Origin of the sequence: Paenibacillus sp. FSL H7-0918, assembly GCF_038007025.1 — a bacterium.
In the GTDB taxonomy this organism is placed as follows: Bacteria; Bacillota; Bacilli; order Paenibacillales; family Paenibacillaceae; genus Paenibacillus_AQ; species Paenibacillus_AQ odorifer.
The window spans coordinates 1,668,068-1,725,738 of record NZ_JBBOWJ010000001.1; the positions used below are offsets into that span (position 1 = coordinate 1,668,068).

The following is a 57,671-nucleotide window of genomic DNA, read 5'->3' on the forward strand; positions in this document are numbered from 1 at the left end:
ACGTTCGGTCGACCTATCACAGCTCCCCGCACAATGCCCCTATCGGACACAGTTGACCCTTAACGCAGCATTATTGCACATTTGGAATTCCAACGGACCTCATAGCCTCTATTGGCACAAAATACACCTAATATGAACCTTTTTCTAAGCAATAACGTCTCTGGGGTCCGAAACCCTGCTGAAAAGGCGATAAATTTGCATATAACGTCATCTGGGTCCGTAAGCGGCAGCGGATGGCAGCCGATCGTAGTGGAGAGCAATCATTCTTCTCCAATATCCTAAATTCTTTGTATTAGTAAATATTGTTTGCTATACTTTCTCTGAAGTAACATTGGACTTTAATTTTTATAAAAAGGGGAATTCCTTGATGATTATTCAACCTAAAACTCGCGGATTTATATGTACAACAGCCCATCCAGAGGGATGCGCCAAACAAATACAACAACAAATTGAATATGTAAAAGCACAAAAGAAAATTGAGGGACCTGCTAATGTACTAGTCATTGGCGCTTCTACCGGATACGGACTAGCTTCCAGAATTTCAGCCGCTTTCGGTGCTGGAGCCAACACTATTGGTGTTTTCTTTGATAAAGCTGCTGAAGGTCAACGTACAGCTTCTGCTGGCTGGTACAACTCCGCAGCTTTTGAACAACAAGCAGCGCAGCTTGGACTTAAATCTCACAGCATAGTTGGCGATGCCTTCTCCGATGCTATCAAAGAGAAGACCATTGAATTGATTAAAGCTGAATATGGCTCAGTTGATTTAGTTGTCTATAGTGTCGCTTCACCACGCCGCACTCATCCGGTAACAGGAGAAACCTTCTCCTCCGTCATTAAACCAGTGGGAACCGCTTATTCAAACAAAACCTTGAACTTCCACACAGGTGAAGTTTCCATGACCACTATTGAGCCTGCTTCAGAAGAGGAAGTACGTCAGACCATCGCAGTTATGGGCGGCGAAGATTGGAGAATGTGGATCGATCAGCTTCAAGCAGCTGGCGTGCTTGCCGATGGAGCTACAACCGTTGCTTACTCCTATATCGGGCCTGAAATCACTCACCCTATCTATCGCGACGGAACGATTGGTCAAGCCAAACATGATCTGGAACAAACAGCGATCCAACTGAATGATCGCCTGTCCACTCAAGGTGGACGTGCTTTTGTTTCCGTGAACAAAGCTCTGGTAACCCAATCCAGCTCCGCGATTCCTGTAGTCCCTCTTTATATCTCTGCATTGTATGAAGTAATGAAGGAAAAAGGGCTGCACGAGAACTGTATTGAACAAATGTACCGTTTATTCTCTGAGCATCTTTACAGTGGGGACGAAGCTACTGCTGACGGAGGCTGCTTGATCCGAATTGATGACTGGGAAATGCGTGAGGATGTTCAGACTGAGGTTATGAAACGTTGGGACGAGCTGACAACCGACAATGCAGGTGAGCTTGCTGATCTTGAAGGCTACCGCCAAGATTTCTTTAACCTGTTTGGTTTTAGAACAGAGGGTGTAGACTACGAAGCTGATATTGATCCTAATGTCGACATTCCAAATATGTATTAATAACTGATCTATAGACAAATGAGGTTATCTCTGAAGTAGTGAATTCTACTGACGAGATAACCTCTTTCTCTTTTAGATAGACATTGGCTTACCTCCCCTCTTTATGATATGGTTTGATTGAATACTGCATGTTCTACTAACATTCGAAGGAGTGAGTCACTTTTGGTTAAAAAAATTAGTGTAGCAAACGGCGCACTTGAGGTGTCACAAATTTCGCTTGGCTGTATGCGGATTGCTGATTTATCTGCAAAAGAAGCAGATACACATGTACATAGTGCCCTCGAGCTCGGAATAGACTTTTTTGACCACGCCGACATCTACGCAGCTGGCAAAGCCGAAGAAGTATTCGCAGGTGTACTGGAGAACAATCCGGGTATGCGTGATAAAATGATGATCCAAACCAAATGCGGAATCCGCAACGGTTTTTTTGATTTCTCCAAGGAACATATCCTGCAATCCGTGGAAGGCAGCCTTAAGCGCTTGAAAACAGACTATATCGACGTCCTACTGCTTCACCGTCCTGACACGCTATTTGAGCCAGAAGAAGTCGCTGAGGCTTTTGATATTCTGGAAAGCAAAGGTATGGTCAAACACTTTGGTGTCAGCAATCAGAACCCGTTGCAAATCGAGCTGCTTAAGAAAAATGTAAAGCAACCGCTGCTGTTCAACCAGCTGCAATTGAGCATTATGGTCACTGGCATGATTGATACAGGTTTCAATGTGAATATGACTAACTCCGGTTCAGTTGTTCATGATGGCGGGATTTTGGAGTACAGTCGCCTGCATGACATGACCATTCAGCCTTGGTCGCCTTTCCAATATGGCTTCTTTGAAGGCGTATTCTTAGATAACGATAAGTTCCCTGAATTGAACGAGGTCATTAACCGCTTAGCAGCTGAAAAAGACGTAACCAATACAGCGATTGCCATCGCATGGATTCTCAGACATCCGGCAAATATGCAGCCTGTCGTTGGCACAACTAATACGCAGCGCTTGCGTGATATTGCCAAAGCTTCCAATATTACTCTCACTCGGCAAGAATGGTATGAAATCTACCGTGCTGCCGGCAATGTCCTTCCATAAACACCTAAAGCCACGAGGTACGTTATTAACGTACGCCGTGGCTTTTTTACCAGAGAGCGATTCAATCCTCACGTTCTAGTAAAACTAGATAGACAGCGTCAAGATATTCGTATACTCACAAAAAGAACACAAAAAATAATAACTACTACCGAAATACTTAAGATCATAGTTGTTCTTTTGTTATCCTTTTTCATAATACATCCTTCCTCTCTATAGATGCACATCTCTCTTTTCAAAAGAAATTAAAGCAACGCTCAAGCAAACTCCTATGATTACAACAGGGATTAGGATCATACGAACACCCTCGTTTAGGGTATATATTTCATGTGAATTTACAGCAGAGAATTTAAAAATTTGCGTCGTTAGCGTATTTTCAGAAATCACTCTCAGATATACATACGAAGAGTCTTTCAGATAACCACTGAGCAGAAAATCGCCAAATACAAAAACAAACGTGGCAATAACAGCGGTAGCCGATTTTTTCATCAATACTCCTAACAACAGCACGACAGCGGAATAAGCTGCGAGATACAAAATATTGAATCCAATAGCCCCCATAGCAACGATAAACTTCCCCTCTAAGCTTTCATTTCCGATATGGGAACCCGTAACAAGCGCTGCCAGCATATACAATACATAAAAAAGACCAAAAAATTGAATTACCCACCATAATACAACTTTTAATTCGGTCAGATATTTTCCCAGTAAATATAATGACCTGCTCTGACCCGAAGCGATAATGGTTTGAACCGACCCATACTCAAATCCCTCGGTAGCAAAAAAACAAACGTAAATCGGAATAATGAAATACAGAAAAAAAGATAACTGAATGCTAGTAATTAAAGGCTCTAAAGGACCGTCTATATCAAATCCTACTTGTACCCCCATCCAAACCAGTAATAAGGCGCTTCCAAACAGCAAAAGAAGACTTATCCCCTTGAACATGGGATCCTTGGTTACATAATAAGCTTCAGCCTTAAGAAAATTCCTCATTCGTTACCTCCAGCAATTAGATCCATATAATAGTTCTCAAGATTTGGTGCCGACAGGTTAATCCCTTCAATATGGATGCCCCGCTTTAGAAAAAAAGACATCAGCTCTTCCAGATTTGTACTCTCTTTAGGAATTTGAATTTCTCCAGCTTCGCTGATCGTAATGGTTTCTAGTTGGAGTTCACTTTTCAAAATCTGAAGTGTCGCTGCGGGATCAGCCGTTCGAATACAGATCTTTGTTTCCGCCGTATGTAAGAGTTCCTCCGCAGAAGCTTCTTTGATTAACCTTCCTTTATGAATAAAACCGTATTGGGTCGCAAGTAGCTGCAACTCACTTAAAATATGACTGGATATTAGTATAGTCACTCCTTGCTCTTTGGATAGCTTCTCCAGGATCTTTCGCACTTCTACAATGCCTGACGGATCAAGACCATTAATAGGCTCGTCCAATACCAGAAATTTGGGATCGTTAAGTAGAGCAATAGCCAGACCTAAACGTTGTTTCATCCCAAGGGAGTATTCTGAGGTTAGCTTAGAACCGGCATCTGCCAGAGAAACTGCCTGCAATACTTCCGCAATTCTGCTCTTATCCTTAATTCCAAACGCACGGCAATAAAACGTAAGATTTTGCTTCGCATTTAGATTAGGATAAAGCGCTGGCCTTTCAATTAGAAATCCAACCTTTCGCCTCGCCTCGTGAACAGCTTTTTTTTCCTTTTTTTCAAAAAGAGAGATTTCGCCATGTGTCGGATGTACCAATCCGCCTATTATTTTCATTAATGTAGTTTTACCTGCCCCATTTTCGCCAACAAACCCATAAATATCTCCTACCCCAATCGTCATATAGACATCCTGAAGCGCAAAAGACTCTCCGTATTGTTTGCATAAACCTCTGGCCTCAAAGATCGTTTGAGTCAAATCAAACACTCCTCTTTTCACTTTTCCACATCCTAACATGTTGTCATGGACACTACATTCAAACTGTAACAATCAAGTTAGTTAATGTAATTATTAAGAAGGATTTGTATAATGTGACTTATATGGTCGACAAATTCCCGGATATTTTGGACAATTCTTGTCGAAAGGAATGATAAAGTGATACGTATTGCTGTCTGTGATGATGACTTTCCCACTACTGAATTAATAGAGAGACTTATTCTGGAGACTCAAAGGAATTTCACAAGGAAAATAGAGGTGTCGATCTTTTATTCCGGAGAAAGCTTCACTAAGGCCATTCAAGAAGCCTGCTCGTTTGATATTATTTTTATGGACATTGAAATGGCGGATATGGATGGAATAAAAGCTGGGTATGTGCTGCGGGGAAATGATGAAAATGATCTAGTGCAGCTTATCTATGTCTCTAGTCATGATGAATATCATCTGCAACTCTTCGATGTTCAGCCCTCGGGATTTATAAAGAAACCTATCGATTCAGAGATATTTAAGCAAAAACTGATTTCTACGATTGAAAAAGTAATTCGCAAGCTGCAGCAAGGCAAAAAAAACTTCTTATCACTACAGCAAAAAGGAAAAGAAATTCTAATCCCCTATCGAAATATCATCTATCTGGAAAGCAACCGGCGGAGAATTATTCTTTATTCCTGCAAGGATCAACTCGACTACTACAGTACACTAAACGAGGAAGAGCAGAAGCTTCCTGTGAGCGATTTTGTCCGAATCCATCAATCATACATCGTTAACTTTTACTTTATTAAAGAAATCAGCAACCAGGGAGTAATTCTCCTTAATGGCGAAGCCTTACCCATTAGTGCAAAATACAGTGCCGATTTCAAGAAAAAATATCTGAAATTCAGGGGGAGTCTTGTTGGATAATATCTTTCTGGAGGAGTTATTCTATCTAGTAACGCTTCCACTTTTACCTATCATCATTCATTACTTCTACAGCCATTGTTTCGTTAGCCGACTTACCACCAAAGCCAATCTTGTTATCGTGTACTCCCTATATTTCCTCTGTATTGTCTTTCTGCACTATAGCTCACTGCCAGGCTCAATCCTACTCACTCTCAATATTGGCCTGATTGCTCTCTTATCTTTTTTTTACAATGGAAATATCAAATGGCGGATCGTTGCCGCTCTTTTTCTGGTTGCGCTTATTACGCTTAGTGAGTTATCACTGCCCCTATTTTACTCGACAAAGGGATATATTCTGAACCAGTTTCTTTCCAAGCTGCTGATGTTTATATTAGCTTTTGTATCCGTGCGCGTAGCTAAAGCCTTTGGAAATGGCGGGTTATCTAAATGGTATTGGGTTCTATTATTTATTTGCCCTTCTATAAGCACACTAGGGATCTACAGCTTCGCATCCAGCCTTTATATGCAGTCCTTCCCTACCCTTGTTCCAATCCTATCCACAGGACTACTCATTATAAATTTATTGATATTTATCTTATGTGACCGTATGTTAGTTATCCAATCTGCGCAGAACCAAAGTTATTTACTTGAGCAACAAAATGCTTACTATGTAAATCAATATCTTTTGACAAAAGAAGTACAGGAAGAATCTTTTAAGTTCCAGCATGATATTAAAAATATTCTCATAGGTTTACGCGCAAAGGTACAATCCGGTGAAGCTGCCAATCTAAATGAGTTGGACAACTTACTGGGGCAAATAGACAATCCAATAGGCGTCAGCAATAGCGGGAATACGATTATTGATTCCATTATCAACTACAAGCAGCAGGTCGCTGAGAAGCATCAGATCCCCTTCAAGTTAGACTTGAACATCCCTGCACAGCTGACGCTCGACACCACAGTTATCAGTGTGATTTTAGGAAATGCACTGGACAATGCCATTGAAGCTTGTTGCGATAAAAGAAATGAAGAGTGCTATATAACCATACATATGCATTATCTTAATGAAAGCTTGTTCATCCGGATTCAGAATCCTTATGTGAATGAAATTCATACGAATCGTTTTGGCGACATCTGCTCCACAAAAACTAATAAATCCGGTCATGGTATAGGCTTGAAAAGTATCCAGAAGGTCGTAGAGGATAGTAATGGTTTAGTAGATATTTCATATAACAATAATCTATTTCAAGTCGAAATTGTTCTTTTTATGGTCCCCTGTAAAAAAAGGATTTAGAAGCTTATCATAAGCTTCATCATAAACCCAAGTGATTCCTTCATCTTTACTGGTAAGATATATAGTTCCTGCCACACCGGTATCTTGATCAATTAACGAGATAGGGAACAGTCCTTCCTTTCTATTAAAGATAGGAGAAAGGGGATTTTTTTTATATTTATCAAACTTTTCTGGAAGCGATACAGCAAGCCTTTCCCAAGTTTGCCCCTGATCTTTGGTCCAATAAATTACAGGACCCTCATCCATATAATATCTGTACCCTAAAAACCCGATATCCGAACTAGAAAACCCCACGCCGGTCAAATGTTCCGAATAAATATCATTTGGATTGCCTATCTCTTTCCACGTCTTACCTCCGTCAGAGGTTTGATATACGTAATTCAGCGCACTCCCAACTCCTTGTGAAGCACCACTGACCAGCCAACCATCATTTTTATTCGTGAAACCGATAAATTTTGTTTCATATCCCATTGCTCCAGGAATAGGATAGTCATTCCATGTCTGTCCCTTATCATTACTGATTAAAACATGCAGCGGCAATGATTTTCCATCTGCAAAACCATAAACAATAGCTGTTTTATCCTCGGATATAAAATAACCGGTGTTCTCTTGCCCCATTCCCAGAACCCCTCCGGTCGTATCCAATTTTAATGGCACATTTGCTTTAACATCTCCATTCCGATATGAAACAGAAACGTTCCCCTCTGCATCTATGGAGTACGAATTGCCAGCATCATTAACAACAACTTGCTCCCCCTCAAAGCCAATGGAATAAATCGTGCCGGGTTTGATGAATTCGCTGCCTTTTATATTAGTGCACGCCGTCAACACGCTGATTACCCCGATCAAGAGCAGGACGGTATAAAATAGAGTGATGCCGTTTCGTTTTTTCTTCGTATTAAGAATAGATATAAACCGCTCTTTCATGGAAATTCCCCTCCATATCTAATATTTCCATTTTGCGAATAGTTTTTGCTAAACCATAGAGATCAGATATTTCTAAATCTGCATCAGGTAGCTTCTTAATTTCATTATTCATGAATCAATCGACTGATCAGACAGTTGTATAACCGTTTCTATTATACAACTGTGTAAATGAAATGCAAGTGATCTGTCCTTCTGTTTCTCTATATCATCGAATGCGAAGCTAACGGTATATACTAGAACTTTGGAAATAGGGTAATTCAGAAGTAGTAGTAGAGGAAAATCTAATGCTCCTATTAGAAATTCAATAAGCTCTGAAAATGAAAAAGGTCTATAAAATCGCTTATTAAGCAATCTTATAGACCTTTTTAGTATACGGTGAGAGGATCGAACCTATCGATATTTATTTTGAACGCATTAATAGATATAGAAAATAAGGCACACTCAGCATTGTTACAATAATTCCTGCGGGAATATCTGACTTAAAGCTGACCGTTCGAGCAATCGTATCCGCTACAAGCAGCAATAGCGCACCAATAAGCGCTGAAGTAGGTAGAAGCACTTTGTAGTCGTGACCTACCAGCTTGCGAGCCACATGCGGACTAATCAATCCAATAAAGAAGATCGAGCCCCCGAGCGCTACACAGCCAGAAGCTATGCCTACAGCCGCAATCGCCAAGCGCAAAAATTTCTTCTTTACAGCGACTCCTAATCCTATCGAAATTTCGTTGCCTAGCACCAAGACGTTCAATGTCCTGAAATTAGAAAGAATATATGCGAATAGCAGCAATACCCAAGGTGCCAACAAGCTGATATAAGACCACTTGTCCCCCCATAAATATCCTGCTTGCCAACGCTGCGCAAACTCATACTTCTGGTCATCAAGCTTTAAAGTCAGGAATAGCGACAGCGCACTAAACCCCATATTGATTGCAACACCAGTCAAGACAAGTCGTGTAGAAGAAATCATACGACGTTTTCTATAGGCTAGAACATAGATCAGAGCTGCTGCCAGCAGACCACCTAAGAATGCCATAGATGGCAGTAATAATGTTATAGCGGCGCCTTGAATGCTTACCGTTGAGATAATCAGCAACACCATAAGACCTGAACCTGAGCTAATACCAAGCATGCCGGGATCAGCCAGATCATTGCGCAGCAAAGCCTGCATAACTGCACCTGCCAGTGCCATCCCAAATCCAACAAGTATCGCTAATACGATCCGAGGAAGACGAAACTTATAAACAACGAGATTATGCTCCTCTGGACCTTGTCCAAGCAATACTTGAAATACTTCAAGTGGATTGAGGGACACCTTTCCCATATTAAGACTAAGAATAGCTCCTGCAATAAGCAGTATTAAAAGAGATAGAATCCATATTGTAGCCTTATGCGATTTAACAACATTCATTTGAAGGCTCTCCTCTCTTTGCTCGCAATTAGCAAGAAGAAAGGAACACCAATCATTGCAAAAATAATGCCCAGTGCTGTCTCTGCCGGACGATTAATCAGCCTTCCTGCGATATCCGCTACAACCATAAGTGCGCCGCCGTAAATGGCTGATGCCGGAATAATATAACGATAATCTACCCCTACAAAAAAACGCATAATATGCGGAATAATCAACCCTACAAAGCCGATTGGCCCTACAAGTGCAACAGCTACACCCGCTAGTAAAAGGACCGCAAGCGTAGCTATCATCTTAACGAGAACGATCCGTTGCCCGAAGCCTTTCGCAATCTCTTCCCCCAAGTTTAAAACAGTGATAGAGCGTGCAATGAATAGTGACAAAGCCAGTCCACCTAAGAACCAAGGTATAACTAGCCTAATTTCCACCCATGTTGCTCCAGCCACACTACCCGAAGTCCAATAAGCAAGGGCACGACCAATTCCATAGTTTAATGAGATAAATGACCCCACAGCTCCAAATAGCATTGTAATTGATATTCCAGCTAGCACCAGTCGTTGAGGTGTCATTCCTGAACGATTCAATGAAGCGGCAAGATACGTTAATCCTGCTCCAAGTCCTGCGCCAATAAAGCTAACCAGCAAGGTTGTTGTCTGCAGTTGTCCTGGAAGAAAAACCAGTGTAACGGCCATTGCAAGTGCTGCTCCTGCATTTACTCCCATTAATCCGGAATCTGCTAAGGGATTTCGCGTATAGCCCTGCATAACCGCTCCTGCTACCGCGAGACACATACCTGCAATAATATCAGCTGCTGTACGCGGAATACGAAGGGCATGAATAATCTGATGCTCGGTCAGTTCAGGATCAAAATTAAAAATCGCTGTCCATGCCATCTTCAGGCTCATAGAAGCAGAGCCAAATGAGATAGAAGCTGCTACTGAAAGCAGCAGCAGCAGTATCCCTAGGAGTAGAAACAGACCGAAATACGATTTCCCTCTTAAATCAGGGATAACGGTTGTTCTATCATCTAGCTTTCTATTTTTTTTCATACGCTGACACTAGCTTCTCAACTACAAAATCTAGCTGCTTATCAAGAGAGTAGATATCGGAATAATATGAAAAATCAAACCCAATTTCGATCAATCTACCTTCTTTGATTGCTGGAATGCTGTTCCAAATTGGATTGTCTGACAAATCATCAGCCCCATCCCATACAGAGCGGAACACGAAGTCTCCTATATACTCAGGTAACACCTCTAAGGAAACAAACCCTCCAGTAGCCTTCTCTCTGCCATCAATCTTTTTCTGAAGAATCTCTGGTGCTTTTAGCCCTAAATATTCATAAATGATCTGAGAGCCCCTTCCATAAAGCTTGCTATCGATCACCGCCATCTCTTTTTTGCCGCCTTCGATAATGGTTACTGTCTTATCCAAAATTCCAAGTTCATCAAGCTGCTGCTTGCTCTTCTCCAACTTCTCGTGGAAATTATCTAATAGAGCTTGTGCCTCCTGCTCCTTGCCAAATACCTCGCCAATCTTCATTACACGTTCATCCGTCGCCATTTTTTCATAAGGAATTGGAACGGTCGGTGCAATATCCTTAAGGATTTCGTAAGTTTCTTCAGAAGCAGCTATGATCAAGTCCGGCTTTACTGCCATAATAGCCTCTGGATTAGGCTCATACCATGAACCTAGATCTTCAATCCCCCCCAGCTCTTCTGCAAAGGCCGCTCCTTCAAAGACACTCGAAGTCCCTACTGGCTTAATGCCGAGGGCCACAAGATCCCCTTGAAGGTATAACACGACAACCCTCTTTGGATTAGCTGGAACAACAATGTCTCCCTTTATTGTAGAGATAGTTCTTGTCTGAGCCTCCTTATTGGCATTGTCAATTGCAGTTGAATTATTTGCTGGTGATGATGTAACTTCAGAAGCTTTGGATCCATTAGAATTTGTGGCATTAGAACCAACACTTGCAGATCCACATGCACTTAATAGCAAGGTAAAGCTAAGCAACATCGCTACAATAAAACTTGACGTCTTTGTTAATCTCATAGGTGAAGACCCTCCGGTTATTTCATTTTGATAATAGTAATGATAATGATTATCATACTCAATAACATTATATCGGGAGGATATGTGCTCGCCAATGGAGAATTTGGCGGTGGTAAATGGACGATTGTCCGATGAGCTCACCTGCCTGCTTTCCTTGCGGAACCGGATGGGAGATTGACCATTGTATTTACTGAACATGCGACTGAAGTAATATACATCGTTATATCCAACTTCTTCTGCAATATCGCGAAGTGGAGCATCGGTACATCGTAATAGCTCTTCTGCATGTTTAAGCCGGAACCGTATCAAATATTCAATCAAGCTAAACCCTGTCTCCCCTTTAAAGCGGGTTGATAAATGACGAGGGCTGTAATTAAATTGCTCCGCTATAGATTCTAGTGATAAATTATGACGATAATGCTCCTCAATATAACGGACAACCTGCCCAATGACATCCGGTTGCCTGAGGTTAATTCCATCCTTTGTAAACTGCTTTAATAATTCATGTATAAACTGATAGAACAAGCCTTTAACTTGAATTCTTTCCAATTGGCTTCCTTGTGCCCAAAGTTGTTCCATTGCCATTAGTTGATAGTGCAGTGGTAATGGCTCCAAAGACTCGAAGCTATACTGCATCCGAAATGGATTGCTGCGTTCTAAAAGTCTTGCTAAATCCTTTCTTCCTGGCAAGGAGGCTCTATAGAATAATAAATAGTATTCAAACAACTTCCCTGTCTCTATACTTAGTCTCATGCCCTTGCCACCATGCACAATAAAGTGACGGTCTGCGTCGTAATCTATGCCGTTGAGATTCAAGCTGGCCGTACCCCGCACACAGTAGATAAATCCACATGCTGGTAATACATAGCCTTGCAGCTTGTCCCCAGGCTTCATCACAGCATGTCGAATATCAAGTACTTTAACAGCGGCATAATTCCATGCGAAAATATGATCTTCCAGCTTCATCTTTGCCATACACTCCGATCTGCTCCACAATCTATTTGAATTAATTATATTTCACAATAAATGATAATGATTATCAATTAGTATTAGGTAGTTCCTCTATTTTGTCAATCGCTGTTTAGTATCATGATTGCTTATAGCTTTCGAAGTGGAGCTTCCTCAGGAATGCCTCTATCTCATTCACATATCCTCTTACATTAATCTTTCTGGGTACAACTAAGTCCAATTTCTTATTCATACTTGAAGGATGTATCAAAAGTTTTCCGGCACAGGCATGAACGGAATTGTAAAAAAACAAACAAAAAAGTTCATCAGATATAGTATCTAATGAACTTTGAGTTGATTTAGTTGGTACCGGTGAGAGGACTCGAACCTCCACGGTTTCCCTCTCGATTTTGAGTCGAGCGCGTCTGCCATTCCGCCACACCGGCAAAGTATTAAGTTAAAATATGGCGCGCCCTGAGAGATTCGAACTCCCGGCCTTTTGATTCGTAGTCAAACGCTCTATCCAGCTGAGCTAAGGGCGCAAAATTTATATGGAGCGGACGACGGGAATCGAACCCGCGACCCTCGCCTTGGCAAGGCGATGCTCTACCGCTGAGCCACGTCCGCACACGGTATGTATTGATGTCCGACTCACTAAAGAAGTGAGCCATGAAGGACTCGAACCTTCGACACCCTGATTAAAAGTCAGGTGCTCTACCAACTGAGCTAATGGCTCATAAAGCAAGAAAATGGCGGAACCGACGGGATTCGAACCCGCGGTCTCCTGCGTGACAGGCAGGCATGTTAGGCCAACTACACCACGGTTCCAGAAGAATAATTGCTTAATGAAAATTGGTTGCGGGGGCAGGATTTGAACCTGCGACCTTCGGGTTATGAGCCCGACGAGCTACCGGGCTGCTCCACCCCGCGTCAGTAAAAAAGTATTAATTCCCTTGGATTCCTCGGAAAGTATCCGGAATCCTTAGTGAAGCATTAACTTCACTTTTGGGGATGTGTTATGGTGGAGGCTGAGGGGATCGAACCCCCGACCCTCTGCTTGTAAGGCAGATGCTCTCCCAGCTGAGCTAAGCCTCCATGTAAAGAAGCAACTTAATTATCATAACATAATCAAATCTGTAATGCAACCATTTTTTCTAGAAGTCTGATGCTGTTTCAAGAAGAAGTGGTGACCCGTATGGGATTCGAACCCATGTTACCTCCGTGAAAGGGAGGTGTCTTAACCCCTTGACCAACGGGCCGTTTTAAAAACAAATTGTTTTGACAACAAAAAAGATTATATCATGTATTATTAAGTATAGCAATACCTAAACTAATTATTTTTCTTTTTACTCTTCCCTAGGTAATAGATTGATATGAAGCTTTTGAGATATTATCTCAACGATTTCACCTATAGTTCTATCATTCGTGTCTAAATGCTGCTTAAATACCTCGTGACAAGCCCTCTGATGCACCTGTCGATCTGCTGAGCAGCCCAAGGGTCTTTTCCTTCACTCTAACGCTTAATCTCTTAAGCAAGGTCTCTCGGCAGGCACACAAACTAAAAAGATAAAGCTCTATACCTCCATCAATGAACTTGCCGATGATTTCACTGCAATAATCTAGATTCATTATGGTCATAGGCACGATAATTATTCCATTATATTCGCTAGCTATGTTTTTCTTCTATACATTTCATATGCGGTTTGTGTCTTCCCTGAACCAAAAGCACCATTGATCCATATAATCATGATCATTTGCCTCCATGAACTAATTTTCATTCAAAATCCACTTCACAGTGATTGCCTATCCTTATAATAAGCTGCTAAATATCGTACAACAAAAAAACCACTGTCGATTACTCAACAGTGGTCTTGCGTGCTTGGCAACGTCCTACTCTCCCAGGACCCTTCGGTCCAAGTACCATCGGCGCTGGAGGGCTTAACGGTCGTGTTCGGGATGGGTACGCGTGGAACCCCTCCGCTATCGCCACCAAACGGGCATTTGCGGTACAAATGCATTATTCAGGTCTCAGCATCGCCAAATGCTGAAAACAAATTCATCATCATACAGTCACTTGGACTATATAAATCTGAGCTTGATGCCTGAAAACTGAATCCGAAACAAATCTGCATTCTACGTATAGGATAAGCCCTCGACCGATTAGTATTGGTCAGCTCCATGCATTACTGCACTTCCACCTCCAACCTATCTACCTCGTCGTCTTCAAGGGGTCTTACTAATTGGGAAATCTCATCTTGAGGGGGGCTTCACGCTTAGATGCTTTCAGCGCTTATCCCGTCCGTACGTAGCTACCCAGCCATGCTCCTGGCGGAACAACTGGTGCACCAGCGGTACGTCCATCCCGGTCCTCTCGTACTAAGGACAGCTCCTCTCAAATTTCCTGCGCCCACGACAGATAGGGACCGAACTGTCTCACGACGTTCTGAACCCAGCTCGCGTACCGCTTTAATGGGCGAACAGCCCAACCCTTGGGACCTACTTCAGCCCCAGGATGCGATGAGCCGACATCGAGGTGCCAAACCTCCCCGTCGATGTGGACTCTTGGGGGAGATAAGCCTGTTATCCCCAGGGTAGCTTTTATCCGTTGAGCGATGGCCCTTCCATGCGGTACCACCGGATCACTAAGTCCGACTTTCGTCCCTGCTCGACTTGTAGGTCTCGCAGTCAAGCTCCCTTATGCCTTTGCACTCTGCGAATGATTTCCAACCATTCTGAGGGAACCTTGGAACGCCTCCGTTACTCTTTAGGAGGCGACCGCCCCAGTCAAACTGCCCGCCTGACACGGTCCCCGTACCCGGTAAGGGTACTAGGTTAGAACCTAGATACGATCAGGGTGGTATCCCAACGGCGCCTCCACCGAAGCTTGCGCTCCGATTTCTACGGCTCCCACCTATCCTGTACAGATCGTACCCAAATTCAATATCAAGCTGCAGTAAAGCTCCATGGGGTCTTTCCGTCTTGTCGCGGGTAACCTGCATCTTCACAGGTATTAAAATTTCACCGGATCTCTCGTTGAGACAGCGCCCAAGTCGTTACGCCATTCGTGCGGGTCAGAATTTACCTGACAAGGAATTTCGCTACCTTAGGACCGTTATAGTTACGGCCGCCGTTTACTGGGGCTTCGGTTCATAGCTTCGGGTTACCCCTAACCACTCCCCTTAACCTTCCAGCACCGGGCAGGCGTCAGCCCGTATACTTCGCCTTGCGGCTTCGCACAGACCTGTGTTTTTGCTAAACAGTCGCTTGGGCCTTTTCACTGCGGCCCCCTCGTGCTATTCACACTACCGGGGCACCCCTTCTCCCGAAGTTACGGGGTCATTTTGCCGAGTTCCTTAACGAGAGTTCTTCCGCGCGCCTTAGAATTCTCTTCTCGCCTACCTGTGTCGGTTTGCGGTACGGGCACCTTCTCCTGGCTAGAGGCTTTTCTTGGCAGTGTGAGATCATGACCTTCGCTACTACAATTTTCGCTCCCCATCACAGCCCAGCCTTAATGATGTGCGGATTTGCCTACACATCAGCCTCACTGCTTAGACGGACATCCATCAGTCCGCGTCACTACCCTCCTGCGTCACCCCATCGCTCATAGCGGATTACGGTGGTACAGTAATTTCAAACTGTTGTCCTTCGACTACGCCTTTCGGCCTCGCCTTAGGTCCCGACTTACCCTGAGCGGACGAGCCTTCCTCAGGAAACCTTGGGCTTTCGGCGGATCAGATTCTCACTGATCTTTTCGTTACTCATACCGGCATTCTCACTTGTGTAGTGTCCAGCGCTCTTTTCAGTACACCTTCAACCCCTACACAACGCTCCCCTACCCCAGATACATACGTATCTAGCCATAGCTTCGGTGGTGTGTTTAGCCCCGTTACATTTTCGGCGCAGAGTCACTCGACCAGTGAGCTATTACGCACTCTTTCAATGGTGGCTGCTTCTAAGCCAACATCCTGGTTGTCTGTGCAACTCCACATCCTTTCCCACTTAACACACACTTGGGGACCTTAGCTGATGGTCTGGGCTGTTTCCCTTTTGACAATGGATCTTAGCACTCACTGTCTGACTCCCGGCAATAAGTATATGGCATTCGGAGTTTGACTGAGCTTGGTAATCCTTGCGGACCCCGCACCCAATCAGTGCTCTACCTCCACTACTCTTATACCGAGGCTAGCCCTAAAGCTATTTCGGGGAGAACCAGCTATCTCCGAGTTCGATTGGAATTTCTCCGCTACCCCCACCTCATCCCCGCACTTTTCAACGTACGTGGGTTCGGGCCTCCAGTGCGTGTTACCGCACCTTCACCCTGGACAGGGGTAGATCACACGGTTTCGGGTCTACGTCCACATACTAATTCGCCCTATTCAGACTCGCTTTCGCTGCGGCTCCACCTTCTCGGCTTAACCTTGCATGTTAAACGTAACTCGCCGGTTCATTCTACAAAAGGCACGCCATCACCCATTAATAGGGCTCTGACTTTTTGTAAGCACACGGTTTCAGGTTCTATTTCACTCCCCTTCCGGGGTGCTTTTCACCTTTCCCTCACGGTACTGTTTCACTATCGGTCGCCAGGTAGTATTTAGCCTTAGCAGATGGTCCTGCTGGATTCATACGGGGTTTCACGTGCCCCGCACTACTCGGGATCCGTCTCGGAGAGAACACAGTTTAGGTTACAGGGCTTTTACCTCTATCGCGGGCCTTTCCAGACCTCTTCACCTACCATATTCCTTTGTAACTCCATGTGAGACGTCCCACAACCCCTAAGAGCAAGCTCTTAGGTTTAGGCTGTTCCGCGTTCGCTCGCCGCTACTGACGGAATCACTATTGTTTTCTCTTCCTCAGGGTACTTAGATGTTTCAGTTCCCCTGGTCTGCCTCTACATTTCCTATGTATTCAGAAATGAGTAACTGCGAATTACCACAGCTGGGTTTCCCCATTCGGACACCCCCGGATCAAAGCTTGCTTACAGCTCCCCGAGGCAGTTTCGTTGTTCGCCACGTCCTTCGTCGGCTCCTGGCGCCTAGGCATCCTCCGTGTGCTCTTATTAGCTTAACCTTGATTCTTCCGAAGAAAAATCTCACTAATAACATTTACTTGTTTGCACAAGTTGCTAAAAGATGTTCTAAAACGCAAATTCGTTTCGGTATCCAGTTTTCAAGGATCAAGTCTTACTTGAGAGCTTAAACTCTCAAAACTGAGCAACGAGTGAGTAACAGGCCTAAACCTGAGTTTTGGAAGTTAAACTTCCGATTTGAATGTCCTCATTGCAGAGAACGATTCTCCATAGAAAGGAGGTGATCCAGCCGCACCTTCCGATACGGCTACCTTGTTACGACTTCACCCCAATCATCTACCCCACCTTCGGCGGCTGGCTCCCTTGCGGGTTACCCCACCGACTTCGGGTGTTGTAAACTCTCGTGGTGTGACGGGCGGTGTGTACAAGACCCGGGAACGTATTCACCGCGGCATGCTGATCCGCGATTACTAGCAATTCCGACTTCATGCAGGCGAGTTGCAGCCTGCAATCCGAACTGAGACCGGCTTTGATGGGATTGGCTCCACCTCGCGGCTTCGCTTCCCGTTGTACCGGCCATTGTAGTACGTGTGTAGCCCAGGTCATAAGGGGCATGATGATTTGACGTCATCCCCACCTTCCTCCGGTTTGTCACCGGCAGTCACTCTAGAGTGCCCAGCATTACCTGCTGGCAACTAAAGTTAAGGGTTGCGCTCGTTGCGGGACTTAACCCAACATCTCACGACACGAGCTGACGACAACCATGCACCACCTGTCTCCTCTGTCCCGAAGGCCGCTGCTATCTCTAGCAGATTCAGAGGGATGTCAAGACCTGGTAAGGTTCTTCGCGTTGCTTCGAATTAAACCACATACTCCACTGCTTGTGCGGGTCCCCGTCAATTCCTTTGAGTTTCAGTCTTGCGACCGTACTCCCCAGGCGGAGTGCTTACTGTGTTAACTTCGGCACCAAGGGTATCGAAACCCCTAACACCTAGCACTCATCGTTTACGGCGTGGACTACCAGGGTATCTAATCCTGTTTGCTCCCCACGCTTTCGCGCCTCAGCGTCAGTTACAGCCCAGAAAGTCGCCTTCGCCACTGGTGTTCCTCCACATATCTACGCATTTCACCGCTACACGTGGAATTCCACTTTCCTCTTCTGTACTCAAGCCACCCAGTTTCCAGTGCGACCTCAGGTTGAGCCCAAGGTTTAAACACCAGACTTAAATAGCCGCCTGCGCGCGCTTTACGCCCAATAATTCCGGACAACGCTTGCCCCCTACGTATTACCGCGGCTGCTGGCACGTAGTTAGCCGGGGCTTTCTTCTCAGGTACCGTCACTCCGGTAGCAGTTACTCTACCGGACGTTCTTCCCTGGCAACAGAGCTTTACGATCCGAAAACCTTCATCACTCACGCGGCGTTGCTCCGTCAGGCTTTCGCCCATTGCGGAAGATTCCCTACTGCTGCCTCCCGTAGGAGTCTGGGCCGTGTCTCAGTCCCAGTGTGGCCGTTCACCCTCTCAGGTCGGCTACGCATCGTCGCCTTGGTGGGCCGTTACCCCACCAACTAGCTAATGCGCCGCAGGCCCATCCCTCAGTGACAGATTGCTCCGTCTTTCATTCTTCTCTCAGGAGAAAAAAGAAATTATCCGGTATTAGCTACCGTTTCCGGTAGTTATCCCAGTCTGAAGGGCAGGTTGCCTACGTGTTACTCACCCGTCCGCCGCTAAGTTATTTTGAAAGCAAGCTTTCAAAATAACTCCGCTCGACTTGCATGTATTAGGCACGCCGCCAGCGTTCGTCCTGAGCCAGGATCAAACTCTCCAATTAGTATTGAAAAGAGCGATATGCTCATTTTGAAACATCTGACGAGAAAATTAATTCTCTAATTTTGGATTTCACTTACGTGATTTCCTACTCACTCGTTGTTCAGTTTTCAAAGATCAAGTTCTCGTTGGCGCCGTTTAATGTCTCAGCAGCAACTCTTATAATATATCATGCTTTCTGATTTATTGCAACTCTTTTTTTTCAAAGTTCTTTGCAATCTAATTCAGATTAACATTCACCAACCGAAAGCTTTATAGTTCCTCTTTGCGACTGGATTTATAATGTACCATATATCCCTATATAAAAACAATACTTAAAAATTTATATTTTATAAATAAGTGCTTTTGCCCCACTTTATTTAACATCTTTTATCCCTATTTACCTATAAAAAAACGTGTAGATTCTAAGGATACAGAATCTACACGTAAGTCAAACAACGGCTTAATATATAAATTTATTAGTTTGAAATCCAAGGATTTCTACGTTTTTTAGTACTCGCTGCTGAACCTTGAGATTTCGTAGCAGTTTTGCTTTTCTTGCTACTAGGTTGACCTGAGGTCTTTGCTTTTTTGCCTGTTGCTGTTTCCTTTGCTACATTCCCCTTATTCTTGAGAGAAGCGTTAGAAGTTGACTCATCAGTCTCTGTTCTAGCCGTTTCGGGAGATTCCTGCACGAACGCTTCAGGTTCTTGAATTTCCGGCACCCGATTATGCTGCGAATAATTACCTATCCCTGGATACTGCGGATTGGATGGAATATTAGAGTTATCCGGTCCACCAAATGCTCCAAGCGTAGAAGTAGGTACCATTCCCTGATTAGGCATTCCTGCTCCATATGCGGAAAAAGCGTTTGGATTCCCATATTCAGGATAGGTGTTATATACAGGCATGTCATATGAATAAGTTTGCACTGGTTGAATATGCACGCCTCCGCACCCACAAGTTGGCCAAGGAAGGTTCGGCGTCTGTCCTCCATATTGAGGAACAGCATACGGGGAGAAATCCCCGCCAACATTCATGCCAGCAACATTAGCCTCCATCGGATTCCACTGTCCTGGACTCATATTAGGGGCAGCATTGGGATTCCATTGCTCTGGGCTTATGTTTGGCGCGGCATTGGGATTCCATTGTTCTGGGCTCACGTTAGGCGCTGCATTGGGATTCCATTGCTCTGGGCTTATGTTTGGCGCAGCATTGGGATTCCATTGCTCTGGGCTTATGTTTGGCGCGGCATTGGGATTCCATTGCTCTGGGCTTATGTTTGGCGCGGCATTGGGATTCCACTGTTCTGGACTCATATTAGAATACATATTGCCCGAAAAATAACATGGTGAAATACATTCTGGTGCATAAGCCATTGGCTGAACATAACTTGGTGCCCAGTTCATGTTCATATTAGGGCTATTTTGATATGAATCATAGAGATAAGGATTTCCTCCCAGGCCCGGGTATCCGTTGGAATTATCCCATGTGCAATCATTGTCTGCTTTCTTCTCAGCTTTAGGTGCTTCTTGTTGAGCAATCGGTTCTTGATTTGGAACCGTAATCTGAACAAATAAACTCTGCATTTCAATTTCTTGCACTGGAGCAACTTCCATTTGCATATTAGGCGCAGGATTGGGTGCAATATTTTGTGTATTAATAGGGGCGATGTTTAGCGATGGGTGTGGTGCAGAATTGGATTCAGGTGAGATATTTGTCACTGGTTTAGGTGCAGGTTTAGCTTCTGGCTTGGTCTCTGGTTTTACTTCTGGTTTAGTTTCTGGTTTAGGTGCAGGCACTACTTCAGCAGCAGGCTGTTCTTTGGGACCTGTATATTCCTTGCCACCCACCTGCGTTTTCTCTGACGCGTTAGACGGTGTATACCCAGGCTGTGTCGGTGAGGTATTGGATACTTTTTTAGGAATATTAACTACTTCCCCTAACATAAGTACATTTGGATTCTTTAGTTGGGGATTGGCCTCAACCATATCCTTCAAAGGAATTCCCCAGGCTTTAGATAATTTCCACAAGGTATCTCCTTGTTTAACGGTGTGCTTGTAGTAAACTTCACTGTTCTCCGGTACGGATACAGGGGCCGTAGGTATTTTTACTTTGTCTCCAACCGCTAACACATTCGGATTACTGATCTGCGGGTTTGCTTCAATAATTTTTTGTAACGGCACTCCGTACTTTTGCGATAATGCATACAAACTATCGCCTTGTTTGACAATGTGTATTTTCACGTAGCATTAACCTCCTAAAAGTTTTGTGGAGTATTGCTTTCTTTACAGCTACACAGCAAAACTGACTTCGAAAGCAAACACCCTTTTCATGGAACATTGCTCTCTTACAAAGTTATATGCGGTACAGCCGCCTCCTTCGTTACTACATCTTATGCAGCCCATGGGCGAATGACATCCCCGAAATAAAAAAAATCCTTTCATGATCCATGAAAAGATTAACCGGAGACTCCCGTTTTCTTCTGCATGTATGCATAAAAGGACTTCTGATGCGTATTCAATGCTATTTACGTTGTATGATTAGTCTTTATTCCCAAACCTTATAGCCATCTTTATCAACCACATTACGGAACTCTTCGAGCAGCTTCAAAGTGATTGGACCCGCTTGTCCTTCACCAATGATCCGGCCGTCAATTTCACGTGCAGCAATAACCTCAGCAGCTGTGCCAGTGAAGAACACCTCGTCCGCTATATAAACATCATGCATTGTGAACGGTTCTTCTTTCAGTTTAATACCTAATTTCTCGCAGAGCTCAATGATCGCCAGACGGGTAATTCCTTCAAGGGCTCCCAAGTAACATGGAGGAGTGAAAACTACACCATTTTTGATGATGAAAATGTTATCGCCCGATCCCTCAGTAACATAACCTTGAGCGTTCATCATGATGGCTTCGTCGGCTTCTGCCAAGTTGGATTGGATTTTTACTAGGATATTGTTTAGGTAATTAAGCGATTTGATCTTTGGATTGAGTGCATCCGGAATATTACGGCGTTGGGACACAGAAACTGCACGAAGTCCGTTCAAATACGCTTGTTCTGGGTAAATAGCCAGTTGTTCAACGATAATAATTACACTAGCTTTTGGACAACGGCGTGGATCAAGACCTAAGTTCCCTGGTCCCCGGGAGACGATCAGTCGAATATAACCGTTCCGCATGTCATTAAGACGAATCGTTTCAGCCATAGCCTCCAGCATCTCATCATACGTTAGCGGAATGTCCAGCATGATCGATTTTGCCGAATCATACAGTCTGTCCAAATGCTCTTTACATTTAAAAATATTGCCGTTATAGATACGGATACCTTCAAAAATACCGTCTCCATACAAAAAACCGTGATCAAAAACGGATACCTTTGCATTTTCCTTCGTTACGTGTTGTCCATCCAAATAGATCCATTGCTCAGCCATGAATTTACTGCACCTCCGCTTTCTCTTCCTCATAGGTGTATGTGGGATACGAGCCCAGAATCCTTACCTGACAGCCTAAAGCACTAATTTCTTCAATAGCCCCTGGCAGCAGAACAGATTCTATCGGTTCCAGCACATCAATATAAAAATAATAAGTACCCAGCTTCTTCTTCGTTGGTCGTGATTCAATACGCGATAAATTCAGTTTCCGCCAGGAAAAAGCAGCAAGCACCTGATGCAAGGCACCTGGAAAATCCTCTGGCAGCGTTACTAGAACACTCGTCTTTACTCCTGTGCTGCTCCGCGGAAGATCTATCTTCTGTGGACCAACCAGGACAAACCGTGTGTAATTGTTGTTGTGATCTGTAATTTGCCGATCTACAATCTCCAGCCCATGAGTAGCGGCGCCAAGAGCGGTACCGATAGCAGCCCAGCCCTTGCCGGGATTGTTTTTGACGATTTCCACAGCTTCAGAGGTACTTCCAACCGACTCCAGTTCAGCCCAAGGGGCATGCTTACGAACAAATTGCATACATTGCGCCATTGCTACGGGGTGCGAAAGGATTTTTACCATCTTGGTGAAATCCTTGTTGCCGTCTGTATCTGTGAATTCCCTTGGGTTACCGATAAGATTCTGTATCGATGGAAAAATCCATTCCGTCTGCATTGGCAGATCCACTTCATTGATGAGCCAATCGATGTGAAGACTAACTGAGCCTTCAATGGTATTTTCAATCGGAATCACGCTGTAATCGGTGGTACCATTCGCCGTAGAGAGAAATACATCGGAAATTAACTTGTGATGCACAAGCTTTACAGGTTCACCGTTAAACAAATGCAGCAGCGCTTCGTGGGATACCGAGCCCTGCGGCAATACCGCTATTGATTTCATGACCGTACTCCTTTTATCATATCCAAAAATGATACGTTTTGCATCTCGTTTATTTCGAACAGCTCTGTAGTAACTCCAGAAGCACAAGGTGTTAACCAGCAGGTCCGAGCGGAAATGCCATGTTCCTGCATCGTATTCTTCAAGAAGGCCTCAAGCTCACTCTTACGGGTCTCTTGGCGATCCACTAAACATAGCAGAGTCGGTCCAGCACCGCTAAGTGCGATCCCTAAAGCACCGTGTTCAGGAGCTTCTGCGAGCAGCTTCTCCATGCCCGGTATAAGCGGTGCACGATACGGCTGATGCAGGCGATCCTGCATCGCTCTGCTAAGCAGGTCAAGCCGGCCTGATGCCAGCGAAGCCGTCAATAGAGAGGTTCTGCTGATGTTGTACACAGCATCACTAACTGAGATTTCTGTTGGAAGCAATCCCCGCGCTTTTGTGGTTTCCAGTTCAAATTCAGGAATAACCACCAGCACCTCAAGATTTTGTGGTGGTTCTAGCCGAACATAATCCGCATGTTCACCATCCCACACGGCAGTAATAATGCCGCCAAACAAGGAGGCACCCACATTATCGGGATGTTTCTCAAGCTGGGTAGCCATATCAAACAGCTTAGCATTATCCAGCGGAGAGCCAATCATTGTGTTCGCTGCGGCCATTCCGCCAATAATAGCTGAGGCACTGCTGCCGAGTCCACGCGTAAGCGGAATCTCCGAGTACATGGTTATCGATAATTCAGGCACCGTAACGCCTGCCTCTGCAAATACCATTTGAGCGACCTTATAGAGTAAATTGCTCTTATCCTGAGCCACTCCATTCATCTCATCACCATATAGATGAAAAACAGTCTCCTCTGCTTCCTCCATCTCAATCCAGGCATATAGCGGCAAAGCCATACCCAGAGTATCGAAGCCCGGACCAAGATTGGCAGTACTAGCAGGCACTTTAACCCTAGCTCTTCCGTAAATACTCATAACAGGTACAATCTCCTTACTATGTTTTGAAATATGAAAGTATTAGTTCAGTGGCTTGGTTAACCTTCCACACGATAATGGCTCTTAATCCGGCGGATGACTTTCAGCTCCTCGAAATGGCGCAGCACTTTGTTCATGCTTGCTTTACTAGCGTTATGAGTGACAATAATGATCTCCGCATCAGGATTATTGGGATTGGCTTGCTGAACTACTGAATCCAAACTTACATCATATTCGGCAAACACTTGAGTAATCTTAGCCAATACCCCTGCTTTATCATCAACATGCAGAAGCAAAAAGTTTTTATAAAAAATAGCTTCATCACTCTTAAGCTTTTTCTGCTTGTAAGGTACTTTTTGCTTCAATCCATTCACACCTAGTTTAAGGTTCTTAATGACAGCTACCAAATCAGCTACCACTGAGGTTGCAGTTGGCATTGCGCCCGCACCCGCACCGTAGAACATGGTCTCTCCCACTGCTTCCCCGTATACGTAAACTGCGTTGAACACGCCATTGACGGAAGCCAAGGGATGACTAGCCCGAATCAAGGTTGGCTGAACACTGATGCTGAATTCTTCATCCTGACGTTCAGCGATGCCTAACAGCTTAATTTCATATCCGAGACGTTTCGCAAAGGCGATATCCGCCTTACTCACCTGAGAAATCCCACTCACACTTACATCATGCAGCTCCACATTAGTACGGAAACCTAAGGTTCCGAGAATCGCCATTTTGCGGGCAGCGTCCAGGCCTTCCACATCCGAGGTTGGATCAGACTCTGCGTATCCCAGATCCTGCGCTTCTTTTAACACATCATTATAGGATGCGCCTTCTTGGCTCATTTTGGTTAGTATGTAATTAGTCGTTCCATTCACGATACCTATAATCTTCATAATCTTATCTGAGGAAAAGCCCTCGATAAGTGTGCGGATAATCGGAATGCCTCCTGCTACGCTAGCCTCATAAAAGACATCACATTGCTTCTCCTGCGCCTTAGCAAGAATCTCCGAGCCGTGCAGCGCCATCAAATCCTTGTTCGCAGTTACGACATGTTTACCGCGTTCCAAAGCTTCAAGAATATATTCTTTGGTTCCCGCGATTCCCCCCATAACTTCAACGATGACATCAATTTCAGGATCACGAATCACATCCCATGGATCTGTCGTTATTTTAGCAGGATCAACCTCGATTTCGCGTGGTTTATTAGAATTATTCACAGCTATACGTTCAATGACAATTGAAGAGCCTACCTGGCTGCTTAAATCCTCTTGATTCCCTTCCACGATACGAACTACACCTGTGCCTACTGTTCCCAGGCCCAGCAACCCCACTTTAACCGGCTTCATCTGTCTCCTCCTAAAAGTTTACGAATATAGTTCCTATCCCTGTCCAACGATTAAAGCACGCTTCACTCCTGGAATCTCTTTCAGACTATCCAGCATCTCTCCGAGCTCCTCATTTAAGTGTGAAATTTCTACGGAGATCACCACATTTGCCCGGCCTTGCAGCGGAATACTCTGGTGAATCGTCAACACATTAGCCCCATGTCCTGCTACAGAGCCTAGTACCTTGGAAAGCATTCCAGATTCGTGCTCCAAATCCATGGAAATCGTAACGATCCGCTCTCGTTCGAGCTGATGGATCAAGTGAATTCCATCCTTGTATTTATAAAAAGCGCTTCGGCTTAATCCCACCTGCTCTACACCTTCATTTACGGTCTTCGCATCCCCGGCCTCAAGCAATTGTTTAACCTGCATAGTCTTAAGTACAGCATCAGGCAATATGTCCTCCCGGACCAAATAATAGCGTTCTCTCACGAACGTCCTCACCTCAAAGACTTTTGTGTTTTCTTAGTGGACATTATATCGGAAAAGGCTTGTAAAATGCAATAACTTTATCTGGATGCTCCAAGGCCGGGTAGTTAGGTGTAGTAAAACCCCCGGATTCCCGGGGGCAGAAGGCAATCGTATGTACACTAACTGTATGGAATCGTCGTCCCGCAATAGTCACAGATTTTATCCTGCCCTGGAAGTACTCTACTCTTAGCACCGCAACTCGGACAAACGATGGATTTCGGCAGTTGGACAGGTGGCTTAGGCCTATTCTCCGGCAATGACTGCCGTCCAGATGATGGCTGGTTCTCTGTTGCCGCGGAGGGCTGTGCCCGGTCAGGATGTACAAGATTGGGCGGTTGTTTATCTAAGAGCTTAACACGTCCTTCATAATAGACAAGATCAGAAGCAAGTAACCCCCATCTCACCAAATACCGTAGGTCTCTACGTACATCATCTTCACTTTGTTTCGTGATATCAGCTAAATTACCAATATGCCTAACATCATCCACTACGATCAGCATGAGATACTTCTTGCACAGAAAATCAAAGTTTTCTGTTGCGAAGGTAGCCCTCCCTGCAAAGCTGTCTGCCGGAATTATAAAGATCACGTAGAGGACCACCAGAATGATCAATAAAGTGTACCACTTAAAATCCCCTTTGTAGGTCCCCACGGCGAAGAGGACAGCAAGTTCCATAAAAGCTCCCATACATACATGATAGAGCAATTTGTAGTTAAATGATTTCCGCTCATTCTTATAATGAGTGCTTACAAAACGAAGCATCGCAAGTACAAACCCAAGCGGAGCAAACAAATAGGCAATCGCCATGATGATTCGATCAAACACTGTCTGGTCTCGTTTGTTACGGTAGCGAAGGTTATTCTCAGGCGCACGCACCAGTGCTTGTGCCCGTTTGGAATAAATAAGCTTCGGCGGCAATTTCACAAATGGATTGTCTACACGTCCTTCATAATAAACAATATCTGGAGAAAGCACTCCCTGATCTTTTAAATATTCCAAAACCTCGCGGACATTCTCTTCACTGAATCCGCGGATATCGGATAGGCTGCCGATATGCCTTATGCCGTCCACAAGAACCAATGCGATATAGTCATTGCAAAGATAGGTGAATCCCTCTCTCCATCCTACGGCCCTAACGGATAATTTGATGGCGGGAATCCTAAACAATGCGTAGATAATCACCAGCCTGATCAAGAGTGCGACATAATCGATTTGACCGAGTAGCTTGCTAATAATGAAATAGATCGCCAATTCTACAAAGGCACCCATACACGCATGATAAAACAGGTTAATATTGCTTGCTTTGCGCTGTCTCTTGGAATGTGTAGATAATAACCGAATGGCAGCCAATATAAAGCCAACCGGAGCAAATACATACGCAAACACAATAGTCGTATAATCAAACGCCGTCCGCTCATATTCATGCTTGTACACAGGTTTTCCCGATGTCGGCGGCTGTCTGCGTATATCCAATCCACTCATTTTGTCTTTAATCCCCTTATTTATGTAATCCTATATGCGATGCAGCTAATCTGTTGGTTGACGGCATTAATTGTACGGGATCTTCGTTCCACAGTAATCACAGCTTTTAGATTGGCTTGGGAGCACAGTATTCTGGGCTCCGCACCCCGGACAACGGATAGACTTAGGCAGTTGCGGCGGAGACTGAGGCTGCGCAGGTATTTGCTGCCCCGATGCTTGGGTTCTCCCCGTTCCTCCAAAGCCCGAAGTACTTTCAGGGTAACCTTGATTAGCTGCTGATGGTTCTGGCGTCTGGCGCCCTTCGGATAATGCGACATCAATATCAAGCAGTCCTTTATCCTTCAGATACTGGACATCTCTCCGTACATCACTTTCACTTTGGCCTATTCGTTCAGATATACTGCCAATATGCCGGATATTCTTATTTTGAATCAGCTCTATATAAGAAGTGTTAAGCTTAGAAAGGGTATATTTAGCTTTCGCTGTCACACTGGCCAGTATAAAAGCTGGAGTCAAAAACATGATTGCAATTAAAATAAGCGTTGATACTAATTCAGAAGTTCCAAATTCCCCATTGAGCGCACTAGAAAACATGGCAATAGAAAGTTCAACAAACCCACCAATAAATACATGCATCAGCAGATTGAGGTTAGTCGGTCTGCGGTAATTTTTGTAATGCGTTGTCATCAAACGTAACAAGGCAAGCACAAGTCCAACTGGCATCAGCAGATAAGCAGCCGCGAGAATAACATAATCAAACCCGGTACGTTCGTATTTAAGCCGGGGAACGGTTGCATTTCCTCCCGGGAGCGGTGACGGCTCTTGTAGGTTCAAACTGTTCATGTAGTAAACTCCTCCTATTTAAGTGCCGCTAATTCACGGTTACGCCGCTGAAGTGTAGACTTTATACTCTCTGACATCTCATTTACTTCTACCTGCCAGCCCTCATGTGGCTCTTGGGTCGCCAGCAGTAGCTTCACGTGATCATGTAACAGAGAAATCTGCTGCTGCAGAATATCCTCTGTAGCATATAAAGACGGTTCTGATATCGGATCACTGTACTTAAATTTTTCCTCCAACATATCTAACACGTTCACTAGCTGCTCGGATTCGGAATTCTTCCAGCTACTAGCCAGCTCACTCATTTCAGTTAATTCGTTCTGATACCGCCGAAACTTTTGTAAAGACCTTTTGGCTTGCTGTTCCCCTGCCCCAGCATTCCACCCGTAAAGCCCTATCGCGGCCAAAGTGATCGCTCCTAACACAAGAATCAGCAATTGTTCGGCTGCGTACCACAAGGCGGGTAACTCCAGCAGCCAATCGAAGAGTAAGGCCGATACAAATACGATGGCTGCATAGATTCCCGTAATGATTGCGCCGCTGATAAGAACAGGCGGAGTCTGCTGAATGCTACTTGCAGTTCGGAGCCAAAAAATACAATAGCCATAGATTACACTTTCTGCTAACAGAACCGCGGATAAAGAAATTATGAACCGAAACAGTGAGTCGGAGAAACCTAATCCAATAAACGAGAACACTGTCAGTACTATAGCTACCGCATAAATGATGGTAATAATGTATATATATCTCCTGCTTTTGTTCATTAGGTCCTCCTTAGCCTGCTTTTGTTCCGCACTCTGCACAGAATTTTTGTCCAGCTTTCAGCTCATGTCCACAGCCGCTGCATTTAATCACCATGCTGTCTCCACAATGAGGACAGAATTTCACCCCTGGCGCTACCATAGTCCCACATTTACCGCAAGCTTTAGGCATTTCTTTTCCACAGGAGACACAAGAAGCCGCTCCCTCAGGATTATCTGCTTTACAGGATGGGCAAGGACGATAAGGATTCCCGCAACCTGGACAGAACTTAGCTCCTGCATTTAGTTCATGCCCGCATTCAAAACATTTGATCTTGTTCGCAGAGGGAGAACCTTGCGGGTTGCCTCCAAGCGCCTGCCCACAACCGCTGCAGAACCGTCCCTCTACTGGATTCATAACTCCACACTTAGAGCAGGAACGCTGCTCTTGACGTATAACTGTAGTCCCTGAATCCAAGTTCATCCCTCTAGTCATACGGTTCACCATATCCATAGCGGGTCCAGCAAATCCCATTCCAAGTCCAAGCCCCATCCCGGTGTTCATCATGCCCACTCCAAGATTGCCGGGATTACCTGCCGCTTCTTCCATCGTGTCAAAACCACGCTCCTGCTGATAGGTGAAGCCCATGATATCCATTTCCGCTTTTTTAGCCAAAGCTTCCTTCAAACGAATCGTTGCCGGATCATCCTCTGGAATATTGATCGAATCAATATAAAAATTATTCAGCTCAATGCCATTATCCAAGAAAGCCGAGGCTAGTCGGCCCTGAATATGTTTGGAGATCTCTGCAACATAAGCATTAATCTCCAGTATGCTGATTTGCTTGTGCACAAGGTAAGAAGAAATAAGTTCATTTATATTCGACATCAGCAGTCCGCGGAAATAACTGATAAGCGTTTCATGATCAAACTGCGGGAGTGTCCCTACGAGCTTCAGCAAGAATTTTCGCGGATCATCGATTTTTACACCAAACTGCCCAAAAGAACGAACAGAAATCATAATTTTGTATTTGGGATCCTGAAGCTGTAAAGGTGAGCTTGTTCCCCATTTGACATTCATCGAATTCGTCTTATTCACATACCATACTTCAGCCGTAAATGGTGATTTTCCACCAAAAGGAAGATTAACGATATTGGATAAAATAGGTATATTAGCGGTGCTTAGCGTGTGCCGCCCAGCTGTAAAAGAATCAAGCGCTTGTCCGCCCTTGAATAGAATTGCTTCCTGGGATTCATTAACGATTAGTTGTGTCCATGTCCCCAGCTCCTGGTTAGGGTATTTCCATGCAAATATACCTGGAGGACCGTCATACTTCACCACTTCTATAATTGCCATCTGCTATTCCTTCTTTCATTATCTTATATATAAATAACGTGTACGCTCCCAAATGGGAATTAGTGTATTTCGATATTTATTGTATACGATATATATCGTGTTTTGGGTTCTTTTATTGAAAAAAATTACTGATCTCCTCACAAAAAAAGCGCCAACTATGCTATCCCTTTACAGGAAAACCATAGTTGGCGCTTCATAGTCAGCTAAATATTAATAGTAGCTGCTGTTCTCAACGAATTCGAATTCGAAATCAGCGATACGGACAATCGTTCCTTCTACAGCACCGCGTTTACGAAGCTCTGCATCTACACCCATATGACGCAAAGTCCGTGCCAGCTTGAGAATCGCATCATGTGTGCTAAGCTGCATGCGCTTCAGCATACGTTCGATACGTGGGCTTGTGACCACAAACGCCTCGTTATCCCGTGTAATAGTAAAGGAATTATCCTCTTCTGCTTCCAGCTTATACACCTTACGTTCAGTAGTTTCAGCAACTTCCTCAACCACCGGCGCAACCGGAATGCTGTCGAGAATATCCGTTGCACGATATAGGAGCTCCTGAACACCCTGACGGGTAAGGGATGAAATTGGCATGATTTCTAAATCCGGCCGCACCTCAGCTACGCGTTCGCGGAAAGAAATAAGATTCTCTTCTGATTCAGGCATATCCATCTTATTCGCCGCCACAATCTGCGGACGATCGATTAGACTAGCATTGTACTGCTTCAGCTCATCATTAATTAGAACCCAATCCTCAAAGGGATCACGGCCCTCAGAGCCAGACATATCAACTACATGAATGATGATACGCGTGCGTTCAACGTGACGCAGGAATTCGTGACCCAGACCTATGCCTTCACTAGCTCCCTCGATTAATCCAGGCAGATCCGCCATCACAAAGCTTCGGCCATCCCCAACATCCACTACCCCTAAATTCGGTGTAATTGTTGTGAAATGGTAAGCTCCGATTTTGGGCTGAGCTGCGGACACAACCGACAGCAACGTAGATTTACCCACACTCGGGAAGCCTACAAGCCCTACATCAGCCATTACCTTAAGTTCCATAACAACATAACGCTCTTGGCCTTCTTCACCGTTCTCCGCAAGCTCTGGTGCAGTATTATTAGCTGTGGCAAAACGGGTGTTACCCCGGCCTCCACGGCCTCCACGTGCAACTACAACCTGTTGTCCATGACGCGTCATATCGGCAATGATCTCTTGCGTATCATCGTCAATCAGAATGGTTCCTGGCGGAATACGAACGATCATATGATCCGCATTCGCTCCATGTTGGCTTTTGTTCCGTCCTTTAATCCCTTTGTCAGCTTTGAAGTGGCGCTGATAACGGAAGTCCATCAACGTGCGCAGTCCCTCATCTACACGGAAAATAACGTCGCCTCCACGGCCTCCGTCACCACCGGCAGGACCACCCTCCGGTACATATTTCTCCCGGCGAAACGCAACGAGACCATCCCCGCCGTCACCGCCTTTAACATAAATCTTAGCTTTATCTACGAACATAAATGTTCACCTTCCTCACATTTCAAGCGGTAATCGCAGCTCTACATAAGCCCTGCTAGGCTTAAACTGCTCTGCTTTCATGATTTTTCCTTGTACTATATTATAAATTTGCCCTTTGAGCAGCTCGGGATTGCCATGCTCCCCCTCGCCTTCGAAGGAGATAAGAATGTCTCCTCCATCCTGAAAAAAGCCAAGGCGCAGCTTGCGCGTCTCCCCCTGAGGAGCCAGCCCGTTGTACTGATAAGCCCGTATGGTCTGCATAATCACTGAAGTCAGCTCATCTCCTGCTTCTGGATTTAGCTTGTCCTCTAGCTGCAACCCTTCCTCCACCTGAACTTCCAATTCCAGACTAGACCTGTTAGTTCGGAAGGATTGGATATAGAAAACCAATGAAGGAATGCCCAACTTAGCGATACGACTATCAAGTGCTATGCGTTCCTTTATTCTTTCCACACACTCCACGGATTTATTAGGCTTTCCAAGCTGAATATATCCGTATAGAATCTGCAAATCGTTCATCCAATCATGTCGATGATGATTCAGTGTCCGAATCGCCGCCTGTTGCAGAGTGTTCTCTTGTATACGCAGCTCCCGTTCATAATGACGCTGGCTCCAGATAAAACTGAAAGCAACGATTGCCACTACCCAGACTCCGAGTAATAGACACGTCAGAAGAGAAGTATGCCAATACAAAAGACCTAAAGGAAGCATTACGGATAACATGACTGCCCAGATTGCACTTTTCCAGGATTTCATTCTTTCTCCCCGTCCCTCAGTTCGCAAAATTCATGACTTCGTTTAGATAATTTGTTTTGTTAGTATCATTTACCATTTCCTAGTATAACACACGCGTTCACTGTAGTTCACCAGAGATAATAACGAGAATTTCACATCTATCTAACCATTCCAACTTTGCAACACAAATAATTATGAATATTCTACAAAAAAGCCTCCGGCACTCATGCCGGAGGCTTCTACTTGCTCATATGGTCCGTAAGCTTACGCTTCCAGTGCCGCTGCTACCGGAGCGACATCAACTGGGTACACGCTCACTTTTTTGCGATCGCGGCCCCAACGTTCGAACTTCACTACGCCATCCACCATTGCGAACAAAGTATCATCTTTACCGATGCCTACGTTAGTTCCTGGGTGAATTTTTGTTCCGCGTTGACGAACCAAGATGTTACCGCCGGTTACTGCTTGACCGTCAGCACGTTTCACGCCAAGACGTTTGGAATGGGAATCCCGTCCGTTTTTTGTGGAACCTACACCTTTTTTCGATGCGAACAATTGAAGATTCAATTTCAACATGTTGTCAACCTCCTTCTTTAAATATTTACTTGCTGTATTTGAATATACTTCCCGTATGATTCTGCGATATCATTCAGCATCACGACCATGGATTCAAGCAGCAATTGTACCTTCGCGGAAGTATCGAAATCTTCAACAGAACTTAATGTTCCACTTAAGAATCCGTTCTTCATGGATGTATCCATGGAGATTCCGGTCAAGGTCTCAATCGAATTGACGGTTCCAACTGTTACAGCGGATACCCCGGCACATACGATATCTTCGCCACGCTTCGCATAACCCGCATGCCCCTTAACCTCAAAGCCAACGATAGTTCCTAGATCCGATAATCGTGTAATCCGCACGCTAATCATTAACGCACCTTCTTACGCTTGAATCTTCTCGATAGTTACTTTCGTGTACGGTTGACGATGACCTTGTTTCTTGTGGTAGTTCTTCTTAGGTTTGTATTTGTAAACTACAACCTTAGCGCCTTTACCATGTTTCTCGACTTTAGCTGTTACAGACGCGCCGCTTACTAGCGGAGTTCCTGCAGTCAGACCACCATCATTAGAAACAGCCAATACACGGTCAAAAGTTACACTTGCGCCGTCTTCAGCTTCCAACTTTTCAATGAACAAAACGTCGCCCTCTTGGACTTTGTATTGTTTACCACCAGTTTCGATAATTGCATACATTTTACTTGCACCTCCTCATGTCTCAGACTCGCCTAGTCTAGGTGGCAGAATTCCCGTAGGAACTGCGCTTATGTACCCGATCGGAGCGGTTACAGCATGTGCAGGATCAACTGCATCAAACACATACTTGAAGATAGTATCATACTTATGACTTATCGTCAACTCATTCCAGCCATTCTCCAACTTTTCCGGTTCCCCCGCAGCACTGGCAAATCACAGGCGCAAAGCTGGCTGAATCATGCCTTGCCTTCTTTCTGGTCATCTCGAGCAGCCCGAGTCTTGTCCACCCCAAAATATGTGTTTTGGTGCGATCCTTGCAGATCACTTTCTCTAATCGTTCTGTGACCATCTTGCGGTGAAGCTCTTGTTCCATATCAATAAAATCGACAATAATGATTCCACCAGTATCGCGTAACCGGATCAAACGACCGATCTCCTCAGCTGCGAGCAAATTCGTATTAGTAACCGTTTCTTCAAGCGATGCTCCGCCAATGTATTGAGCGGTGTTGACATCAATTACGGTTAACGCCTCTGTCTCATCCCAGATCATTGTTGCTCCGCCCTCCAGCGTGATTTTGCGGCTGAAGCTCTTGAGCAATTGATCCTGAATACCATAAGCAGCGAAAATAGACTCCGCTCCATTATAAAGACAGACTGGCTTGTACCCTTCAGGAGCCATGTCGTCCAGAAAGGCTGTTGCTTCTCTAGCTGCGGCAGATGAATCAATAATCAACTGATCCCGTTGCGGATTAAAGGCATCTCTTATAAAGCGTTGGACAATACTAAGATCACGATGTAGTAAAGCGGGAGCCTCTACCGTTTGTGCCTTACGTGTAATATTCTCCCATTGGGCACGCAAAAAAGAAAGATCACCCTCCACAGCTTCATGTGGCTCGTCCTGAGAAACCGTCCGCATAATAAGCCCTTCTTCTTTCATTCGCAGACGTTCTCCGATTCCTTTGAGACGACTGCGCTCTGCATCTCGGCTTATTTTTTTGGAGACACCGACGTATTCTGCAAAGGGCATGTACACCATCCAGCGCCCGGGCAACGTATAATGAGTCGTTACACGCGCGCCTTTTCCGCCGCTCGGCTCTTTCCGCACTTGAACAACAATATCCTGTCCCGGCTGCAAAAGCGTCTCGATAGAGGGCTTCACATCAGGCTGTTTATCCAAATTAGGATGCAATACATCATCAACATATAAAAAAGCATTCTTCTTCTGTCCGATATCAACAAAAGCAGCCTGCATACCTGGAAGTACGTTAATCACACGGCCCTTGTAATAACTGCCGACCAACCCTTGCTGCTGATCGCGTTCAGCCGCGTACTCCACCAGCCTTCCGTTTTCCAGAAGAGCCATTCGGGTAATGTGCTGCGTGCAGTGAACGATCATCTGTTTCATGGCTTCACCTCTGGTTTCGTTCGTTCATTCCTTCACATTCTCTGCATAAATACACTATATTCCGAAGTAGGTTGATATTAAGCGCTGTTCCGGCACAACAGCAACAACATTTCCTTTACCGTTTAACACATAGATAAAATGATATTGATTACGTTTAAATAGACGCAATATATCATCTAAAGGTTTCGCAGATAATGCAACTATTGGACGAGCTACGCTTCCTGTTCGCAAATGATACTCATAAACAGCCTCCCGATTCATCAAAAAAGCAACAAACCGGTACGGTAAATTACGATGGTCGGTGAAATTCGAATACAGCAGAAAAGCTCCGATCATGACCATATTCAGCCTAAGGCCTCCACCCGCTCCAAGAGGCAGCAGCGCATATATAATCACAAGGACACTTGCGGCTACACTCACCCGTCCAGTCCATAACAAAGTGTAGTAATAAGGAAGTACTAAACTAATAGTGGCCTGAAGCACTTTACCTCCGTCAAGCGGCAGCACTGGCACTAGATTAAAAAGCCCAATAATGGCATTGGCATGAATAAAATAGGTCAGAAATTCCTGATTGCCATAACCGGCTTGTTGAAGTCCAAAAGCAATAACGATCATAATTCCATTTTGCAGTGGACCGGCGAGGGCTATTCCGATCTCACGACTGGCTGTAAGCCGCCCATGATCTTCAATAACAGCCACTCCGCCAAACGGAAGAAGCTGAACCGACTTAACTGTAACACCAGCCAAAAGAGCCGCAACGACATGTCCCATTTCATGAATGAAGACAATCGTAAATAAGGTGAGCAGCTCTAGAAATTGTCCCGTGACCACGGAGAATAACATAATGATCACGAACAGTGGATGTAGTGACAGTTCGATACCAAAGATCCTAATCAAACGATACCACTTCTGTAGGATCAATATAAGTCTTGTCTTTTATCACTGCGAAAAATAGTGTTGAAGCTGAGGATACGTCCTTCTCCATCATCCAACCGAGTGAATCCCCGCTCTGCACCCAGTCATCAACCTCCAGCTTGGTGCCGCTCAAATGTCCGTATTCTGCAGTGACACCGCCTGAATGCTGAACAGCAATTCGAATGCCCCCTTCCAGCTCTTTAGAGATGGAGAGAATACGTCCCATGTCTATACTTTTCACCGTCACATTTAAGGTTGAATCGATTTGAGGCATAATTTCCACCCCTTTTAGCGTAGATGCAAAAGGCTGGACAATGCTCCCAGCTATCGGAGCAGTGAGTTGATGATGAGCGGCCACTTTTTGAGCAGGCTCATCTTTATCCCCAAATATCGGAATGAACGCTGGAGCTCCGTTAAAGTTCTCCTCATACCAGACTCTCACAGCCGTGAAATCCATGTCATTGCTTAACGCATCACTAATAAAAGCTTGCATCTTATAGGACCATGGCTGATGTACCGCAAAAATCCCCCACACTGCTCCAAACACAAGAACACTAGCAACAAAGCGCCGAATAAAACCGGCAGTAAAATTTGAGCCTCCACCGCCGTTATCCTCCCAGCCTCCACGACTCTTTTTCCACATCACCTCTGGATCGGGCTCTACAGAGGATTGATCGGCATTCTTAAATCCTGTTCCCCATTCCTTAAAGCTCGTACTCTTATCCGGCATAATAAATAAAGGGGGAGCCTCCGCTATTTCTAGTTCCGGGACTTCCGAAACTCCTGAGACTGCTGAGACTTCCGGGAGTTCCTCCAATAAACTACGAATACGCTCCTTGCGGCGATTCTTGATATCTGATTTCTGATCCATATTTATCCCTCCGGACGGGCTTGTTTTACTTCCATTTTATGAAGCACGGAAGTCTCTTTAGAACAAGCCCCTCCAAGACAGACCATTTAAATCCCGGAAATGCCATACATTCATATTTATTCAAAAAAAATAAGCCCCACCATAGATTTCTCTACTGGTGGGACCCGTGTATGCTTCTTATCATAGGATTGCTTAGTAAAAATTAAGCCATGCCGAAAAATTTCTTAAGTTTCTTAAATGCTCCCGGTTTCCGGTCAAGCTGCATCAGGGGTACAGCATCACCTAGAATTCGGCGTGCAATATTGCGATAGGCAATAGCAGCTGAAGAATCGGGATTCATAACTGTAGGTTCTCCGTTATTTGCGGCTTTAATGACTAATTCATCATCCGGAACAATTCCGATAAGATCAATGTTCAGCACCTGTAATATATCCTCAATATCAAGCATATCCCCAGACTTCACAAGACCTGGGCGAATACGGTTTACCACCAATTTCGGCGATTCCACACTCGACTGTTCTAATAGTCCGATTATACGATCGGCATCCCGTACAGCGGCATGCTCTGGTGTGGTAACCACAATCGCTTTATCCGCACCGGCAATCGCATTGCGGAAGCCGTGCTCGATTCCTGCCGGACAATCGATCAGAACATACTCATATTCCTTCTTTAGTTCAAGAATGATATCTCTTACTTGTTCAGGAGAGACAGCCGTTTTATCCTTTGTTTGAGCTGCAGGCAGCATATACAATTCATCAAAGCGCTTGTCTTTAACGAGCGCTTGATTAAGGCGGCAACGTCCTTCCGCTACATCCACAAGATCATAAATAATACGATTCTCAAGCCCCATAACTACATCCAGATTACGCAGTCCAATGTCGGTATCGACGAGACATACTTTTTTGCCCTGCAGTGCAAGTGCGGTTCCAATGTTGGCTGTTGTGGTTGTTTTGCCAACTCCGCCTTTGCCCGAGGTTACGACTATCGCTTCTCCCATGGAGGCTACACCCCTTTAAACACATTTAAATCCTGACGTAATTTGACCAAATTATGAATCTTATCGATCTGCATAGCTCCGTTTGTTAAATATGCAAATTCCATACTGCTTTCTCGGGTTTCCCATTCATCGGGCGGACGACTAATAATATCGGCAATTCGCAGCTGCGTTGGAGACATTAAAGAAGCAGCTATAATCGCTTCCTCATTCCCGTCTACTCCAGCATGCGCCATCCCTCTTAGCGAACCTAGTATATAAATATCGCCTGAACAGGTTATGGTCCCCCCAGGGTTCACATCCCCCAGATATAGAAGATTTCCGTTATGGTGCAGCACCTGACCGGAACGTAGAATTCCGCTCATCAGAAACAATGCGTCATTATCCTCACTGCCGGGCGCTGGAAGCGCCTCTATAGATCGAATCAACAGATTTCCCTGTCCCTTAAGAATCTCCAGCACAGCTTCCTTGTCTTCCTCAGTTACGGTACGATTGCCCAGCTTTATGTCCACATGTACAATCGGTCCAGTTAAAATATTTTGATGGCTGTGCTCCAGCTTATAGCGAAGCTCGCTCAGAAGATCTTCAAAGGGACATTTGTCGTCTAGCAGGAATATCAGGCCATCCTTGATGCCCTTAATCCTTACATGCTTGGATTTTACTGTCATATGCCTGGCCCCCTATCCTCATTCATTCGTGCCGGGCCCCTTAAATTCCTGCTTTGTATAGAAAGAAAATAGAAGCTCTTTAAGCCGCTTCTTCCTTATTCGTTTCTTTCTTGATTAGCTCAAGCTGGCGCCGAACCGGTATGTAGAAGAGTAGCCCGATGGCAAAATGAAAAAGCATCGTCGGCAGCATGTGATTCAAAATCGCCCAGCTATAAGGTTCTTGATTAAGATTAAATACACTATAGATACCAAATAGTATACTATCCCCAAGTAGACTTCCAAGCAGAACCACAGTCATCATAAGGGGCAGCGGAGCACGTGGAATCTGAAATAAAAGGCCGATTAAATAAGCCGACAATCCCATCGCAAAAGAGTGTGCTCCAAGAATTCTGCCGTAAAAAACGACATCATGCAGCATTCCAAAACATAATCCCAATATAAGTGCTGTATGCCGATGATGATATATAGTCACGAACAATAACACTACAAAAACCAAATTCGGAATGATTCGCATCTGCCACACATCTGGAATCAGCCAAGGTAAGATGGTTCCCTCCACAATAAATAAGAGGAACAGTATCAGAATAAGAACTGATCTGCGCATATTCACTATTCAGCACGCTCCTCCGTAAACACAACAATCAAATGCTTCCAGTCCTGAAATTCTGCTGAAGGCTTTATCACTGCTGTGGAGGTTAATCCAAATTCACCAACATCGACGCTTTCAACTGTGCCTATTGTCAACCCCCTTGGATACAAGCCTCCAATACCGGAAGACAGAATAGTATCCTCCGCTGCAATAGGATCACCCGGTGGAATCTTGGTCATCAGCAGTCTGTTCGTCTCTGGATTATAACTCTCAATCATCCCAAAGGACTTACCCTCTTTATTAAAGGCAGTTGCCGCAATAGGCGGCTGGGAATTAGGATCATTAGTGTCCATCATGGTCATCAGTTTCACAGTAGAAGTGAAATTGCTAACTTGACTGATAACACCTACCAGACCATCGGTTGAAATAACAGACATATTAGGTCTGACACCATCTTTGGAGCCTAAATCAATTACAATGGTGCTGTTGCTTGGTTCTGTAGTCTGGCTAATTACTTGCGCAATACGATATTCATACTTATACAAATTCTTCTGTTCTTTAGTGAATTGCCATTTTTTTTCCAAGTCTTCATTCTGTGCTTTAATAAAATTATACTGGGCTTTATCACGTGCATACTGGGCAGCCATAATTTTAAGCTGTTCATTTTCTTTAGCAAGATCACTCAGATTTCCAATATCTTCAAACAAGCCCGCTACATATCCAGCGGGCTTGTAGAACATTTTTTGCACGAAACCAGTCGAATCTCTGAGAAAGTTCTCCGGCCAGGACAAGCCTTTCCTTGTTGCCAAGCTGAAGCCCATTACCACAATGAACAGCACCAGTGTAATCAACAGAATAAACAGACGTTTATTGCTTAAGAGTTTAAACAGTTTCAACACCCTCTAACAACAGTATTTCTCCCATAACAGGGGTTGACTTACACAAGTGGTAGAACATCATCTTATCTCTTCGAACGAAGACTGGATCCGCTGCGGCTCTTGAACAAATGAATGTTCTCAAGTGCCTTACCGGTTCCAATAGCTACACAGTCCAGTGGATTCTCAGCAACAATAACCGGCATTCCCGTCTCACGTGCAAGCAGCTTATCCAAGTTGCGAAGCAAAGCTCCCCCACCTGTCAAAACAATTCCACGATCCATAATATCTGCTGCAAGCTCTGGCGGACATTTTTCCAACGTTACTTTAACAGCTTCAATAATAGCATTCACTGTGTCAGACAAAGCTTCACAGATTTCATCAGAAGTAATTGTAAGTGTTTTTGGCAGACCTGTTACGAGATCACGGCCGCGAATTTCCATGGTTTCAGCCTTTTCAAGAGGAAGGGCAGAGCCAACATCCATTTTGAGCTGCTCCGAAGTACGTTCACCGATCATCAGATTGTATTGACGTTTGATGTATTGAATGATGGACTCATCCGCCTCATCACCTGCAACACGCACTGAACGGCTAGTAACAATACCGCCGAGCGAAATTACAGCAACTTCAGTTGTACCTCCACCGATATCTACAACCATACTACCTGTAGGCTCCCATACTGGCAGATCCGCGCCGATAGCAGCAGCAAAAGGCTCTTCGATAATGTAAGCTTCGCGAGCTCCAGCTTGTTTGGTAGCATCTTCTACCGCACGTTGCTCTACAGCAGTAATGCCAGATGGCACGCAGACCATTACATTAGGATGACGCTGGAACATAGAACGCTGTTTCTGTGCTTGACGAATAAAATATTTAATCATCGTAGCCGTTGTATCAAAATCAGCGATAACGCCATCTTTCATCGGACGGATCGCACGGATGTTTCCAGGTGTACGACCGATCATTTTTTTGGCGGATTCACCCACAGCTTCAATCGTCTTAGTATCAGTGTTAATGGCTACAACGGAAGGCTCTCTTACAACAACACCCTTACCGCGTACGTAGACAAGCGTATTCGCTGTCCCCAAGTCAATTCCTAAATCTTTTGTGAAACCACCCAACATGCTAATTTCTCCTTTTCCTAAGTAAATCTACATTTATATTACATATGTCCTTTTTCTTTCAAGCTTACGAAACTGCTATCTCCGATAATTAGATGGTCCAGCACATCTATTCCGATAATCTCACCTGCCTGAAGCAATCTAGCAGTTAGGGAAATATCTTCTGGACTAGGTGTTGGATCACCACTAGGATGATTATGCGCGCATATAATAGAGGCGCTACTGCATTTTATAGCTGCTCTGAATACCTCACGAGGATGAACGATCGAAGCATTCAGGCTGCCCATGGACAATGTTTCTTGTCCAATCACATGATTCTTCGTGTTCAGAAACAGACAGACAAAATGCTCCTTTTGCAAATAACGCAATTGCTCAGTCAGAATCTCAGCAGCGTCCCCAGGACAGCGGATAATGACCGGCATATTGAACCTGGAATTCGCAAGGCGCCTTCCCAGTTCGATGCCTGCTTTTAGTTGTACGGCCTTGGCAGGACCGATACCGTTGATTTTGGTCAGTTCTTCGATGCTAAGGTCAACTAGCCCACGCAGGCCACCGATCTTCCCCAGCATCTGCTGTGCAATATGAATAGCCGACTCGCGGCGTGTTCCCGTACGCAGCAGAATGGCTAACAACTCCGCTTGACTTAATGATTCCGCCCCATAATGCATCATGCGCTCTCTAGGTCGTTCTTCATGGGGGAGGTCCCGCAGCATAATTGGTTGCGACTCCATCCCTATCCCTCTTTCCCCAGGCTTCCTACCGGCTCAATACAGTTATACCGAACTCGGATAGCATTTCGCCAAGAAGCGACAAAGGCAATCCGACTACATTGAAATAACAGCCTTCAATTCGTTCCACCAAAATGGACCCAAGCCCTTGTATCGCATAAGAGCCAGCCTTATCAGCGGGCTCTCCCGTAGCTATATAAGCAGCAATTTCCTCTTCAGTCATTGCCCTCATCGTTACGGAAGTAACACGGTGCTCCACTATAGTCTTCCCATTCGGGAGTCCGAGGCAGGCTACACCCGTGTATACCTTATGAGTTCGGCCCTGAAGTCTGGTAAGCATCGCTTTGCTGTCCAGCTTGTCCACCGGTTTGCCTAGCACAGTATTATCTAGTACAACAATTGTGTCGCTTCCTATAATGACTGCGTTACGCTCTCCGGCTGTAGCTACTACGGCTTCTGCTTTTCGCAAAGCTAGACTGCGCACGATTCTCTCCGGCGTCCAATCCGGCGGTGTGCTCTCATCAGCTTCGCTGGTAATGACCTCAAAGGGTAAACCCAGTAAGGATAACAGCTCACGTCGACGCGGTGAACCTGAGGCTAGAATAATGAGTGGTGAGTTGTCCACGTTGTAAACGTCCCTTCTTGCTCAGTAACGAGAGTTACAGTCTGCGGTACAGCCATACAGCTGTAATAATACCGGCGAGACTAAGCATGCACAATTTCAAATGAATAGTGATGTCATAGGTTATGATGTCTAAATCGGCTCGCGGAGACCATTTGAGCACAGTCGATGTTGTTAGAAAAGACAGAGCCTTTACGGGCTGCAGCAGCTTGGCGATCCAGGCTCCAGCCAGCCAGCCTAGAATTAGAAATAACAGCAGTGTTCCTACATTTTTCTTCTTCATCTCAGTCTTCCCTCGCCATTTTTTGACACCCTAATTATTATACGGTGAAACGGTGATCAATACAAACGTAAAATCCCCTACGGTAATGTTTACCACCTTTTGCCCTAAAAGTTGCGGAACGATACCCCTCTCCGAAAAAAACAACAAGCCCCCAATTCCCCGGAGACTTGTTGTTATTTTGAATCCGCAATCCAAGCATTCAATTCATAGCAGACAGCAGCTGTTTTTGGCTGGTCAAGAAGCTCAGCATGGATTCCTGCACTTCCCAAAGCAGGGCTTGCGCCTTGTTCTTGTTATATTCACTCAGTGCTGAAATTCCTTGGCTCATAGATTTCTCTAGCGCTGCGCAAATGCTTTTGGCTTCAGGCGTTATGCCTTGCTCCAGAGCTTTAACAGCTTCACTCCATTGGAGATGAAGATCACTCACAGCTGAGGTATTAGCTGCCGCATCCGTTTGTCCGCCACTGAGTAAAGAAGCGGATTGACTGCTTAGTTCACTGAGCAACTGTCCACTCACCGCAAAATAACTATTCACAGCCTCCGCATTTCCGGCAAATCCTAATCGTTCCACTCCGGGAAGATCCACCTCTCTTACATAAAGCTCAATCCCTTGATTCTTCAGTCCACTGCTGAGCAGCTTAGCTTGTTCACGGTCAGAGGACATTCCGGCATATACACGATTTCCGTCAGCAGGGTCCAAGCCCGCAGCCAAGCCAGCGTCCAACAGCTCTTGTCTAGCTTGTTCCGCGCCTGCCGGCGTACTGAATACGCCATACTGCAGCAGGTAGTAGCTTTGCGCAGCCACTTGAACAGGAATACTGTTTTTGCCAGCATCATCTGTGCCCGTAACCGGCAATCCCGAGGTTCCTACACCTGCTGGATCATTAGCTCCGGAAGTCTGCCCTGAAGTAGCCAATGTATCTGTTATCCCGGTTCCTGAACTACTATCCATGTTTCCTCCATAAAAAAAGGAAAGCGCCGCATACCCAAGCAGTAGACCTGTGCCGATGGCCCCCACCACAGACAGGGATAATTTCCACCAATACGATGGGCGACGAGTATGATATGAGCCCCCATAACCTCCCGTGTAAACCTCTGCTGATTTATCTCTGTCATCTAGTACCAAATCTGAGAGCAGATACGATTGCTGCGTATTTCTGAAATCTCTATCCTGTTCGTCCCATTCTTGCTGGCGTGGATCTACAGTTCCTGAGTAATAGTCGTAAGCATCCTCCGGCGGTGCCTCACGCGTAGAGCGTAGATCAGGTTCTTGCACCCAAGTATGCTGCTGTGCTGGACCGACCTCCTTGCGCAACTCCTCTGCATATTCTTCAGCTGTACCCAGTCCGCCACTGGACCAGCGCTCCACTACCTGCGGTTTTGGCTTAGGCTCGTCCTTATTCACGTCAAATCGGAATGTCATTCTTCCGTTATTCAACAGTAACACCTCACCTCATCTAATCTATATGGAAATATATGATAGACAATAGAGAGATATGCTATTTTTATAGCCAAATGAATAATGAAAGTTATACGGATTCAGTTTACATTACATGTAACTTTTATATACTATATAAAAAGAGCTAAAAGTGTGCACTATACTAGTTAAGCTAGAAATAGGATTTTAGTTCATTACAGTTTAGGAGGGCTTTTTCTGAAACAAAAAATTCAAGCAGCAATTGTGGGCTACGGTAATTTAGGAAAAGGTGTACGTAAGGCTATTAACCAAAGTGAAGATATCGAGCTGGTTGCGATCTTTACGCGCAGAGAGCCTGGACAACTGGAAGCTGGTGAAACCGGTGTGAAATTCGAGCATATCTCTGCCGTCGAACAATATAAGGGAAAAGTAGATGTTATGATTCTGTGCGGAGGATCGGCTACCGATCTGCCAGAACAGACACCAGCTATTGCCCGGATGTTTAATACCGTGGACAGCTTTGACACTCATGCCAAAATCCCTGAGTTCTTTGCGACCGTTGATGCCGCAGCTAAACAAGGCGGAACACTCAGCGTAATTTCTACGGGCTGGGATCCAGGCCTGTTCTCCATGAACCGTCTGCTAGCTGAAGCTATTCTGCCACAAGGTAAAGAATATACTTTCTGGGGTAAAGGCGTCAGCCAAGGTCACTCCGATGCCATTCGCAGAGTAGAAGGCGTTAAAGGTGGCGTACAATATACTGTTCCAGTACAAGAGGTTATCGAGGCCATCCGTGCGGGTGAAACACCAGAACTTACTACTCGTGAAAAACATCTTAGAGAGTGTTTTGTAGTAGCTGAGGCTGGTGCAGATCAAGAGCGCATTCGCGAAGAAATTGTGAATATGCCGAACTATTTTGCAGATTATGATACTACGGTTACTTTCATCACTGAAGAAGAACTGGCAGCTCAGCATAGCGGTATTCCGCACGGCGGGTTTGTTATTCGCAGTGGGGTAACAGGAGAAGGCACGAAACAAATTGTTGAATTTGGCCTGAAGCTGGAGAGCAATCCTGAATTTACAGCTAGTGTGCTTGTGGCTTATGCCAGAGCTGCTCAGCGTATGAGTCAAGAAGGTCAAAGCGGAGCGCGTACTGTATTCGATATTCCACTTGGGATGTTGTCTCCGAAATCACCAGAAGAACTGCGCCGCAACTTACTCTAAAATCCTGTCGACAAATAACCCGCGTAGGACTTTTAATGGTCCTCGCGGGTTATTTGTTGTCCAGAGGGGCAAGCATCATGTCTGACAACCCTCTATACAAGACTAAGAATCTTACTCTTAACATGATTCATTTCGTAATTCTTCAACAAAGTCTCATGCGCACGATCCGCAATAATGGCGCCAAGCTCAGGATTTTTCAGTAAATTCAGTACACTTCCAACAACCTCAACTGAGGTATTAGCCAGCAAAATATTTCGGTTATGCTCACAATTCAGCTTCTCACACATGATTGAGCTAGTAACCACCGGGGTTTTAAGCGCCCAGGATTCCAGTATATTTCTAGAAACTTCGCAGCCTTCAAGGATAGGCACCAGAACAGCTTTAGACCGTCGTATGTATTCAGTAGAGGAATTTACTGGTCCAGTGACTATGACCGATTCATCTTCCTTAATCAAAGTCATGACCTCTGGGTGAACCTCTGAGCTGATAATGTAACTTTTGATATCAGGCACTTGTTCTTTAATCATGGGATAGGTTTTTTTAAAGAATACTCGGGCTGCATCTATTCCCAGTCTCATATTCATATTCCAGTGCAGCACAATTGAATTTTCTTTAGTCACAGGCTCTGCAAAAGTCTCATACTCATTCATCTTGATGAAATGGGGGACAACATGAACCTTACGAGCATCGGCAAATGATAGAGATTTGAACGCTAGTGCATCCCATTCCGAGGTTGCTAAAAGTAGTCCCGTCTTATTCATTAATCGCCGTTTATTCCTACGATCCCATGCAGCATTGAGTTTATTATATGGATTCTTCCTGCTTAACTTTCCTGCCTCTCCGGCAGATCCTCCGCTTCCGTTTGCAAAACTATAGGTATCTGTGATCACACTGGCTTCTGGAAGCAAGTTCCGCACCATATCAATGCATTTACCCAATAGGACATGCGATATAAATACATGCTTGTAATTATTCGAACGGCAAAGCTCCAAAATAGTGTTCTTCATATCTTTATCTATATGACTTAAATTTGAGAAATTCCGCAGTTTATGTAAGGGGCGCAGCATTGGCCTCCAGGTCGTATAATCTTCATTAATGTTATGAACCGTAAGTGCCGTCCGCTCATTTATAGACACGGTTTGGTTGGCACTGCCGTACGTCAGCAAATCTATATCAAATTTCCCAAGCAAAATCTCGAGAATACTCCCTGTTCTCATTTCTCCTTCTAGATCCTCTGCGCTTTGATTCTGGGCTGATAGGAACAGCATTCTTTCTCGCATGACTCTGGCTCCTTGTATTTTGTAATAAAAACCCCCATCTACTAACTGAAACTTTAGATGCAGTTCAATAGTAACTCATTTCAATTAAAAGTTTTGTCGATTTATAGGAGAAGTCTAAAATTTTTTAAGTTTTTTTCTGAGTTCCCAAAATTCTATCACGATTTACCCTTATAAAACGCCACATTTTCTAAAATATAGACTAAAACCCCTTTTTTTACGCCATACATAATCATGAATTGCTCTATGGATAGAAATCGTAATCTTTAGGTAATATGTACTACGCCTCTTTGCATACAAAAAAAGCATCTCCCTCGCTTAATGTCGAAAGGAAGACACTTTAGTTGTCATAGCTTCTAACTACACAGTTCCGGCCCTTTTTCTTAGCCTGATACAATGCAGTGTCACTAAGTTTGTAAAGAGTGTTCAATGCGTATCGTTCACCTGAATCCACCGTGATGATGCCAACACTTATCGTGTAATGCAAGGGCACACCATGAATGACCGCCCCTGTAACGGCTGTGCGCATCCGCTCTGCAATCATATCACTGTTTTGTTCATCGGCTCTATGCAGCAGCACAGTGAACTCCTCACCACCGAATCTTCCGAACAGATCACCATTGCCAAGCTGCTGTTTTATTTTATGAGCCAGATCCTTCAGAACATGGTCGCCGGTATTGTGGCCGTAGGTATCGTTTATGCGTTTAAAGTGATCCACATCCAGCAGTAAAAAAGAATACGGCAGCTTCTTCATTGCTGAGGCAGCTATTAAAGGCCGGGCGCGCTGTACAAAGGATCTGCGATTCAAAATACCTGTCAACACATCATAAGTGGCCACCCGTTCCAATTCTGTAAAGGAATCCTCCCTATAAAGCAGCATGATTCCTGCAGTTCCTAAGAACATAAGCAAATAAATCCCCAGATAAAAAAATATCTGCAGCCAGTGAGAGGTCTGTGCATTCCATCCTAACATCGAATAAAACGGTTCAAGTCCCTTGCTAACCAGCGCTAAAATTACAACAAAGTACAACAATCCTATGGTTCGCTGGAGAGAGGTCTCTCTAATCTTCACAGCTAATATATAAGCTGGCAACGCTAAGATCATAATCCCAAATAGACAAGTTGCAGCCATAACCAACCGCTCATCTGGCATAATTATATGCAGTAGCACTACGATGACAATGGATACTCCGAACAGGATCGTATAATATCGTTCAATCCTACTCCCAAAAACTCTGAGAAGCATCAGAAGCGCTAAGCTTTCCAGCGTACCTCCAGCTAAAGCAAGCAGCATACTGATTGGAATGGGAAGTCGTGAGTCTGTGAAATCATTCAGCAAAAGGAGAATTAAAGCTGCCAGCTGCAAATATTTTGCCGTGACAAACAAGGTAGAAGTCCGTTCCTGCGCGTAACGCAAACGATAGACGACAATAAGCAATACCGTAAAGGATTGCCACATAAAGAGGCAGACCAGCAGTGTCTTGAGATCCAGATGCATGTTAGTGAATTTCACCCCCTGTATTCTCTAAGCTCAATAAATATAATTGTATCTGACCACTCGGTTTCTTCCTTCTTGTTTGGCTTGGTATAACGCTTTATCGCTCAGCTTGTACAGCTTATTTATCCAAATCTCCTGATCCGGTATGATTGTAATTACACCTATACTAACTGTATAGCCTTGTAAAAGTTTTTGTGTAGGCGTCTTCATTACTGCCTTTCGTAACACTTCAGCTTTCCGGTCACAGCTAGCTTCATCCAGCCCGCAAAGGATAACTGCAAATTCCTCGCCGCCCAGCCTGCCAAATAAATCGCTGTTTTCGAGGTTGTCCTTAATCGTCAATGCGAATTCTTCCAGAACAACATCGCCGGTATCATGGCCGTATGTATCATTGATTTCTTTGAAATGATCCAAATCCAGCAGCATAAACGAAAAGTACTCTTGCTCAGCAACTGCCTTCTCAAGCCGTACCTCAGCTTCCTCAAGAAATGCTCCACGGTTAAGGATTCCAGTCAGATCATCGTAGCTAGCGATTCGTTTCAGTTTTACAAAGGAATGCTCGTTAGAAAGTAGAATAAAGCCTGCGGCTCCCACAATCAACAATAAATACATCCCCAGGTAATATAAATACTGCGAAAGATTAGTTGTGAACACGTTCATCTCTGGCTCCCAGATCAATGCAACAATCGCGCGGAGCAGCATAATCCCTGCAAAAGCGTAAAACAATATTCCGAGTATCTTCTGAAGAGGGGTGCCTTTGGGGTTCACCGTGAGGTGGTAAGCTGGATAGACAATAAACAGTATCGACCATAATGAGGTACAGGCTATGCGCCAGCTGGAATGATGAAAGAAGATCGCAACAATACTAAAAGTAATCGAACTAAGTATGGAAAGCGTTATGTAATACAACTTTATCCGCTGACCAAGGATTCCCATCATCAGCAATAAAGCAATAATCTCCAGACAGCAGCCTAAAAGAATCAAAGCGTTGCTAAGTGGAATGGATAAAGCGCGGGGGATATGACCCCATAATAATAATGAACACCAGAAGAGCAGCTGCACCGCCTTTGAGCGTATGAATAAGGTGGATGCCCTGTCTTTAGGAGCGCTCCTCCGGTAATTGGTTATCAGCAGCAATATAAATAGATTTCCAAAAATAAATAAATACACTAACGTTTTGATATCAAGCTGGGAGTCCATGAGTCACCACCTACACGGAAAAATTGATCCTCTACTGACAGCACTATAGCACTCAATGGCTGGTTCAGCAAATACCCTATTTATTTCATTTTTTAGAATGTACATCCACCGCTTAAGTATACAAAAAAGCACTTCCCCCTGCACGGAGCTCGGGGGGAAGTGCTATGGTCAAGAGAATATGAATATTCTCGTGTAGGCCTGTGTTTGTATTAACGCTTCTTCAAGCCGTCCGCCAATGCGTATCCAACCTTCCAGATATCGCCTGCGCCCATCGTAATCACTAGGTCACCTGGGGCAATACGAGGTTTCAGATCAGCAAGCACATCTTCTTTGGTTGGCAGATGTCTTGCACCAGCGTTACTGTTCTGCACAATAAGCTCAACCAGCTTCGCAGATGTAACCCCCTCAATCTGCTTCTCACCTGCCGGAGAGTAGATGTCGGTGATGATCACCTCATCTGCTTCGCTAAAGGCGCGGCTGAAAGCATCTAGCAGGAAGAACGTACGTGTATACCGCTGAGGCTGGAATACGGCAATAATCCGTTTCCCCGTTGCCTTAGCAGCACTGATTGTCGCCTGAATTTCAGTTGGGTGATGCGCATAATCATCGATGACCAGAATGTCATCGACTTCTCCGAGCACTTGAAAACGGCGCTTCGCACCATGGAATTTCACGATCGCTTCAGCGATTTTCTCAAAAGAGATTCCTGATTTCAGACAAGCGATAACCGCAGCCATTGAGTTATACAGATTGTACTGACCTGGCACGGACAGTTCAATTTGTCCCAATACTACGCCATTATGGTTCATCGTATACGAAACTTGACGGTCGCCAAGAACGATGTCTGTGGCAATATAATCTGCTGTCTTCGACTTGATGCCGTAAGTAATCACCTTACCTGACACTTCAGGCAATAAAGAAATCACATTCTCGTCATCTGCACACACAATCGCAGTGCCGTCTTCACGGGTCTGGTTCATAAACTGTACATAAGCAGCCTTGAGACGGTTAAAATCTCCGCCGTAATTCTCCAAGTGATCTGCTTCCACATTCGTGACAATTCCAAGCCAAGGGTGATAGTGCAAGAAAGAGCCATCACTCTCATCCGCTTCCGCCACTACATAATCGCCTTGTCCTGCCTTTGCATTCGTACCGACGTTCATAATCTCTCCGCCGATAATATACGTAGGATCAACTTCACACTCTTCCATTACAAGTGCGATCATAGAGGATGTAGTTGTTTTACCATGCGCTCCGGCAACGGCTACCCCTTTACGTTCGTTCAATAAACGGGCTAACATTTGTGAGCGGTGCAGAATTGGAATCTTAAGACGCTCTGCTTCCACCCATTCCACATTATCGCTGGACAAAGCCGTAGAGTACACGACGAGATCCGCACCTTTTACTTGTTCTGCTGTATGCCCAATATAAATCTTGGCACCTTTAGCAATCAATTTATCCGTCAATTCTTGGGCAGCCACATCGGAGCCCGTAACCGTATATCCCATTTCTAGCATTACTCGGGCAATCGCGCTCATACCGTAGCCGCCGATCCCTATAAAATGCACACGTTCAGTAGTATCCAACAGTCGTCACCAGCCTTTTTCAGTATCGGGTTGCTGCAAAAGTGTACCGCGCACGTCAGAAATCAAATACAGCGTACCAGATACGACGGCAAGGTCATCCTCCGCTGTAATCGACTTCAGTTGTTGCAGCGCTTTTCCCCAATTATGTTCTACTATGATTACCAAGTTTTCCTTGGCATATTTATCCCGCAGACTTTCTGCGATAACCTGCAGATGCTCCGCGTCCATTTTGTTCTGGAAATCCGGTTCGGTCAGGATGAGCGTATCCACTATAGGCAGTATATGCTTAAAGTAGGATTCATGATGCTTATTTGCCATCATTCCCATAAGTAAATTTAATTTACCGTATTTATAGAGCTGTGGCAGGCTTTTGGCAAGGCTCTCCGCGCCTTCCGGATTATGTGCTCCATCCAGTACGATCCTCGGAGATTTACTTACCTCTTCCAGCCTTCCAGCCCAAAATGCATGACGCAATCCTTCCAGAACATCTTCATCCTCTAGCATGAACGCCATATACTGGCGCAAAACTTCAAGAACCATCATGGCTCCCGCCGCATTGCTAATCTGGTGTTCGCCTTTCATCACAATCCCAAGTTCAAGCGAACGGAAGGGACCCTTAAAGTTAAAGGTCTGCACATCCCCATGGATTCCAGTAGCTTCATAGCTAAAATCTTCTCCGGCAAGATAAAGAGTAGAGCGGCAAGCCGCCGCTTTCTCCTTGAGTACAGCCACGACTTCCGGTTGATTTACGCAGCTAACAACTGGTACACCGGGTTTGATAATCCCGGCTTTCTCCATTGCAACCTTCTCAAGCGTATCTCCCAGAATATCCATATGGTCATGGCCGACATTTGTAATCACCGACACGATCGGAGTAACGATGTTCGTTACATCCAGCCTTCCCCCAAGCCCAGTCTCCCATACGACAACATCCGGACAAGAAACACCCGCAAAAAATAGAATGGCCACAGCTGTAGTTACCTCAAACATCGTTGGTGAGCCAAATTCCGTTTCTGCAATCTCATCTACCAAAGGACGAAGGGTATTCACTAGCTCAAGAAGAGTTTCTTCAGGAATGTCCGTATTATTATATTGGAACCTGTTCGTGAACTTCGTAATATACGGAGACGTGAAGGTGCCGACAGAATAGCCGCTTTGCAAAAGTGCGCTTGTCAAAAAAGCACAGGTGGAGCCTTTGCCGTTGGTACCCGCCACATGAATAAATTTCAGCCGACGGTGCGGGTTTCCCAGCTTGTCCATCAACATCTCAATTCTGTCTAAACCTGGCCGGATTCCAAAAGGAATCAGGCCCTTGATCCAGTTAACCGCTTCGGTATATGTCGCAAGAGGGGCGGTGCTCCCGCCCCGATTTAGGTCATCCATGTCTCTTATCCTCTCAGCTCTGCTATGCGGGCAAGTACTTTCTCACGTTTGGCAGAATAATCTGCCTGCTTCGCCTGCTCCTCTTCGATAACTTTTGCGGGAGCTTTGGCCACGAAGCCCTGATTGCTCAACTTTTTCTCTACGCGTTCTACTTCGCTGTTCAGCGTCTGCACTTCTTTTTCCAGACGAGCGATTTCTTGTTCAATATCAATCAGCCCCGACAAAGGCAGAAGCAGTTCCGCTCCCGTTACTACAGCGGACATTACCTTGTCTGGCGTTTCCGGATTCAGGCCAGCTTCGAAAGAAGAGGTATTGCAGAAACGTCCGATGTAGTTGTCGTTACGAGTAATGATGCTCAGTGTTTCCTCATTGCTCGCTTTAATAATCAAATCAACCTTTTTGCTCATCGGTACATTTACTTCAGCACGGATATTACGAACTGCCCGGATTACATCCATCAGCAGGTTCATTTCCGCTACCGCTTGCGGGTTCTCCAGAGCAGCATCATACTCAGGCCAAGCAGCCAAAGTGATTGTCTCTCCTTCATGCGGCAGATGCTGCCAGATTTCCTCCGAAATAAACGGCATAAACGGATGGATCAAGCGCATCGTGCGGTCGAGTACATAAGCAAGTACGGACTGTGTCTTCGCTTTGGCTGCGGCATCCGTTCCGTAAAGCGACAGCTTCGCGAACTCAATATACCAGTCACACAAATCGTCCCAAATGAAGTTGTACAGCTGGCGGCCGGTCTCGCCGAACTCGTACGAGTCAATTAGACGCGTAATTTCACGAGAAGTTTCGTTCAGACGGTGTAAAATCCAACGGTCAGCCGTAGTTAGCTCCCCAGTAATGTCAATATTCTCGAAGCTAACTCCTTCAAGATTCATGAGGGCGAAGCGTGACGCATTCCAGATCTTATTAGCGAAATTACGCGCCTGCTCTACCTTTTCCCAGCGGAAGCGTAAATCCTGACCCGCTGTGCTGCCGGTAGAAATCATATAACGCATAGCATCTGCGCCATACTTCTCGATAACCTCAAGCGGATCTACACCGTTGCCGAGTGATTTGGACATTTTTTGTCCTTCAGCATCCCGTACCAAACCATGCATCAATACGTCCGAGAATGGTTTCTCTCCGGTGAATTCCAGTGCCGAGAAGATCATCCGCGCTACCCAGAAATAAATAATATCGTAGCCCGTTACGAGCACATCGTTCGGATAGTAACGTTTGAAATCTGCACTGTCTTCATTCGGCCAGCCTAGGGTTGCAAACGGCCAGAGGTTGGAGCTAAACCAAGTATCCAGAACATCCTCGTCCTGTTTCAGGTCGGTTAAGCCGCTGATCCGGCGCGCTTCTTCCTCGTCATTCGCCACAACCAGCTCACCGGTAGATTCAGAATACCAAGCCGGAATACGATGCCCCCACCAAAGCTGACGGGAAATACACCAGTCGCGTACGTTTTCAATCCAGTTCAGGTAGGTTCTCTCGAACCGTTCAGGTACAAAGTTAACCCCATTACCATCCTTCTGTGCATTGATGGCAGCTTCGGCGAGCGGCTGCATCTTCACGAACCATTGTGTGGACAGGTACGGCTCAACAACCGCTCCTGAACGTTCACTGTGTCCAACTTGATGCACATGATCTTCAATAGAGATCAGAACGCCTTGCTCCTTCAGATCCGCCGTGATGGCCTTACGGCATTCACTCCGGTCTTGACCTTGGTAAGGTCCTGCTTCTTCGTTCATCGTACCGCTCTCATCCATTACGTTGATCTGCGGCAAATTGTGCCGTTGACCTACCTCGAAGTCATTTGGATCATGAGCTGGCGTGATCTTAACCGCACCGCTACCAAACTCTTTATCTACATACTCGTCAGCGATAATTGGAATCTCCCGGCCGATAATCGGCAGGATCAGGGTTTTACCAATCAGATCTTTATAACGATCATCCTCAGGATGAACAGCAACTGCCGTATCACCCAGCATCGTCTCCGGACGTGTGGTCGCTACAGTGATATGTCCGCTGCCATCTTTAAGGGGGTAACGCAGGTGGTACAGATGACCGTTAACTTCCTTATATTCAACCTCGATATCCGACAACGCCGTACGAGCCGCCGGGTCCCAGTTGATGATACGTTTACCGCGATAGATCAAGCCTTTATTATAAAGCTTAACAAATACCTCGCGAACTCCCTTCGACAAACCCTCATCGAGGGTAAAACGCTCGCGGGAGTAGTCAAGGGAAAGTCCCATTTTTGCCCACTGCTCATGAATGGTGTTCGCGTATTTGTCTTTCCAATCCCACACCTGCTCCAGGAACTTCTCACGTCCGAGGTCATGTCTAGAAATCCCCTGCTCGCGCAGCTTCTGCTCTACCTTCGTTTGTGTTGCAATACCTGCGTGGTCCGTACCTGGCAACCAAAGCGTATCGAAGCCCTGCATCCGTTTAGTACGAATCAGGATATCCTGTAATGTGAAATCGAGCGCATGCCCGATGTGCAGCATTCCCGTTACGTTTGGCGGCGGGATCACAATACTATAGGCTTTAGCATCCGGACGCTGGCCTGCGCGGAAATATCCGCCCTCTGTCCAGTAGGAATACCATTTCTGTTCTGCTGCCTTCGGATCATACGTTGTTGGCATCTCGTTTTTAGATTCATTCGTAGCAGCAGCATCTGCCGCTGTTAGATGGTTTTGGTCAGCCATTCTCTGATACCTCCACTAGTTTACTTGTAGTTGCTTATAGTTGTTAATAAAGTTGCTGTATAGAGCACACAGGTCTCTGAAAAAAACAAAAAGACCCCTCGTCTCAAAGGACGAAAGGTCATTCTTTCGCGGTACCACCTTTGTTTCGCGCCAATGAAAAATAAAACTACACTTCTTACCCTACGGATTCAGAAGCTTAGCGCGACACTCGTACAGATAACGGCTGCTACCGGCCACAACCTAACTTATCCTTCACAAATATGAAGATAAGCTCAGAAGGGCGACTCCGGGGCGACTTCGGGGGCTGTTTCCTACGGAATGTCACAGCACTTGCAATTCCGCTCTCTGAAGGGCTGACCGCCTACTCTTCCCGTTCCCAGTCTTTACTTAGATATTGCTTACTCCATAATACATTTTGAGCCCCCCCTAGTCAACCTGGATACGCCTTTGCAGCGGGACTTTAGGCTGAATTTCGACTTATTTCTTCTGAAGCATCCCTTCCAACAATGAAACAGCAAAAATCCCGATCCTAATACCTGATCGGGATTCACCTATTCATGTGTGTACGCATCACGATTCGATTACGGGATGTACAACACTTGACCTTCCTCTACACTCTGCCCGGATAAGCGATTATACATTACCAGCTCCCGCGCACTTAGCTGATACTTCTCTGCTATGGTATCCAGTGTTTCTTCACGCTGCACAATACACAGCCGAACTTTGCGGAACATGTTAGCTCCATCCGCGCTGGCAATGAATCTGCTCTTCCATTCCGTATTATTGCCAACCTCTGGAACGTCCACTGCTGCAGATGTGTTTCCTTCCGACTGCAGAGCTTCCTGCTCTTTACGGACACGACTGGAGCTTAGTAAAGAGGAGAAGGTGAGATGTTCTTTTTCCGGAATTTCTGCTTCTTTTTTACTGCCCAAGGCGATCTTAAGATCTTGTTTCTCCTCATGAGAAGCCACACTCTCTTGTGAAACAAAAACTTCGTTCGCATTCTCATTAATCGGCGCAGTATTCTCTTCTTGCTTAGAAAGCGCATTATTAGCCTCATTTTCAGAAGCGAATACAGGGATATCCTGAATTGCATCTGCACTAACGGCTGGAACAGCGGTCTCTCTAGGAGTAAAATATTCCTCTGCCGACTGTTGGTTCTCTTCGCTCACATTGCTTGCTTGATTCAGCTGAGACACCTCAACCTCTTTGTTCTGGGCCTCGGCTTTAAACCAGTAATCGGATAAACCCGCTTTAGCATCGTCAACTTGGGACTCCAGACTATGTGTCCGTGCTTTAGCTCCCTTGTCCTTCTCCTGACCGGATGAGAAATTGACTACAGGGGACGTATGAGCGACTCCACTTGAGACTAATGATTCTTCTGTTTCCTGTTCATTCGCTTCGGCATGCTCATGTTCTTCTACAGCAACCTGTGAGGCATCCTCACCGAAGGTCCACTGAGAATTTTCATAAAGTGCATCATTTTCCTGTTCTTGTAGCTCCGTAGTAGCTTCTACCCTGTCATCATTCACAGGAGAATAGGCGACTGTATACTCCTCTTGCTGCCAGGCTGGTTGAGGTTGAGGGTCCGCACCACCGATCCCCCGCAGCGATAATACGCCTGTTATATTCACAGTGCGCATCGTGAGCAGATCGATATCAAAATTCTCAATCTCTACCCCAATATCTTCAATCGAGCTGACGCGTGTAAGCGGAACAGTGATTTCCACGGGAATGGCATGCTCCAGACGTTGTGTTCGGTCATCTTCACTCCGGTAAAGCCCGGTAAGCAACAGCTGACCATATAACTCGGCCCGATCCTCCCGCTGAATCACCTGAATTTCCGGAAGTAGTTCAACCTCCTCCAGCTCAGCTATTCCCGGAAGCTCTTCCGAAAGGTGAATGCGTTCGTAAATATCAAACCGCAAGCCGTGGGACTGATCAAACACGGGATATGTCCTCCTTCTTGGCATAATCTAACCCTGAGACAGGCCCAGAGCATAAGCCCAAAATGTTACTCCCCACATGTATATGCTTCAAACAGAGAGGCATGACAACTTTGGTAGTACTAACCGGACAGGATGCTAATAAATTTCATGAATTTAAGAGCTCACCAAACCTTCAGCCTGCTGATAGATGCACTACTTCGTAAGAACAAAGTATTATATGCTGCTTTTATGAATAAGACATGGATAGATGTTTTTTTTCTGAAAAAATAGAAAAAGAACAGCAGAACCAGCTTTTGCTGATTCTACTGTTCCTTAGCCACTTACGTATCTGTCAGGGTGCTTCAGACAGCAGCTCTCGCAGCTGCAGCATATCCTCC

The 57,671-nt window shown here is 45.2% G+C and carries 49 protein-coding genes, 8 tRNA genes, 3 rRNA genes and 1 other annotated feature (1 of these 61 cut by a window edge); of the genes, 5 read left to right on the top strand and 55 right to left on the bottom strand.

Annotation, left to right across the window (positions count from 1 at the left end):
• Nucleotides 1-367: 367 nt before the first annotated feature.
• Together fabV and MHI15_RS07640 are read left to right on the top strand one after the other, a co-directional pair.
• The gene (gene fabV, locus MHI15_RS07635) at nucleotides 368-1,558 is read left to right on the top strand and encodes an enoyl-ACP reductase FabV (protein WP_341164296.1); all 1,191 of its coding nucleotides are present in this window, start codon (nucleotides 368-370) and stop codon (nucleotides 1,556-1,558) included.
• A gap of 162 nt (nucleotides 1,559-1,720) precedes the next feature.
• Entirely contained in the window at nucleotides 1,721-2,641 is a 921-nt protein-coding gene (locus MHI15_RS07640) for an aldo/keto reductase (RefSeq protein WP_256719037.1), read from the top strand.
• A gap of 210 nt (nucleotides 2,642-2,851) precedes the next feature.
• Here MHI15_RS07640 and MHI15_RS07645 read toward each other — a convergent pair whose 3' ends face one another.
• Complete coding sequence (locus tag MHI15_RS07645) at nucleotides 2,852-3,634, bottom strand: hypothetical protein (RefSeq protein ID WP_076130409.1); 783 nt, start codon at nucleotides 3,632-3,634, stop codon at nucleotides 2,852-2,854.
• Nucleotides 3,631-4,572 (bottom strand): ABC transporter ATP-binding protein, encoded by a 942-nt coding sequence (locus MHI15_RS07650; RefSeq protein WP_341164297.1) that lies wholly within the window; start codon nucleotides 4,570-4,572, stop codon nucleotides 3,631-3,633. The genes MHI15_RS07645 and MHI15_RS07650 overlap by 4 nt, the downstream gene beginning before the upstream one ends.
• A gap of 156 nt (nucleotides 4,573-4,728) precedes the next feature.
• Here MHI15_RS07650 and MHI15_RS07655 point away from each other — a divergent pair, with 156 nt between their 5' ends.
• Both MHI15_RS07655 and MHI15_RS07660 read left to right on the top strand, forming a co-directional pair.
• Entirely contained in the window at nucleotides 4,729-5,466 is a 738-nt protein-coding gene (locus MHI15_RS07655; protein ID WP_080742573.1) for a LytR/AlgR family response regulator transcription factor, read from the top strand.
• Nucleotides 5,459-6,739, top strand: coding sequence for a sensor histidine kinase (locus MHI15_RS07660; RefSeq protein ID WP_038573017.1), 1,281 nt, complete (start codon nucleotides 5,459-5,461; stop codon nucleotides 6,737-6,739). Before MHI15_RS07655 ends, MHI15_RS07660 begins: the two co-directional genes overlap by 8 nt.
• Here MHI15_RS07660 and MHI15_RS07665 read toward each other — a convergent pair.
• The 45 genes from MHI15_RS07665 to MHI15_RS07885 form a co-directional block, all read right to left on the bottom strand.
• Entirely contained in the window at nucleotides 6,686-7,666 is a 981-nt protein-coding gene (locus tag MHI15_RS07665; RefSeq protein WP_341164298.1) for a WD40/YVTN/BNR-like repeat-containing protein, read from the bottom strand. The two genes, MHI15_RS07660 and MHI15_RS07665, sit on opposite strands and share 54 nt — an antisense overlap.
• Nucleotides 7,638-7,778 (bottom strand): hypothetical protein, encoded by a 141-nt coding sequence (locus tag MHI15_RS07670; protein ID WP_175619940.1) that lies wholly within the window; start codon nucleotides 7,776-7,778, stop codon nucleotides 7,638-7,640. The genes MHI15_RS07665 and MHI15_RS07670 overlap by 29 nt, the downstream gene beginning before the upstream one ends.
• Before the next feature lie 288 nt (nucleotides 7,779-8,066).
• The gene (locus MHI15_RS07675) at nucleotides 8,067-9,074 is read right to left on the bottom strand and encodes a FecCD family ABC transporter permease (protein ID WP_076098983.1); all 1,008 of its coding nucleotides are present in this window, start codon (nucleotides 9,072-9,074) and stop codon (nucleotides 8,067-8,069) included.
• Nucleotides 9,071-10,120, bottom strand: a complete 1,050-nt coding sequence (locus tag MHI15_RS07680) for a FecCD family ABC transporter permease (RefSeq protein ID WP_080742574.1) — start codon at nucleotides 10,118-10,120, stop codon at nucleotides 9,071-9,073. The genes MHI15_RS07675 and MHI15_RS07680 overlap by 4 nt, the downstream gene beginning before the upstream one ends.
• Complete coding sequence (locus MHI15_RS07685; RefSeq protein WP_256717574.1) at nucleotides 10,107-12,101, bottom strand: AraC family transcriptional regulator; 1,995 nt, start codon at nucleotides 12,099-12,101, stop codon at nucleotides 10,107-10,109. Before MHI15_RS07685 ends, MHI15_RS07680 begins: the two co-directional genes overlap by 14 nt.
• A 337-nt stretch (nucleotides 12,102-12,438) precedes the next feature.
• Nucleotides 12,439-12,520, bottom strand: a tRNA-Leu gene (locus tag MHI15_RS07690).
• A gap of 19 nt (nucleotides 12,521-12,539) precedes the next feature.
• Nucleotides 12,540-12,616 (bottom strand) — tRNA-Arg (locus MHI15_RS07695).
• A 10-nt stretch (nucleotides 12,617-12,626) separates the two neighbouring features.
• A tRNA-Gly gene (locus MHI15_RS07700) sits at nucleotides 12,627-12,701 on the bottom strand.
• Nucleotides 12,702-12,737: 36 nt separating this feature from the next.
• Nucleotides 12,738-12,810 (bottom strand) — tRNA-Lys (locus MHI15_RS07705).
• Between the two features lie 14 nt (nucleotides 12,811-12,824).
• Nucleotides 12,825-12,902: transfer RNA gene (locus MHI15_RS07710), tRNA-Asp, on the bottom strand.
• A 25-nt stretch (nucleotides 12,903-12,927) separates the two neighbouring features.
• Nucleotides 12,928-13,004: transfer RNA gene (locus MHI15_RS07715), tRNA-Met, on the bottom strand.
• A gap of 89 nt (nucleotides 13,005-13,093) precedes the next feature.
• A tRNA-Val gene (locus tag MHI15_RS07720) sits at nucleotides 13,094-13,169 on the bottom strand.
• Between the two features lie 89 nt (nucleotides 13,170-13,258).
• Nucleotides 13,259-13,333: transfer RNA gene (locus MHI15_RS07725), tRNA-Glu, on the bottom strand.
• Nucleotides 13,334-13,514: 181 nt separating this feature from the next.
• A complete protein-coding gene (locus tag MHI15_RS07730; protein ID WP_341164299.1) occupies nucleotides 13,515-13,703 on the bottom strand; it encodes a hypothetical protein in 189 nt (62 codons plus the stop codon).
• Nucleotides 13,704-13,951: 248 nt separating this feature from the next.
• Nucleotides 13,952-14,068 (bottom strand): 5S ribosomal RNA (gene rrf, locus MHI15_RS07735).
• A 146-nt stretch (nucleotides 14,069-14,214) separates the two neighbouring features.
• Nucleotides 14,215-17,141 (bottom strand): 23S ribosomal RNA (locus MHI15_RS07740).
• Nucleotides 17,142-17,373: 232 nt separating this feature from the next.
• Nucleotides 17,374-18,931: ribosomal RNA gene (locus tag MHI15_RS07745) — 16S ribosomal RNA — on the bottom strand.
• Together the 16S, 23S and 5S rRNA genes form the textbook arrangement of a ribosomal RNA operon.
• A 454-nt stretch (nucleotides 18,932-19,385) precedes the next feature.
• The gene (locus MHI15_RS07750) at nucleotides 19,386-21,152 is read right to left on the bottom strand and encodes a LysM peptidoglycan-binding domain-containing protein (protein WP_076309136.1); all 1,767 of its coding nucleotides are present in this window, start codon (nucleotides 21,150-21,152) and stop codon (nucleotides 19,386-19,388) included.
• Nucleotides 21,153-21,456: 304 nt separating this feature from the next.
• Entirely contained in the window at nucleotides 21,457-22,338 is an 882-nt protein-coding gene (gene ilvE / locus MHI15_RS07755; RefSeq protein ID WP_036685189.1) for a branched-chain-amino-acid transaminase, read from the bottom strand.
• A gap of 4 nt (nucleotides 22,339-22,342) precedes the next feature.
• Complete coding sequence (pheA, locus tag MHI15_RS07760) at nucleotides 22,343-23,230, bottom strand: prephenate dehydratase (RefSeq protein WP_036685188.1); 888 nt, start codon at nucleotides 23,228-23,230, stop codon at nucleotides 22,343-22,345.
• Nucleotides 23,227-24,204, bottom strand: coding sequence for a homoserine kinase (gene thrB, locus MHI15_RS07765; protein WP_340397294.1), 978 nt, complete (start codon nucleotides 24,202-24,204; stop codon nucleotides 23,227-23,229). The genes pheA and thrB overlap by 4 nt, the downstream gene beginning before the upstream one ends.
• 59 nt (nucleotides 24,205-24,263) lie before the next feature.
• Entirely contained in the window at nucleotides 24,264-25,550 is a 1,287-nt protein-coding gene (locus MHI15_RS07770; protein WP_036685184.1) for a homoserine dehydrogenase, read from the bottom strand.
• A gap of 33 nt (nucleotides 25,551-25,583) precedes the next feature.
• Nucleotides 25,584-26,021 carry an ACT domain-containing protein gene (locus MHI15_RS07775; protein ID WP_038573029.1) on the bottom strand — a complete coding sequence of 146 codons (438 nt, stop codon included), beginning with the start codon at nucleotides 26,019-26,021 and terminating at the stop codon, nucleotides 25,584-25,586.
• A gap of 158 nt (nucleotides 26,022-26,179) precedes the next feature.
• Complete coding sequence (locus MHI15_RS07780; protein WP_076310620.1) at nucleotides 26,180-27,541, bottom strand: hypothetical protein; 1,362 nt, start codon at nucleotides 27,539-27,541, stop codon at nucleotides 26,180-26,182.
• A 66-nt stretch (nucleotides 27,542-27,607) separates the two neighbouring features.
• Nucleotides 27,608-28,384, bottom strand: a complete 777-nt coding sequence (locus MHI15_RS07785) for a hypothetical protein (protein ID WP_076281867.1) — start codon at nucleotides 28,382-28,384, stop codon at nucleotides 27,608-27,610.
• Nucleotides 28,385-28,398: 14 nt separating this feature from the next.
• Nucleotides 28,399-29,145: a hypothetical protein gene (locus tag MHI15_RS07790; protein WP_076129386.1), complete on the bottom strand. Its 747-nt coding sequence runs from the start codon at nucleotides 29,143-29,145 to the stop codon at nucleotides 28,399-28,401.
• A gap of 10 nt (nucleotides 29,146-29,155) precedes the next feature.
• Nucleotides 29,156-30,478: an SPFH domain-containing protein gene (locus MHI15_RS07795; RefSeq protein ID WP_038573034.1), complete on the bottom strand. Its 1,323-nt coding sequence runs from the start codon at nucleotides 30,476-30,478 to the stop codon at nucleotides 29,156-29,158.
• A gap of 210 nt (nucleotides 30,479-30,688) precedes the next feature.
• Nucleotides 30,689-31,999 (bottom strand): GTPase ObgE, encoded by a 1,311-nt coding sequence (gene obgE, locus MHI15_RS07800; protein ID WP_036685174.1) that lies wholly within the window; start codon nucleotides 31,997-31,999, stop codon nucleotides 30,689-30,691.
• Between the two features lie 15 nt (nucleotides 32,000-32,014).
• On the bottom strand, nucleotides 32,015-32,755 hold the full coding sequence (locus MHI15_RS07805; RefSeq protein ID WP_076105522.1) for a Spo0B domain-containing protein: 741 nt from the start codon (nucleotides 32,753-32,755) through the stop codon (nucleotides 32,015-32,017).
• Between the two features lie 243 nt (nucleotides 32,756-32,998).
• On the bottom strand, nucleotides 32,999-33,310 hold the full coding sequence (gene rpmA / locus MHI15_RS07810) for a 50S ribosomal protein L27 (protein WP_036685171.1): 312 nt from the start codon (nucleotides 33,308-33,310) through the stop codon (nucleotides 32,999-33,001).
• A 17-nt stretch (nucleotides 33,311-33,327) separates the two neighbouring features.
• On the bottom strand, nucleotides 33,328-33,663 hold the full coding sequence (locus MHI15_RS07815) for a ribosomal-processing cysteine protease Prp (RefSeq protein WP_036685168.1): 336 nt from the start codon (nucleotides 33,661-33,663) through the stop codon (nucleotides 33,328-33,330).
• A 12-nt stretch (nucleotides 33,664-33,675) separates the two neighbouring features.
• On the bottom strand, nucleotides 33,676-33,987 hold the full coding sequence (rplU, locus tag MHI15_RS07820; RefSeq protein WP_036685166.1) for a 50S ribosomal protein L21: 312 nt from the start codon (nucleotides 33,985-33,987) through the stop codon (nucleotides 33,676-33,678).
• Between the two features lie 14 nt (nucleotides 33,988-34,001).
• Nucleotides 34,002-34,088, bottom strand: a sequence feature (ribosomal protein L21 leader region).
• Nucleotides 34,003-34,170 carry a hypothetical protein gene (locus tag MHI15_RS07825; protein WP_155288184.1) on the bottom strand — a complete coding sequence of 56 codons (168 nt, stop codon included), beginning with the start codon at nucleotides 34,168-34,170 and terminating at the stop codon, nucleotides 34,003-34,005. It overlaps the preceding feature by 86 nt.
• Nucleotides 34,151-35,392 carry an Rne/Rng family ribonuclease gene (locus MHI15_RS07830; RefSeq protein ID WP_076129388.1) on the bottom strand — a complete coding sequence of 414 codons (1,242 nt, stop codon included), beginning with the start codon at nucleotides 35,390-35,392 and terminating at the stop codon, nucleotides 34,151-34,153. Before MHI15_RS07830 ends, MHI15_RS07825 begins: the two co-directional genes overlap by 20 nt.
• A 54-nt stretch (nucleotides 35,393-35,446) precedes the next feature.
• Nucleotides 35,447-36,289, bottom strand: coding sequence for a M50 family metallopeptidase (locus tag MHI15_RS07835; protein ID WP_036685160.1), 843 nt, complete (start codon nucleotides 36,287-36,289; stop codon nucleotides 35,447-35,449).
• Complete coding sequence (locus MHI15_RS07840; RefSeq protein WP_076194474.1) at nucleotides 36,282-37,178, bottom strand: M23 family metallopeptidase; 897 nt, start codon at nucleotides 37,176-37,178, stop codon at nucleotides 36,282-36,284. Before MHI15_RS07840 ends, MHI15_RS07835 begins: the two co-directional genes overlap by 8 nt.
• 202 nt (nucleotides 37,179-37,380) lie before the next feature.
• Nucleotides 37,381-38,175 (bottom strand): septum site-determining protein MinD, encoded by a 795-nt coding sequence (minD, locus tag MHI15_RS07845; protein WP_036685156.1) that lies wholly within the window; start codon nucleotides 38,173-38,175, stop codon nucleotides 37,381-37,383.
• A gap of 5 nt (nucleotides 38,176-38,180) precedes the next feature.
• The gene (gene minC, locus MHI15_RS07850; protein ID WP_036685154.1) at nucleotides 38,181-38,840 is read right to left on the bottom strand and encodes a septum site-determining protein MinC; all 660 of its coding nucleotides are present in this window, start codon (nucleotides 38,838-38,840) and stop codon (nucleotides 38,181-38,183) included.
• A gap of 79 nt (nucleotides 38,841-38,919) precedes the next feature.
• The gene (gene mreD / locus MHI15_RS07855) at nucleotides 38,920-39,450 is read right to left on the bottom strand and encodes a rod shape-determining protein MreD (protein ID WP_081386380.1); all 531 of its coding nucleotides are present in this window, start codon (nucleotides 39,448-39,450) and stop codon (nucleotides 38,920-38,922) included.
• Complete coding sequence (gene mreC / locus MHI15_RS07860) at nucleotides 39,450-40,328, bottom strand: rod shape-determining protein MreC (RefSeq protein WP_076129391.1); 879 nt, start codon at nucleotides 40,326-40,328, stop codon at nucleotides 39,450-39,452. The genes mreD and mreC overlap by 1 nt, the downstream gene beginning before the upstream one ends.
• 62 nt (nucleotides 40,329-40,390) lie before the next feature.
• A complete protein-coding gene (locus tag MHI15_RS07865) occupies nucleotides 40,391-41,425 on the bottom strand; it encodes a rod shape-determining protein (RefSeq protein ID WP_036685150.1) in 1,035 nt (344 codons plus the stop codon).
• Nucleotides 41,426-41,463: 38 nt separating this feature from the next.
• The gene (gene radC, locus MHI15_RS07870; protein ID WP_036685147.1) at nucleotides 41,464-42,153 is read right to left on the bottom strand and encodes a RadC family protein; all 690 of its coding nucleotides are present in this window, start codon (nucleotides 42,151-42,153) and stop codon (nucleotides 41,464-41,466) included.
• 25 nt (nucleotides 42,154-42,178) lie between these two features.
• Entirely contained in the window at nucleotides 42,179-42,775 is a 597-nt protein-coding gene (locus MHI15_RS07875) for a Maf family protein (protein WP_076186081.1), read from the bottom strand.
• Nucleotides 42,776-42,809: 34 nt separating this feature from the next.
• Nucleotides 42,810-43,055: a DUF4321 domain-containing protein gene (locus tag MHI15_RS07880; protein ID WP_036685144.1), complete on the bottom strand. Its 246-nt coding sequence runs from the start codon at nucleotides 43,053-43,055 to the stop codon at nucleotides 42,810-42,812.
• A gap of 199 nt (nucleotides 43,056-43,254) precedes the next feature.
• The gene (locus MHI15_RS07885) at nucleotides 43,255-44,478 is read right to left on the bottom strand and encodes an SPOR domain-containing protein (RefSeq protein ID WP_143759995.1); all 1,224 of its coding nucleotides are present in this window, start codon (nucleotides 44,476-44,478) and stop codon (nucleotides 43,255-43,257) included.
• A 231-nt stretch (nucleotides 44,479-44,709) separates the two neighbouring features.
• Here MHI15_RS07885 and MHI15_RS07890 point away from each other — a divergent pair, with 231 nt between their 5' ends.
• On the top strand, nucleotides 44,710-45,696 hold the full coding sequence (locus MHI15_RS07890) for a diaminopimelate dehydrogenase (RefSeq protein WP_038573038.1): 987 nt from the start codon (nucleotides 44,710-44,712) through the stop codon (nucleotides 45,694-45,696).
• Nucleotides 45,697-45,788: 92 nt separating this feature from the next.
• Here MHI15_RS07890 and MHI15_RS07895 read toward each other — a convergent pair whose 3' ends face one another.
• The 8 genes from MHI15_RS07895 to MHI15_RS07930 form a co-directional block, all read right to left on the bottom strand.
• Nucleotides 45,789-46,976, bottom strand: coding sequence for a glycosyltransferase (locus MHI15_RS07895; RefSeq protein ID WP_076194482.1), 1,188 nt, complete (start codon nucleotides 46,974-46,976; stop codon nucleotides 45,789-45,791).
• A gap of 337 nt (nucleotides 46,977-47,313) precedes the next feature.
• Nucleotides 47,314-48,471: a GGDEF domain-containing protein gene (locus MHI15_RS07900; RefSeq protein ID WP_076280013.1), complete on the bottom strand. Its 1,158-nt coding sequence runs from the start codon at nucleotides 48,469-48,471 to the stop codon at nucleotides 47,314-47,316.
• Between the two features lie 33 nt (nucleotides 48,472-48,504).
• Nucleotides 48,505-49,671 carry a GGDEF domain-containing protein gene (locus MHI15_RS07905; RefSeq protein ID WP_076129397.1) on the bottom strand — a complete coding sequence of 389 codons (1,167 nt, stop codon included), beginning with the start codon at nucleotides 49,669-49,671 and terminating at the stop codon, nucleotides 48,505-48,507.
• A 209-nt stretch (nucleotides 49,672-49,880) separates the two neighbouring features.
• On the bottom strand, nucleotides 49,881-51,257 hold the full coding sequence (murC, locus tag MHI15_RS07910) for a UDP-N-acetylmuramate--L-alanine ligase (protein WP_036685137.1): 1,377 nt from the start codon (nucleotides 51,255-51,257) through the stop codon (nucleotides 49,881-49,883).
• Nucleotides 51,258-51,263: 6 nt separating this feature from the next.
• Nucleotides 51,264-52,640, bottom strand: coding sequence for a bifunctional folylpolyglutamate synthase/dihydrofolate synthase (locus tag MHI15_RS07915; RefSeq protein WP_076129399.1), 1,377 nt, complete (start codon nucleotides 52,638-52,640; stop codon nucleotides 51,264-51,266).
• A 5-nt stretch (nucleotides 52,641-52,645) separates the two neighbouring features.
• Nucleotides 52,646-55,345 (bottom strand): valine--tRNA ligase, encoded by a 2,700-nt coding sequence (locus tag MHI15_RS07920; RefSeq protein ID WP_076129400.1) that lies wholly within the window; start codon nucleotides 55,343-55,345, stop codon nucleotides 52,646-52,648.
• A gap of 581 nt (nucleotides 55,346-55,926) precedes the next feature.
• The gene (locus tag MHI15_RS07925; protein WP_076280011.1) at nucleotides 55,927-57,294 is read right to left on the bottom strand and encodes a LysM peptidoglycan-binding domain-containing protein; all 1,368 of its coding nucleotides are present in this window, start codon (nucleotides 57,292-57,294) and stop codon (nucleotides 55,927-55,929) included.
• A 331-nt stretch (nucleotides 57,295-57,625) separates the two neighbouring features.
• Nucleotides 57,626-57,671: the 3' end of an RluA family pseudouridine synthase gene (locus MHI15_RS07930; RefSeq protein WP_254848830.1), read on the bottom strand. Its footprint extends 890 nt past the window's final position; the window shows 46 of its 936 coding nt (coding positions 891-936); the start codon falls outside the window, past its right edge; its stop codon occupies nucleotides 57,626-57,628.

Bases quoted from the DNA above. Each gene is read 5' to 3' on its own strand.
- MHI15_RS07865 (WP_036685150.1), bottom strand. From the start codon at position 41,425: ATGTTGGGTGGTTTCACAAAAGATTTAGGAATTGACTTGGGGACAGCG.
- MHI15_RS07645 (WP_076130409.1), bottom strand. From the start codon at position 3,634: ATGAGGAATTTTCTTAAGGCTGAAGCTTATTATGTAACCAAGGATCCC.
- MHI15_RS07680 (WP_080742574.1), bottom strand. From the start codon at position 10,120: ATGAAAAAAAATAGAAAGCTAGATGATAGAACAACCGTTATCCCTGAT.
- rplU (WP_036685166.1), bottom strand. From the start codon at position 33,987: ATGTATGCAATTATCGAAACTGGTGGTAAACAATACAAAGTCCAAGAG.
- MHI15_RS07675 (WP_076098983.1), bottom strand. From the start codon at position 9,074: ATGAATGTTGTTAAATCGCATAAGGCTACAATATGGATTCTATCTCTT.
- MHI15_RS07770 (WP_036685184.1), bottom strand. From the start codon at position 25,550: ATGAAGCCGGTTAAAGTGGGGTTGCTGGGCCTGGGAACAGTAGGCACA.
- MHI15_RS07815 (WP_036685168.1), bottom strand. From the start codon at position 33,663: ATGATTAGCGTGCGGATTACACGATTATCGGATCTAGGAACTATCGTT.
- MHI15_RS07665 (WP_341164298.1), bottom strand. From the start codon at position 7,666: ATGAAAGAGCGGTTTATATCTATTCTTAATACGAAGAAAAAACGAAAC.
- MHI15_RS07790 (WP_076129386.1), bottom strand. From the start codon at position 29,145: ATGAACAAAAGCAGGAGATATATATACATTATTACCATCATTTATGCG.
- minC (WP_036685154.1), bottom strand. From the start codon at position 38,840: ATGACAGTAAAATCCAAGCATGTAAGGATTAAGGGCATCAAGGATGGC.
- MHI15_RS07915 (WP_076129399.1), bottom strand. From the start codon at position 52,640: ATGGATGACCTAAATCGGGGCGGGAGCACCGCCCCTCTTGCGACATAT.
- MHI15_RS07900 (WP_076280013.1), bottom strand. From the start codon at position 48,471: ATGCATCTGGATCTCAAGACACTGCTGGTCTGCCTCTTTATGTGGCAA.
- MHI15_RS07905 (WP_076129397.1), bottom strand. From the start codon at position 49,671: ATGGACTCCCAGCTTGATATCAAAACGTTAGTGTATTTATTTATTTTT.
- MHI15_RS07920 (WP_076129400.1), bottom strand. From the start codon at position 55,345: ATGGCTGACCAAAACCATCTAACAGCGGCAGATGCTGCTGCTACGAAT.
- MHI15_RS07780 (WP_076310620.1), bottom strand. From the start codon at position 27,541: ATGAGTGGATTGGATATACGCAGACAGCCGCCGACATCGGGAAAACCT.
- MHI15_RS07795 (WP_038573034.1), bottom strand. From the start codon at position 30,478: ATGGCAATTATAGAAGTGGTGAAGTATGACGGTCCTCCAGGTATATTT.
- ilvE (WP_036685189.1), bottom strand. From the start codon at position 22,338: ATGGCTGAGCAATGGATCTATTTGGATGGACAACACGTAACGAAGGAA.
- minD (WP_036685156.1), bottom strand. From the start codon at position 38,175: ATGGGAGAAGCGATAGTCGTAACCTCGGGCAAAGGCGGAGTTGGCAAA.
- MHI15_RS07730 (WP_341164299.1), bottom strand. From the start codon at position 13,703: ATGAATCTAGATTATTGCAGTGAAATCATCGGCAAGTTCATTGATGGA.
- MHI15_RS07840 (WP_076194474.1), bottom strand. From the start codon at position 37,178: ATGGATCAGAAATCAGATATCAAGAATCGCCGCAAGGAGCGTATTCGT.
- MHI15_RS07830 (WP_076129388.1), bottom strand. From the start codon at position 35,392: ATGAAACAGATGATCGTTCACTGCACGCAGCACATTACCCGAATGGCT.
- pheA (WP_036685188.1), bottom strand. From the start codon at position 23,230: ATGAAATCAATAGCGGTATTGCCGCAGGGCTCGGTATCCCACGAAGCG.
- MHI15_RS07880 (WP_036685144.1), bottom strand. From the start codon at position 43,055: ATGAAGAAGAAAAATGTAGGAACACTGCTGTTATTTCTAATTCTAGGC.
- fabV (WP_341164296.1), top strand. From the start codon at position 368: ATGATTATTCAACCTAAAACTCGCGGATTTATATGTACAACAGCCCAT.
- MHI15_RS07885 (WP_143759995.1), bottom strand. From the start codon at position 44,478: ATGACATTCCGATTTGACGTGAATAAGGACGAGCCTAAGCCAAAACCG.
- radC (WP_036685147.1), bottom strand. From the start codon at position 42,153: ATGGAGTCGCAACCAATTATGCTGCGGGACCTCCCCCATGAAGAACGA.
- MHI15_RS07805 (WP_076105522.1), bottom strand. From the start codon at position 32,755: ATGAAATCCTGGAAAAGTGCAATCTGGGCAGTCATGTTATCCGTAATG.
- rpmA (WP_036685171.1), bottom strand. From the start codon at position 33,310: ATGTTGAAATTGAATCTTCAATTGTTCGCATCGAAAAAAGGTGTAGGT.
- MHI15_RS07670 (WP_175619940.1), bottom strand. From the start codon at position 7,778: ATGAATAATGAAATTAAGAAGCTACCTGATGCAGATTTAGAAATATCT.
- obgE (WP_036685174.1), bottom strand. From the start codon at position 31,999: ATGTTCGTAGATAAAGCTAAGATTTATGTTAAAGGCGGTGACGGCGGG.
- MHI15_RS07685 (WP_256717574.1), bottom strand. From the start codon at position 12,101: ATGGCAAAGATGAAGCTGGAAGATCATATTTTCGCATGGAATTATGCC.
- MHI15_RS07785 (WP_076281867.1), bottom strand. From the start codon at position 28,384: ATGAACAGTTTGAACCTACAAGAGCCGTCACCGCTCCCGGGAGGAAAT.
- thrB (WP_340397294.1), bottom strand. From the start codon at position 24,204: ATGAGTATTTACGGAAGAGCTAGGGTTAAAGTGCCTGCTAGTACTGCC.
- MHI15_RS07895 (WP_076194482.1), bottom strand. From the start codon at position 46,976: ATGCGAGAAAGAATGCTGTTCCTATCAGCCCAGAATCAAAGCGCAGAG.